The organism is Bacillota bacterium, assembly GCA_013178305.1.
Taxonomy (GTDB): Bacteria; Bacillota; Sulfobacillia; order JABLXB01; family JABLXB01; genus JABLXB01.
The window spans coordinates 173,015-230,685 of the sequence record JABLXB010000003.1; the positions used below are offsets into that span (position 1 = coordinate 173,015).

Annotated in this window: 49 protein-coding genes and 1 pseudogene (2 of these 50 running past the window's edge); 42 read left to right on the top strand and 8 right to left on the bottom strand. The window is 61.1% G+C overall.

Going from position 1 to position 57,671, the window contains the following annotated elements; genetic code table 11:
- The 26 genes from HPY55_08535 to HPY55_08660 all read left to right on the top strand — a co-directional run.
- Positions 1–322 carry the end of an S-layer homology domain-containing protein gene (locus HPY55_08535; protein ID NPV70674.1) on the top strand. The gene continues 1,400 nt to the left of window position 1, outside the view, so the window shows 322 of its 1,722 coding nt (coding positions 1,401–1,722); its start codon lies beyond the left edge, outside the window; it ends in the stop codon at positions 320–322.
- Positions 323–621: 299 nt separating this feature from the next.
- Complete coding sequence (locus HPY55_08540; protein NPV70675.1) at positions 622–3,213, top strand: hypothetical protein; 2,592 nt, start codon at positions 622–624, stop codon at positions 3,211–3,213.
- A gap of 111 nt (positions 3,214–3,324) precedes the next feature.
- The gene (locus tag HPY55_08545; protein NPV70676.1) at positions 3,325–4,602 is read left to right on the top strand and encodes a hypothetical protein; all 1,278 of its coding nucleotides are present in this window, start codon (positions 3,325–3,327) and stop codon (positions 4,600–4,602) included.
- 12 nt (positions 4,603–4,614) lie between these two features.
- On the top strand, positions 4,615–5,334 hold the full coding sequence (locus HPY55_08550) for a CpsD/CapB family tyrosine-protein kinase (GenBank protein NPV70677.1): 720 nt from the start codon (positions 4,615–4,617) through the stop codon (positions 5,332–5,334).
- A 104-nt stretch (positions 5,335–5,438) separates the two neighbouring features.
- Positions 5,439–6,119, top strand: coding sequence for a hypothetical protein (locus tag HPY55_08555; GenBank protein NPV70678.1), 681 nt, complete (start codon positions 5,439–5,441; stop codon positions 6,117–6,119).
- A 126-nt stretch (positions 6,120–6,245) separates the two neighbouring features.
- Positions 6,246–8,276 carry a polysaccharide biosynthesis protein gene (locus tag HPY55_08560; protein NPV70679.1) on the top strand — a complete coding sequence of 677 codons (2,031 nt, stop codon included), beginning with the start codon at positions 6,246–6,248 and terminating at the stop codon, positions 8,274–8,276.
- Between the two features lie 14 nt (positions 8,277–8,290).
- Positions 8,291–9,043, top strand: a complete 753-nt coding sequence (locus HPY55_08565) for an N-acetyltransferase (GenBank protein ID NPV70680.1) — start codon at positions 8,291–8,293, stop codon at positions 9,041–9,043.
- Between the two features lie 4 nt (positions 9,044–9,047).
- Positions 9,048–10,049, top strand: coding sequence for a Gfo/Idh/MocA family oxidoreductase (locus tag HPY55_08570; protein NPV70681.1), 1,002 nt, complete (start codon positions 9,048–9,050; stop codon positions 10,047–10,049).
- Between the two features lie 68 nt (positions 10,050–10,117).
- Complete coding sequence (locus tag HPY55_08575) at positions 10,118–11,296, top strand: DegT/DnrJ/EryC1/StrS family aminotransferase (protein ID NPV70682.1); 1,179 nt, start codon at positions 10,118–10,120, stop codon at positions 11,294–11,296.
- Between the two features lie 11 nt (positions 11,297–11,307).
- Positions 11,308–12,729, top strand: a complete 1,422-nt coding sequence (locus HPY55_08580; GenBank protein ID NPV70683.1) for a nucleotide sugar dehydrogenase — start codon at positions 11,308–11,310, stop codon at positions 12,727–12,729.
- Positions 12,730–12,910: 181 nt separating this feature from the next.
- Positions 12,911–13,939, top strand: coding sequence for a glycosyltransferase (locus tag HPY55_08585; GenBank protein ID NPV70684.1), 1,029 nt, complete (start codon positions 12,911–12,913; stop codon positions 13,937–13,939).
- Complete coding sequence (locus HPY55_08590; GenBank protein ID NPV70685.1) at positions 13,932–14,786, top strand: ChbG/HpnK family deacetylase; 855 nt, start codon at positions 13,932–13,934, stop codon at positions 14,784–14,786. Before HPY55_08585 ends, HPY55_08590 begins: the two co-directional genes overlap by 8 nt.
- A gap of 15 nt (positions 14,787–14,801) precedes the next feature.
- A complete protein-coding gene (locus HPY55_08595) occupies positions 14,802–15,824 on the top strand; it encodes a CapA family protein (protein ID NPV70686.1) in 1,023 nt (340 codons plus the stop codon).
- 445 nt (positions 15,825–16,269) lie between these two features.
- Positions 16,270–16,929 (top strand): hypothetical protein, encoded by a 660-nt coding sequence (locus HPY55_08600; GenBank protein ID NPV70687.1) that lies wholly within the window; start codon positions 16,270–16,272, stop codon positions 16,927–16,929.
- A 15-nt stretch (positions 16,930–16,944) separates the two neighbouring features.
- Complete coding sequence (locus tag HPY55_08605) at positions 16,945–18,390, top strand: O-antigen ligase family protein (protein ID NPV70688.1); 1,446 nt, start codon at positions 16,945–16,947, stop codon at positions 18,388–18,390.
- 54 nt (positions 18,391–18,444) lie between these two features.
- The gene (locus HPY55_08610) at positions 18,445–19,824 is read left to right on the top strand and encodes a phenylacetate--CoA ligase family protein (GenBank protein NPV70689.1); all 1,380 of its coding nucleotides are present in this window, start codon (positions 18,445–18,447) and stop codon (positions 19,822–19,824) included.
- 707 nt (positions 19,825–20,531) lie between these two features.
- A complete protein-coding gene (locus tag HPY55_08615; protein NPV70690.1) occupies positions 20,532–21,761 on the top strand; it encodes a glycosyltransferase family 4 protein in 1,230 nt (409 codons plus the stop codon).
- A 62-nt stretch (positions 21,762–21,823) separates the two neighbouring features.
- Positions 21,824–22,510, top strand: coding sequence for a sugar transferase (locus HPY55_08620; GenBank protein NPV70691.1), 687 nt, complete (start codon positions 21,824–21,826; stop codon positions 22,508–22,510).
- A 1,551-nt stretch (positions 22,511–24,061) separates the two neighbouring features.
- On the top strand, positions 24,062–24,724 hold the full coding sequence (locus tag HPY55_08625) for an acetyltransferase (GenBank protein NPV70692.1): 663 nt from the start codon (positions 24,062–24,064) through the stop codon (positions 24,722–24,724).
- A gap of 43 nt (positions 24,725–24,767) precedes the next feature.
- Positions 24,768–25,931 (top strand): DegT/DnrJ/EryC1/StrS family aminotransferase, encoded by a 1,164-nt coding sequence (locus HPY55_08630; protein ID NPV70693.1) that lies wholly within the window; start codon positions 24,768–24,770, stop codon positions 25,929–25,931.
- The gene (gene wecB, locus HPY55_08635; GenBank protein ID NPV70694.1) at positions 25,928–27,211 is read left to right on the top strand and encodes a UDP-N-acetylglucosamine 2-epimerase (non-hydrolyzing); all 1,284 of its coding nucleotides are present in this window, start codon (positions 25,928–25,930) and stop codon (positions 27,209–27,211) included. Before HPY55_08630 ends, wecB begins: the two co-directional genes overlap by 4 nt.
- An 81-nt stretch (positions 27,212–27,292) precedes the next feature.
- Positions 27,293–27,790: a VanZ family protein gene (gene vanZ, locus HPY55_08640; GenBank protein NPV70695.1), complete on the top strand. Its 498-nt coding sequence runs from the start codon at positions 27,293–27,295 to the stop codon at positions 27,788–27,790.
- Between the two features lie 291 nt (positions 27,791–28,081).
- Positions 28,082–29,002, top strand: coding sequence for a nucleoside hydrolase (locus tag HPY55_08645; GenBank protein NPV70696.1), 921 nt, complete (start codon positions 28,082–28,084; stop codon positions 29,000–29,002).
- Positions 29,003–29,614: 612 nt separating this feature from the next.
- A complete protein-coding gene (locus HPY55_08650) occupies positions 29,615–30,283 on the top strand; it encodes a helix-turn-helix domain-containing protein (protein NPV70697.1) in 669 nt (222 codons plus the stop codon).
- A 356-nt stretch (positions 30,284–30,639) separates the two neighbouring features.
- Positions 30,640–31,545 carry a hypothetical protein gene (locus HPY55_08655; protein ID NPV70698.1) on the top strand — a complete coding sequence of 302 codons (906 nt, stop codon included), beginning with the start codon at positions 30,640–30,642 and terminating at the stop codon, positions 31,543–31,545.
- Between the two features lie 172 nt (positions 31,546–31,717).
- Positions 31,718–32,671, top strand: coding sequence for a threo-3-hydroxy-L-aspartate ammonia-lyase (locus HPY55_08660; protein ID NPV70699.1), 954 nt, complete (start codon positions 31,718–31,720; stop codon positions 32,669–32,671).
- Here the strand turns inward: HPY55_08660 and HPY55_08665 are convergent.
- Both HPY55_08665 and HPY55_08670 read right to left on the bottom strand, forming a co-directional pair.
- Positions 32,668–32,910: a hypothetical protein gene (locus HPY55_08665; GenBank protein ID NPV70700.1), complete on the bottom strand. Its 243-nt coding sequence runs from the start codon at positions 32,908–32,910 to the stop codon at positions 32,668–32,670. The genes HPY55_08660 and HPY55_08665 overlap by 4 nt on opposite strands.
- A gap of 88 nt (positions 32,911–32,998) precedes the next feature.
- On the bottom strand, positions 32,999–33,400 hold the full coding sequence (locus HPY55_08670) for a PIN domain-containing protein (protein NPV70701.1): 402 nt from the start codon (positions 33,398–33,400) through the stop codon (positions 32,999–33,001).
- A gap of 142 nt (positions 33,401–33,542) precedes the next feature.
- Between HPY55_08670 and HPY55_08675 the strand changes: the two are divergent.
- Positions 33,543–33,659, top strand: a pseudogene (locus tag HPY55_08675) (hypothetical protein).
- Positions 33,660–33,888: 229 nt separating this feature from the next.
- Here the strand turns inward: HPY55_08675 and HPY55_08680 are convergent.
- From HPY55_08680 to HPY55_08690, 3 genes are all read right to left on the bottom strand, one after another.
- Complete coding sequence (locus HPY55_08680) at positions 33,889–34,293, bottom strand: type II toxin-antitoxin system VapC family toxin (protein NPV70702.1); 405 nt, start codon at positions 34,291–34,293, stop codon at positions 33,889–33,891.
- Entirely contained in the window at positions 34,286–34,570 is a 285-nt protein-coding gene (locus HPY55_08685) for an AbrB/MazE/SpoVT family DNA-binding domain-containing protein (protein ID NPV70703.1), read from the bottom strand. Before HPY55_08685 ends, HPY55_08680 begins: the two co-directional genes overlap by 8 nt.
- A 79-nt stretch (positions 34,571–34,649) precedes the next feature.
- Positions 34,650–36,170, bottom strand: coding sequence for a sigma 54-interacting transcriptional regulator (locus HPY55_08690; protein ID NPV70704.1), 1,521 nt, complete (start codon positions 36,168–36,170; stop codon positions 34,650–34,652).
- A 195-nt stretch (positions 36,171–36,365) separates the two neighbouring features.
- Between HPY55_08690 and HPY55_08695 the strand changes: the two genes are divergently transcribed.
- Genes HPY55_08695 through HPY55_08730 form a run of 8 tightly spaced genes read left to right on the top strand, consistent with a single transcriptional unit; the run spans position 36,366 to position 44,861 of the window.
- Positions 36,366–37,661, top strand: a complete 1,296-nt coding sequence (locus HPY55_08695; protein NPV70705.1) for an ArgE/DapE family deacylase — start codon at positions 36,366–36,368, stop codon at positions 37,659–37,661.
- A gap of 24 nt (positions 37,662–37,685) precedes the next feature.
- Positions 37,686–37,955 (top strand): YhdT family protein, encoded by a 270-nt coding sequence (locus HPY55_08700; protein NPV70706.1) that lies wholly within the window; start codon positions 37,686–37,688, stop codon positions 37,953–37,955.
- Positions 37,956–37,974: 19 nt separating this feature from the next.
- Positions 37,975–39,444, top strand: coding sequence for a sodium/panthothenate symporter (gene panF, locus HPY55_08705; GenBank protein ID NPV70707.1), 1,470 nt, complete (start codon positions 37,975–37,977; stop codon positions 39,442–39,444).
- Positions 39,445–39,481: 37 nt separating this feature from the next.
- Positions 39,482–40,771 (top strand): aspartate aminotransferase family protein, encoded by a 1,290-nt coding sequence (locus HPY55_08710; GenBank protein ID NPV70708.1) that lies wholly within the window; start codon positions 39,482–39,484, stop codon positions 40,769–40,771.
- Between the two features lie 55 nt (positions 40,772–40,826).
- A complete protein-coding gene (panB, locus tag HPY55_08715; protein NPV70709.1) occupies positions 40,827–41,663 on the top strand; it encodes a 3-methyl-2-oxobutanoate hydroxymethyltransferase in 837 nt (278 codons plus the stop codon).
- A gap of 2 nt (positions 41,664–41,665) precedes the next feature.
- Positions 41,666–42,613: a 2-dehydropantoate 2-reductase gene (locus tag HPY55_08720; protein NPV70710.1), complete on the top strand. Its 948-nt coding sequence runs from the start codon at positions 41,666–41,668 to the stop codon at positions 42,611–42,613.
- Positions 42,610–44,541, top strand: coding sequence for an aldehyde ferredoxin oxidoreductase family protein (locus HPY55_08725; protein NPV70711.1), 1,932 nt, complete (start codon positions 42,610–42,612; stop codon positions 44,539–44,541). Before HPY55_08720 ends, HPY55_08725 begins: the two co-directional genes overlap by 4 nt.
- A 53-nt stretch (positions 44,542–44,594) precedes the next feature.
- Positions 44,595–44,861, top strand: coding sequence for a nucleotidyltransferase domain-containing protein (locus tag HPY55_08730; GenBank protein ID NPV70712.1), 267 nt, complete (start codon positions 44,595–44,597; stop codon positions 44,859–44,861).
- A gap of 3 nt (positions 44,862–44,864) precedes the next feature.
- Here HPY55_08730 and HPY55_08735 read toward each other — a convergent pair whose 3' ends face one another.
- Positions 44,865–46,280 (bottom strand): hypothetical protein, encoded by a 1,416-nt coding sequence (locus HPY55_08735; protein NPV70713.1) that lies wholly within the window; start codon positions 46,278–46,280, stop codon positions 44,865–44,867.
- A gap of 313 nt (positions 46,281–46,593) precedes the next feature.
- On the opposite strand from HPY55_08735, the gene HPY55_08740 reads away from it, so the two are divergent.
- From HPY55_08740 to HPY55_08755, 4 genes are all read left to right on the top strand, one after another.
- Entirely contained in the window at positions 46,594–49,803 is a 3,210-nt protein-coding gene (locus HPY55_08740) for a hypothetical protein (GenBank protein ID NPV70714.1), read from the top strand.
- A 793-nt stretch (positions 49,804–50,596) separates the two neighbouring features.
- A complete protein-coding gene (gene alaS, locus HPY55_08745) occupies positions 50,597–53,254 on the top strand; it encodes an alanine--tRNA ligase (protein NPV70715.1) in 2,658 nt (885 codons plus the stop codon).
- A gap of 128 nt (positions 53,255–53,382) precedes the next feature.
- Entirely contained in the window at positions 53,383–53,610 is a 228-nt protein-coding gene (locus HPY55_08750) for an IreB family regulatory phosphoprotein (protein ID NPV70716.1), read from the top strand.
- A 6-nt stretch (positions 53,611–53,616) separates the two neighbouring features.
- Positions 53,617–54,315: a rhomboid family intramembrane serine protease gene (locus HPY55_08755; protein ID NPV70717.1), complete on the top strand. Its 699-nt coding sequence runs from the start codon at positions 53,617–53,619 to the stop codon at positions 54,313–54,315.
- On the opposite strand, the gene HPY55_08760 is transcribed toward HPY55_08755, so the two are convergent.
- Both HPY55_08760 and HPY55_08765 read right to left on the bottom strand, forming a co-directional pair.
- Positions 54,312–54,779, bottom strand: coding sequence for a PIN domain-containing protein (locus HPY55_08760; protein ID NPV70718.1), 468 nt, complete (start codon positions 54,777–54,779; stop codon positions 54,312–54,314). The two genes, HPY55_08755 and HPY55_08760, sit on opposite strands and share 4 nt — an antisense overlap.
- Positions 54,769–55,011: a CopG family transcriptional regulator gene (locus HPY55_08765; GenBank protein NPV70719.1), complete on the bottom strand. Its 243-nt coding sequence runs from the start codon at positions 55,009–55,011 to the stop codon at positions 54,769–54,771. The genes HPY55_08760 and HPY55_08765 overlap by 11 nt, the downstream gene beginning before the upstream one ends.
- A 178-nt stretch (positions 55,012–55,189) precedes the next feature.
- Between HPY55_08765 and HPY55_08770 the strand changes: the two genes are divergently transcribed.
- The 3 genes in view from HPY55_08770 to ruvX are tightly spaced (at most 39 nt apart) and all read left to right on the top strand, a layout consistent with a single transcriptional unit that may run on beyond the window.
- A complete protein-coding gene (locus HPY55_08770) occupies positions 55,190–56,290 on the top strand; it encodes a fructose 1,6-bisphosphatase (GenBank protein ID NPV70720.1) in 1,101 nt (366 codons plus the stop codon).
- A 39-nt stretch (positions 56,291–56,329) separates the two neighbouring features.
- Positions 56,330–57,277 (top strand): aldo/keto reductase, encoded by a 948-nt coding sequence (locus HPY55_08775; protein ID NPV70721.1) that lies wholly within the window; start codon positions 56,330–56,332, stop codon positions 57,275–57,277.
- A gap of 19 nt (positions 57,278–57,296) precedes the next feature.
- Positions 57,297–57,671: the 5' portion of a Holliday junction resolvase RuvX gene (ruvX, locus tag HPY55_08780; protein ID NPV70722.1), read on the top strand. It continues 75 nt past the right edge of the window; the window shows 375 of its 450 coding nt (coding positions 1–375); the start codon lies at positions 57,297–57,299; its stop codon lies beyond the right edge, outside the window.

A 57,671-nucleotide genomic window follows, 5' to 3' on the forward strand; every position in this document is an offset into this window, starting at 1 on the left:
GGGTATCATCAAGGGATACAGCGACGGTACCTTCAAGCCTGACGCCAGGGTGACGCGCGAAGAGATGGCGACTATGCTGGTAAGGGCGCTCGGCAAGGCCGGCGTGAACACGGCGGTGAACGCGGCAGACATTGAGGCGCTCTCGAAGTTCGCCGACAGGAACAAGATATCCGGATGGGCGGCCGAAGCTGCGGCGTACACCGCAAAGACAGGTATCCTGAACGGCAGGACCGCGACCACGTTCGTGCCGCAGGGCACCGGCACGAGGGCCGAAGCCGCGGTCATGATGAAGCGGTTCATGGCCAATACCGGCCAGATCTAACCCAAGAACCCGACTGATAGGCAACTGATAAGTCTCGAACGAGACACCGGGGGTCCCGCGGCAGAGGCGGGGCCCCCGAGTCTTCATCCAGCGGGATTGCTGGTGGCAGGCAATTCCACTGGAGATCCGCCCAGTACCAGCCTGGGAAGGGAAATTGTGGCCGGGATAGGAGGAATTGCCGCTTCCAACGGTGAATTCGCAGCATGTTTCCCCACTTCGCCGGACCAGGACGAACCCGGGTAGTTGAGGCTAACGAACTTCCTGGTAGGGCGCGATCTTGAAAGGATGGCGATAGGCGATTGGTTTCCGAAGGGACGGGGCGGAGGCTCAATCTGAGCCTCGAACCCGTCACTGGACCATTCATATTCCTCCTGCTGATATTGGGCTCGCTGGCCAGAGGGCTGTTTTTCCAGACAGACCTACTGCAGTTCCAGATAGCCGTTGTAGTGATATTCGCCCTCGAATGGCTCGACCGGATGGCCCGGGGCGATGGGACGATCCTGGCGGGCTGGGAGGATGCGCTTCCACTCCTTCTCGGGCTGGCGTACTGTGCAAGTCTTGCCGTCGCGGTGGACAAGCGAGCGGGGGCGAGCGAAGCCCTGAAGTACCTGACGCTTTTCATGGTCTACTGGGTCGTGTCGCGATTGGCGTACACCAGGGCGTGGGCCGTGCGGTTCGCGAACCTGGTCGTTTTCATCGGTGTGCTGCTTTCGGTTATCGGCCTTGGGGCAGCGGTCGGGCTGATAGACTTCCCCGGTGCCTTCGTCCGGGGTGAAATCCTGTCCACGTTCCAGTACTCCAATGCCCTTGCGGGTTTCCTCGCGGCCGCGTGTGTCATAATTCTTGCGTTGTGGGGCCCCAGGCCCAGGCCCAGCCCCAGGCCCAGGGCGGCCGGTCAGGGGCAGCGCGGAGGCGAGCAGCCCCAGCAGCTCGATTATGAGGTGTCGTGGCTCGCCGAGGCCTGGTACGCCTTCGCGTTTGTGCTGTGCGCGGTTGTCCTGCTGTCGACCAGGTCCAGGGGTTCGTGGGTGCTCCTGCCCGTCGCTGGGGCAATAGCCCTGTGGGGGCTCCCAACGGGACAGCGGTTTCAGGCAAGCCTCAGGGCCTCCGCGGGGGTTGTAGCCACGCTCGTAATCCTGCGGCGGATCGACGGGATCATTGCAGCCGCCAATAAGGCGGCTTCCGGTGCGGCGCCGGCGACTCCCGGCGTCGTAGACAAACCGGTTGCGCAGGTTGCGGCGTTCAGAATCGCAGCATACGTCGGCATCGCGACCCTGGCGGTCCTCGCCGGGGTCGTGGCCCTTCGCATGCTCGCAGCGGCGCTGAGGAGGGCCAACACGGCGCCCGAAACGCAGCGTGTGGCCAGGGTAGTGCTCACGACCTGGGCCATCGGAGTGACGGTATGGTACGCGGTCTATGCCGGCTCTGCATATCCGAGTGCAGCGCGGGGGTTCTTCACTCCGCACACCGCGGCGGAGTTAGAAAGTATTGACGTAGGCGCACAAGGCCTCGTGGCCCGGGAGTTGTTCTGGTCAGATGCCATCCGGATCGTGCGGGACCGCCCGCTGCTCGGTGCGGGCGGCGGCGGATGGAACGCGCTCTACCATATCTACCAGAGAAAGCTCTATTCATCGGCCCTCGTCCACAGCCACCCACTCGAGGTGGCGGTGGAGACCGGCGTTCCCGGCTTCCTGATATACACAGCGATGTGGGTCGTCATGGTACGAAACGCGTGGGCACTGTGGCGCAGGAGGTCGGTCGCGGAGGCGTATGGGGAACTAGACTCCGATACTGAAGCCGCGTGGGCGGCGTGCCTGCCCGCGTTTTCTGGAGCCGTCGCGATGGGACTTCACTCTGCCATGGACTTCGACTTCTCACTCGCGGCCATCGCCGCAGTGGCGTGGGGGCTGATGGCGTGCGTCAACGGCGTGGCGCGAACGGCGCAGCCACGCGGGGCGAACGGCGCGAACAACGCCACCGGGGCGAACGGCGCGAACAGCGCGCACGGCCCTGACGCGGCGGGTCCCGTCGTCAGGACGCGCTCGCTGCTCGTGCAGGGGATTGTCGGGCTCGCCGTGTGTGCCGTGGTGTTCACTCCTACTCTGAGGTTAACCGAGGCTAGCGCGAAGGGCACGTCAGCGGCCAGGGCGATGATATCGGGTGACTACGCCGCGGCCGACAAGCTTTACCGCGAAGCCATCCGGCTTGACCCGTTTACCGCTTCATACTGGATCGATCTCGCGCAGCTCTCGCTCGCGAGCTATACCGTTGACGCACAGCCGTGGCGCCTGGAGCAGGTGAGGGATTACTGCGACAGGGCCGTCAAAGTCCAGCCGTCGAACCTCGCGGCGAGGATCCGCGCGACGGAGATCCTGTCGTCGATGGGGGACCTCGACAGGGCCCTGCGTCTTGCCGTGGATACGACGAAGTGGATTCCGCGTGATGTCCGCGTGTACGAAGGCCTGGCGAGGGTCTACGTGACCATGGCGGTGCGGGCACTGGGCGCCGGAGACAGGGCGGCAGGACGGGAGTACGCGGGAAAGGCGCGCGAAATCGTTCCCGCGGCAGCTCAATCCATCAACCCTAACCCCGGCCCGAAAATCCCGGAAGCACTGGTACAACTTGCCGAGACTCCACCAATGGGTTATGCTGTTGGACAGGCATCCCTCTTTCTGGGTGATTATGCAGAGGCTGCTAGAATGTTCGAGAAAGCGGCGCGGCTGAAAAGCATTCAGGCGGACGCCCAGGTCTGGCTGGGTGTGTCGTACGAGATGGCGGGCGACACCGCCCGCGCGAAGAGGGTCCTGAACTCGGCAAGGACGGCGCTGGGTGCTAACCTCTTTGACTTGCGTTACAGAGAGATCAGGAGCCTTGCCGGCGCCCTACGGTAACAGGACGGCGGCCCCGCCGGCCCCTCCGGCGGCCGAACCAGTAAGGGGCGCGTGTGGAGACCGGTAACCGGCTTTCATGGATGCGCGGGTGCGTCGAAGGGGGTACAGCAGTTGCAGGAAGTCCCTGAGATGATGGATACGATAGACCTCAGACAATACGTCGCCATACTCCGGAAGTGGCGCTGGGTCGTGGTTTTGATTACGATCATGAGCATGGCGACTGCGGGTGTAGTGTCGTTCTTCGTCCTTCCGCCCGTTTACGAGACCAAGGTGACCATGCTGGTGAGCCAGCCCGCCGCCCAGCGGCCCGTGCGGCAGGAGACCGGCGTCGAGGAAGTCGCCAGCGCAATCTCGAGACTCCCCGAAATGACGCTGAACACGTACGTCGGCCAGGTACTGAGCCCGTACTTCCTCGACCAGGTAGCCACCTCCATGAAGTTCGACAAAACGATCGTGGGCGCCAAGGAGCTCGCCACCATGATGGACGCCCGCGTGATCAAGGATACGAATCTCATCGAAGTCAGGGTCAGGAACACCGATCGCGTTCTCGCGGCCGACATTGCGAACACCATGGCGCGTGAATTCCTCGAGTTCATATCCAAGAACGTCCAGGACCAGATGGGCAAATCGGTCAGGTTCCTCCAGGACCAGATCGCTCTGGTCAAGAAAGACCTCGACGCTGCCAATAACAAGATGAAGAACCTCAAGACCGAGTCGTCGTCGATCGAGATTCTGCAGAACGAGGTCAACGCGAGGTTCGATATGCTGGCGAAGGCGAGGGAACAGCTCGCCAACGCAAAGGCGGAGCAGGCGCTGACCGCCGCCGGCTATGAGAAAGCGAAGCAGATCCTCGACGACTTCAAGAAGGATAAGGAACTCATGGGGATCCCCATGACTGACGACAAGGAGACCAGGGCCAGGGTTGCGGGACTCGAGCAAATCGTCAACACCAAAGACGTCGAACTCGCGCAGAAGAACGCGCAGGTGGCCGCGATCGAGGAGCGGGTCGCCCAGGTGAGCCTTGAGGTCGAGCAAATCCAGCGGCAGCTCGTTTACAAGAAAACGGAATACGAGCAGCTTGACAAGCAGATCCAGCAGCTCGAGGAGACATACAAGGTCCTGTCGGAACGCATACTTCAGGCGCAGATGGCGCGGTCGCTGAACATGGGCGAGGCGAACATCTCGGTGGTGTCGCCCGCGCTGATACCGACGACCCCGGTCCGGCCGAACAAGAAGCTGAACGTGGCAGTGGCAGGGGTGTTGGGCATCTTCCTTTCGCTGGGCCTCGTATTCGTTCTCGAGTACCTGGATAACACGATGAAGAACCCCGACGACGTGAGAAAGCACCTGGGATTGCCCACTCTCGGCAACATCCCGGTTATCGAATAGGAGCGACTGCCCATGGTGAAGCCAGGCTTCCTCAATGGAAAAAGGGAACCGAAGGACAGGCTGATCACGAAAACACACCCGCGCTCGCCGATATCCGAGGCGTTCAGGGCGCTCAGGACGTCTTTGCGGTTCGCGGACATCAGTCAGAGTATGAAGATGATCCTCGTCACGAGTCCCGGACCGTTCGAGGGGAAGTCGACCATCATGTCCAACCTCGCGGTCGCGATGGCCCAGGCTGAAAAGCGCGTGCTGGCCATCGACGCAGACCTCCGGAAGCCGATACTCCACAGGATATTCGAGACAGAGCAGCAACCCGGTCTCACCAACATCCTGGTTGGGGACTGTCCAGTTGAATCCGGGATACAGTCCAGCGGCATGGACCACCTCGACATCATCGCGTCGGGTCCCATACCCCCGAACCCGTCGGAGATCCTCGGCACGGAAGCCACCCGGGACATCTTCGCCAGGCTCAAATCAATGTACGACTACGTGATCGTGGACTCGCCGCCGGTGATGGCAGTGACCGACGCAGTCGTGATGTCTTCCATGGTGGACGCGGTAATCCTCGTGATGCGCGCCGGCGTCACCCGTATTGAATCTGCCGTAACCGCGAGGAACGTGATAGAGAACGCCAAGGGCAAGATCCTGGGCGCCGTCCTGAACGAAGTCCGGCACTCGGCTGACGGCTACCATTATTACTACTATTACGGCCGGTCGAAAGGCGAGAAATGAACCGCGACCCCGCTCACACCTGCGGTATCCCCTTAGTGGACGTTCACTGCCACATCCTGCCAGGGCTCGACGACGGACCCCGCAACGCAACGGAGGCGCTCGAAATGGCCAGGGCTGCGGCCATCGCCGGGTTCAAGGCGATAGTCGCAACGCCGCACGTGATGGCCGGGGTGTTCGACGGGACGCCCACCAGTATCACTGAGGCCGTATCGACCCTGCAGGCGAGGTGCGATGAATCCGGCGCAGAGATCGTGCTCCTCCCGGGATCCGAGGTCTACCTGGATGAGAGGACACCATCGCTGCTTAAGGGTGGCGACCTGGTTCCGGTGGGTCGCAGCGGGAAGTACCTGCTGATTGAATTGCCACAGCACGACATGCCGCACTATACACGCGAACTTCTCTTCAGGATCTCTCTCGCAGGTTACACTCCAATTCTCGCGCATCCGGAGCGCAACGCGGCCCTGAGAGACAACCAGGCTATCGCCAACGAACTTGCTGATGCCGGCGCACTGCTCCAGCTCAACGCAGGCAGCCTGTTGGGCGTGTATGGCCGGCGGGTGAAGCAGGCTGCCGAACGATGGTTGGCCGGGGGCCTCTACTCAGCAATCGGTTCAGACTGGCACAGCCCCAGCGAACCGAACAGCCTGGTCGAGGTGCTCAGATCCAGGTTCGCGGGCATCGAGCGACTTCTGGCAGGTAACGTTCGAATAGCAGGCGATATCACCCCTCAGGGGCGATGTCGAGACCGGGGGTCAGGTGGTAAGATCCGGGGGCGAACGCTGTAGGGTAATTCACAATTAGCACAGTCTTAATGGCAATTGTGTTGAATTTTCCGGCGTTTTGGTATATCTTGGAGTGTACCGGACAGGTTTCCAGTCCCTGACGCCGCTATCGTATGGGGGTCGGGTCAAATGGCAATTGAAGTCAACGGCAAGCTGAATACGTTGAGGCGCAGGTCCGCGTTGGCGCTGGCGGACCTGGTGTTTTTCAATATGGGAGTCCTCCTTGGACTCGCTGCTCGCTTTGAAGGTAGCGTACCGCTCCAGTACATACGCCAGTACGTTGGACCACTCGGGCTGGTCCAGTCCGCTCTCGTAGCTGTGTCGTACGCAGCAAGTCGCCTGTACAGCAGCATCATCCGGTATTCCAGCATAGACGAGGCGCTGAGCCTGGCCAAGGGTGTCACGGTTTCGGTCGTCACCTTCATCGGGTTAATCACCTTCTTCCCTCCGGCGCGGGGGTTCCCGCGTAGCGTCCCGTTCGTCGCCGCAAGCGCAAGCTTCCTTCTGTCGGGCGGTATTAGAATCCTCGCGAGGATGTATCTCAGCGACACCTGGCCCTGGGTCAGGGCGAACCGTTCGTGCGCTGTCAGGAGGGTAATCCTGGTCGGCGCCGGCGACGCGGGCGCGATGGTGGTGCGCGAGCTCAAGGGACGCCTGAAGAATGAATACGACCTCGTGGGCCTGGTGGACGATGACGGACGGAAACAGGGGATGCGCCTGAACGGAGTACCTGTACTCGGTGAGATTTCGCAAATCCCCGACCTGCTCAGGCGTTACGCCGTGGAGGAAGTGATCGTGGCGATCCCGTCGGCCAGCGGTTCGGTCATCCGCCGGGTGTTCGCACTGTGCGAGGGTGCCGGCGTCAAGATGAAGACGGTCCCCGGGCTCTACGAGATTATCAACGGGAATGTCAAGGTGGGCGAGATACGCGACGTCGACGTCGAGGACCTGCTTGGCAGGGAACCAGTGAACCTGAACATGCAGCAGATCTCGGGGTACATACAGGGGAAGTGCGTACTGGTGACCGGGGCTGGCGGCTCGATCGGCTCCGAGATTTGTCGCCAGATTGCCAAATTCCGGCCGGCCAAGATCGTACTGTTCGACCACGACGAGAACTCGATTTTCGAGCTCTCGCACGAGGTCGGATTCAGGTTCCCGGCGGTGAACCTCGCGATTGTGGTAGGCGACGTGAGGGATATCCACAAGGTCCACGCGACCTTTGAGGAGTACAAACCCGGTGTCGTCTTTCATGCCGCGGCGCACAAGCATGTGCCGCTGATGGAGGAACACCCGGAGCAGGCAGTCAAGACCAATGTATTCGGCACGCTCAACGTGGCGCTCGCCGCCTGGCGCGGCAGGACCGACCGGTTTGTGCTGATATCCACCGACAAGGCCGTAAACCCCACCAGCGTGATGGGGGCCACCAAGGCCGTCGCCGAGCATATCGTCGTGACGCTGGACAAAGGCTGGCATCCTGTTGAGGGTCTCGGCAACGGAGAGCGGCGAACGAAGTTCATGGCTGTCCGCTTCGGGAACGTCCTCGGCAGCCGCGGCAGCGTCATACCCTTGTTCAAGGAGCAGATCGCCCGCGGCGGGCCGGTGACGGTCACGCACCCCGAGATGAAGAGGTACTTCATGACCATACCCGAGGCTGTACAGCTTGTCATCCAGTCGGGCGCCCTGGGGGATGGGCGGGAGGTCTTCGTGCTGGATATGGGCGACCCCGTACGGATAGTGGACCTGGCTGAGACGCTGATCCGGCTATCCGGATTGGAGCCGGGCAAAGACATCACGGTGGAGTTCAGCGGGATGCGGAACGGCGAGAAACTCTTTGAGGAGATCTTTTCTGATGAGGAGAAATTCGAGCGTACGGCTCACCCGAAGATATTCGTGGCCAAGGACTGTGTAGTCGATGCGGACAAGCTTCGCGATAGCCTGTCACGGCTGGAGAAGTTCTCGTTTGACGGTGGAAGGGGACCGAAGGACACGATCAAGTGGATCCTCAAGGAACTCATCCCTACGTATAACCCGTGGTCGGTTGACAGCTCCCGTGCCTCTCGCCCCGGTGAACCACGGGGGCCCCAGGCTGAAACCCCTCAGAGTGAACCGGGCAAGGCCAGGCGCCAGCGCCTGGCTCGAGACCCGGGGATGACCGCATAAGCCACCAGTGGAGGTTGCGGCAGGTGGACAAGCATTTGGACACACGTGCTATACATAGCCGGGCCTATGTCGAAGAAGGCGTGAGCCTGGGCGGGGACGTCGAAATCGGGCCTAATGCCGTGGTCTATTCAGGAACCGTCCTGGGTGACGGCGTCAAGGTTGGCCCCAATGCAGTCCTTGGACAGAGGCCGACGAAGGCTAAGTCCAGCACCCTGAAGGTTTCAGGAGACCTTGGCGGGCTCAGAGTCGGTTCAGGAACGGTCATTGGGGCCGGGGCGATAGTCTATGCGGGCACTACCATAGGAAACGACTGTTTCATAGCCGATTCAGCGCAGGTGCGTGAGCGCTGCACGATAGGAAGCCGTGTCATCGTCGGTCACGCCGGTACTGTGGAGAACGACTGCCGGGTTGGCGACCGGACCCGCATTCAGACCGGGGCCTATATTACGGCCCATTCGGTCCTTGAAGAGGACGTGTTCGTGGCCCCCATGGTGACCACCACCAACGACAACTACATGGGACGCACCGAGGTGAGGTTCTCCAGGACCAAAGGGGTCGCTGCGAAGAGGGGCTCGAGGATAGGCGGCAACGCGGTGATATTGCCGGGCGTGACCGTGGGCGAGGAGGCCATGGTGGCGGCGGGCAGCGTCGTCACCAGGGACGTGCCGCCTTATACCAGGGTGATGGGGGTTCCCGCCAGGCCTGCGGGGGATGTCCCGGAGGAGCAGATCCTCTATCCCAGGGGCGGCGCAGGGACGCGCGGGTGAACTGATGGAATCCGTACGGTTTGGGGTCATAGGGTGTGGCGCCATAGCGAAAAGGCACGCGGAGGCCATCTCCGGGATACCGGAGGCGAGGCTCGTGGCGTGCTTCGACGTGGTTGAGGATAACGCGAGGGTGTTCGCCTCGAGGTACGGGGGTAGGGTGTGTGGCGACTACCGCGGCCTCCTGGATGACCCGGAGGTAGACGCTGTGATAGTGGCGACGCCCAGCGGCCTTCACGCGTGCCTGGGGATGGAGGCGCTCGATTCGGGAAAGCACGTGCTCGTCGAAAAGCCCCTTGCGCTGAGCCCGGTCGAGGTGCGGCGACTCATCGAAAAGGCGAACGAGGCTGGCAGGTGTCTCGGCACTGTGCACCCCAACAGGTACTACCCGGCGAGCCGGATGGTCCACTCTGCAGTCCAGGAGGGCCGGCTGGGGAGGCTGAGTCACGGGGTGGCGACGGTGCGGCTGAACAGGACCCAGGCCTACTACGACGAAGCGCCGTGGCGCAAGTCGCGGGATTTAGACGGCGGGGTGCTGTTCAACCAGGCGTGGCATGCGATGGACATGCTCGTCTGGCTGATGGGACCCGTGAGCGACGCACACAAAGTGGCTGCATGCAGGGCGCACGAGATGGAGGCTGAGGACGTCGCCATCCTGACGATGAGGTTCGAGAGCGGCGCGCTGGGGCTTGTCGAGGCCACAACCAACATCTACCCGAAGAACCTGGAGCAGAGCATCGCGGTGTTTGGAGAGACGGGCGCAATAATCCTCGGCGGCTCGAGAGTGGACGCGATTAGGCTGTGGAGACTGCCCGATGACGACGAAAAGGCAGTGCTCGATCGATTCGGGGAGTCCGCCCCGCCAGGTCTCGGCCCGGGGTGGGCCCACGCCCAGGCGGTGCTGGAGTTCGTGCGGCAGGTTCGCTCGGGCGAGACGGGGGCCTCGGATGAGGCCAGGACGGCGGTTGAACTTGCGCGCCTGGCGAGCGGGTGGGGTATGGCTCCCTGAGGCATCGCTCGCTGAGGGTTACCTCTTCAAAGTGGACAGACCGGGGCGGACAGAAAGGGGAACTTGAATTGAAGGTACCGGCGTTCGACCTGACGGAACAGAACAGGTGCCTGCGGGCGAAGCTCATGGAGGCGATCGGCGAGGCCGTGGACAGCGGCCACTTCATCCTCGGCGAGCCGGTGGCGGAGTTCGAGGCGGGGCTCGCGAGGCTGTGCGGCGTCCGGCACGCGGTCGGCGTCGCCAACGGGAGCGACGCGCTGTATCTCGCGCTGGCCGCGTGCCGCATCGGCCCGGGGGACGAGGTAATAACCACCCCGTTCACGTTCTTCGCCACGGCGGGTGCTGTTGCCCGCGCTGGGGCGACGCCGGTCTTTGCAGACATAGATCCCGTGACGTACAACATCGACCCCGCGGAAATCGAGAAGAGGGTCGGACCGCGGACGAAGGCCATCATCCCCGTGCACCTGTACGGGCACCCCGCGGACATGGACCCGATCTGCGAGGTGGCCAGGCGGAACGGGCTGAAGGTCATCGAGGATGCGGCCCAGGCCATCGGGGCGGAGTACCACGAGCGGAAGGTGGGGAGCCTCGGGGACCTGGCGTGCATCAGCTTCTTCCCCACGAAGAACCTGGGGGCGTTCGGCGACGCCGGCGCGGTGGTCACGGACGACGACGAGCTTGCGGAGAGGCTCCGGATGCTCCGCGTCCACGGGAGCCGGCAGAGATACTACCACGAGATGCTGGGGATAAACAGCAGGCTGGATACGCTGCAGGCGAGGATCCTGAGTCTGAAGATGAAGCACCTCGGCGAGTGGACGGAGAAAAGGCGCGCCATCGCGACGGCGTATGCGGAGAGGCTTGCGCCGCTCCTGGAGCCGGGGTTGCAGTCCTCGGACGCGGGGGCCTCGGGCGCCTCGGGTGCTGCTCACCCGGGCGCGGCGGCGGGCTGGCTCTTGCGCCTGCCGTCGGAGACGGAAGGATGCAAGCACGTGTACCACCAGTACACGATAGCGGCGAGAGACCGCGACAAGCTGAAGGCTTACCTCGCGGAAAAGGGGATAGGCAGCACCGTGTACTACCCGCTGCCGCTACACCTGCAGAAGGCCTTCGCGGGCCTGGGGTACCGGAATGGGGATTTCCCCGTGGCGGAGCGGGCGGCGGAGGGCGTGCTGTCCTTGCCGGTGTACCCGGAGATGACTGCGGAGCAGGTCGAATACGTGGCGGATGCGCTGGCGCAGTTCAAATGAGGGGATTCAATATGGAGAGTACAGTGGTTGAGGCGGGTGCCGTTGCGGCGGGTGCAGCTGCAGCGAATGCGGTTGAGGCGAGGGGCGCCACCGCCGAGATGCTGAAAGAGAAGATACGCGCGAAGGCCGCGGTCGTGGCCGTGGTGGGGGCCGGGTACGTGGGGCTGCCGCTTGCCGTGGAGAAGGCGAAGGTGGGCTTCCGCGTGTGGTGCATCGACCGCAACCCCCGTAGAGTGGAGATGCTGAACCGCGGCGAGAACTACATCCTCGACGTGAAGCCGGACGAGCTCGCGAGCCTGGTCGGCCAGGGGAGAATTAGGGCAACGACGGAGTTCGACGCGCTGGACGAGTGCGACGTGGTGATAATCTGCGTGCCGACGCCGCTCACGGTGAACAGGGAGCCGGACCTCCAGTACGTGGTGCACGTGGCGGACAAGATTGGTGAGCGATTGCGGCGGGGTCAGCTCGTATCGCTGGAGAGCACGACGTACCCCGGGACGACGCAGGAGGTAGTGCTGCCGAGGCTCGAGAGAAGCGGCCTCAAGGTGGGGGAGGATTTCTTCCTGGCGTTTTCGCCGGAGAGGGTGGACCCCGGGAACGCGAGGTACACGACGCAGAACACGAACAAGCTGGTGGGCGGGGTGACGCCGGCGTGCCTGGACGTGGCCTCCACGTTCTACTCCCAGACGATATTGAAGGTCATACCGGTATCATCGCCCGCGGTGGCCGAGATGGCGAAGGTGTTCGAGAACACGTACCGCGCGGTGAACATAGCCCTCGTGAACGAGATGGCCCTGTTGTGCGACCGTATGGGCCTGAGCGTGTGGGAAGTGCTGGACGCCGCGTTCACGAAGCCGTTCGGGATCCAGCCGTTCTACCCGGGCCCGGGGGTGGGCGGGCACTGCATCCCGATAGACCCGTTCTACCTGACGTGGAAGGCAAGGGAGTACGACTTCTCGACCAGGTTCATTGAACTGGCGGGCGAGATAAACCTGAGGATGCCGTATTTCGTGGTGGAGAAGGCGGCGAGGATCCTCGGGACTCAGAGGAAGTCGCTTCGCGGAGCCAAGGTGCTCATTCTGGGCGTGGCATACAAGAAGGACATACCTGATGAGCGGGAGTCGCCTGCGCTGAAGGTCATCCAGATCCTCCTGAAAGAGGGGGCCGAGGTTTCGTACCACGACCCGTACATACCGCAGATAGAGGTGACGAACGGTGACTACGGCCCTGCGGCGAAGACGGTCAGGCTTTGGTCGGTGCCGCTGGAGGACGAGGTGCTGCGGGGTGCGGACATGGTGATCATCACGACGGACCACTCTTGCGTGGACTATGCGCGGGTGGTGGAGCAGGCGCAGGCGGTGCTGGATGTGAGGAATGCCACTCGTGAGGTAGAGTCGAGTTGCAGGGGGCACGGCACCCTCTGGAGATTATAGCCGAAAGTCTTTACGGATCCCCCTGGGAACCTGGATCATTTGCTGTCAAGTCGAGATCGAGGAGAAGTCCATGAATCAGATTTGTTGTAACCGTGTTGTACACGTCACGAGCACGCATGGGCCGACGGATGGGCGAATCTACTTTCGCGAATGTAGGGCTTTGCGGCGAGCAGGCATGAAAGTGTGTGTCGTTGCTCGTGTTGCACCAGTCAGCAAATTGGACGATGGGATAGACTTTGTCGAGTTCCCGCGGGACTTCACCCGAGTTGGTGTGCTGACTCGGCCAGACCGAGTTGCCCGCTTCCTCAGGGGACTGGAAGCGGACGTCTACCATTTTCATGACCCAGATCTGTTACCAGTGGCAGGGCTAATGAGTTCGCGCGATAGCATCATCATCTATGATTGCCATGAATGGTATCAACAGGTGTTCCCGCACAAAGGGTATCGCCCGTTGTTAGCCAAAGGCGCAGCAATCGGGCTCTCGCTTGTTGAGCGGATTGTGATACCCAGACTGGATGCTGTAATCGTTCCTACAGAAGAACTCGCCCGGGTTTATAAAACGCTTGCGAAAACAGTTGTCTCTATCCGCAATTTTGCCCCTGTGGATGGATGGACGACTTGCACGGAGTCTGGGGAGAAGACTTGGGATCTGATACACACAGGGACGGTGTCCCGGCCCAGACTGGAGGTCATGTTGGACATCGCTAGGTCAATCAGGGATACAGGCCGTAGCATCAAGTTCTGTCTTTTGGGAGTTTCGGATGAGGTCAGGTCCTGGGTGAACAGCGATGCAAAGGCTAGGAGCCTGGTGGACTGTGTTGGCAGGGTGAGTGAGACGGAGGTGCCGGGATTTCTTGAGCGGTCGAGGATTGGGATCAACTATCATCCGTACCAACAACGGTTCATGGTAGCCATACCGATGAAAGTATTCGAGTACATGCGCCACGGCTTGCCTTTTGTCTCCACAGCGTTGCCACCTCTGAAGAGGCTTCTTGGTGATTCAGGTACTGGCCTACTAGTAGAAGAAAACACAGTGCCGTCGTTCGTGGCTGCGATTACCAGCTTGCTGGATGATCAAGTTGGAACTGCACAGATGGGACAGAGAGGGCGGGAACTGATTACCCGCGAGTACAACTGGGAGCGGGAGTCTGTCAAGCTTGTCGGACTCTATCGGCAGCTCCTGGGCAAAAGGGGTCTTGCAGTTGCGTAGGCTTATTATCAATGCAGATGGGTTGGGCTTCAGCCCGGGCGTAAACAGAGGGATCCGTGAGACGGCCGCATTTGGGCTTGTCAAGAGCACGAGCGCGCTTGTGAATTTTGAAGCAGCCGAAGAAATTCCGCAATTTGCACGAGACTTTCCCATGGTTTCAATTGGAATCCACCTAAACCTTACTGTCGGTCGACCTGTCGCAGAGCCCAGTAGAGTCCGCTCTCTTATTGATCCGCAGAGCGGAGAGTTCTACGGAAACAGACTGCCATTCTTGCTGATGAGCGGCCGGGTCAAATGGAACGAGATTTGTCTTGAGTTGGAATCACAGGTTAAGAAGATGATTGATTTCGGGATACAGATCACCCATGTTGACGGTCACCAGAACAAACACCTTTATCCCCCGTTGTTTTTCGCTGTTCTAGAGACGGCCAAGAAGTATGGCATTAAGCGCATACGAAGCCACAGGCGGTTCTTGACCGGGAGTCCGCGACAGAAATTGAACTATTACGTTGCACATCCTCAGCGACTCGCAACGCACATGGCTGGGCGAGTGCTCACCGATTATGCTCGCGTCAAAGGCTTAAGGTGCGCTGACAGACTGATTAGTCCTGGATACGCGGACTCGTCCAGGAAGTACTTGCTCAGCTCTTGGATGGAGTTGGCCAAGATCCTTCCCAGTGGAACCAGTGAGATATACTGTCATCCGGCTTACCCTGACGACATTTTGCGGCGGTACGCTACCTATGTGGAAGAAAGACGAATCGAGGTTGAAGTATTGACCAGTGAGGAATTGCGGGCTAGTTTTGCTATGGCGAACATCGAGATTATATCTTTCTATGACCTTTGAAGGAGATCTTTAGTCATGGGTTTGCTTGTTGCGGGCGATGTGATGCTATCACGGAACGTCAGGCACCGAATAGCGGGGATCGCTGCGAGCCTTCAGGCCTTGAAGTCCAGTTTTCCAGGATGCGCTTTGGTGGCGAATCTTGAGTCTCCCGTTTGTACAGCTCCGTTACGTTATCAGAATGGCTTCCGAGCTGATCCTGGGGAGTGCAAGGAAATCCTACGAATGTTTGACGTGCTATCCGTAGCCAACAACCATGCGATGGATTGTGGTGTTGAAGGGCTTGAGGAGACGGTTGCCTTTCTCAAGGGACTTGGTATCCAGGTGGTTGGATATCGCGGGTCCGAAGGAAAGCAAAATGGCGCAGTCATCACGATTGGTGACACTAAGGTTGGAATAGTCGGTTATGTGGAGAGGGCGCTGTTGGTAGAAGAACCTCCTTCGATTCTGGCGACGTGTTCTGACCTCAGTCTAGTCCAGAAAGAAATCGGTAGTATTCGCGAACAGTCAGATATCACGGTGTGTATATTGCATGCAGGCAGCGAGATGACGAGATTCCCCAGCAAGGCTGAGAGGGCGTTGCCCCGGAGGTTGGTCGAGATGGGGGTGACAGTGGTTATCCGTTCCCATGCTCATGTCATCCAAGGATGTGAAAGGCTCGAGTCGTCGCTGGTGTTGTATGGATTGGGGGATTTCATCTTTGATAGCAGTGTGCGAAGAAGGCGCACGGGGGCTCTTGCACACATTACGGTGGAGGACTCTCGTATCAGCGTAAGACATGTTCTCGTCCGAAGGGACACGGATCATAATCCCCTAATAAGTGGAAGCTATGGTGACCTTCCGTCTGTGCCAGACTCGTGGCAGAAGCCGAGACAGATTATAGATAGGCTCACGTATTACTGTGAACGTACAGCCGACCTGATATCGACATATGGAATGCGAGGAGTGGCCTACGTAATACGCCGAATAGCGCGCGCAATGATGAGTGGTTTCCGGCTAAGATCAAGCGGCAGGGAGGGCCTGACACGGTTTCGGATATAGCAGTTGTTGTTTCAAGACCTGTAGCGTACGGGAGAGAGTTCGGGACTTGGTCGGTGCCACCATTCCGTCTGTTGCCAGGTCAAAAGCCCTCAGCTTGGTTGCGGGTTGGGGCCATATGTGGTGGCATATGCCCCTGCGTCCGCGATTCTGCTAGCAGGCAAACGCCTGACTCGAACGAATCTTCGATAATTGGTGTTGGGCCCGGGAAGGTGATGGATTGGTCATGTATACTCTGGTTCTGTCGCACGATCTGGATTTCTGGTCAGTGTGGGAAACGGGATTTCTTGGGCGGCGTCACTTGTCATTCATGAAGCGATGTGTGATAGATAACTTCCCGAGAATTGGCAGGGATTTGAACCCCATGCAATATGGTCATGGTGTTCTTTCTGCAGTTAGAACGCTCTTGAGAATCGCCCCAGACCCGTGGATAAGGAGCTTCCACCGCATGATCGAAATCGAGCAACAACGTGGACTGAGATCCACAGTATTCGTTATTCCCTTTAGGGAAGATCCTGGTCTAGATCCAAATGGCACCCCATCGCCGCGCGCAAGGGCAGCGTTATATGATGCTTCATGCCTTGCGCCTCTTCTGCGCGCAATCGAGAAACAAGGCTGGGAAATTGGAGTTCATGGGCTGAAAGGGCATTTGTCCAGTCAAAGTGCGCGCTCGGAACGGGAGGCGATCGAGTCGTTGGGTGTCAAAGTGTGGGGTCATCGCAGTCACTGGCTGATTACCTCGCCGCTTCTTTACTGGAACTTGATTGAGGCCGGATATGCGTATGATTCCTCAACCCGGGTTTCGGACGGCTGCAAAGGTCGGGATGTAGTTCATGTGGCTGATCGGTGCCTGGTAGTTCTTCCGATAGCCGTTCAGGACAAAGATGTCTTAGCGAACCAAAACATGGAGATTGCGTGGTCTGAGATCAAGAAGCGGCTTGACAAAGCACGCGCAGAAGAGGACACCGTGACCGTCTTAGTCCATACGAATCATTTTGGCCCACCAAGGTTCTGGGGTGACTTGTATGAGCGAATGCTCGACTACGCCTTGGGGCAGGGTGCGGCCATTTGCCGGGCCATCGACGCAGTCCAAGACGCGAATACCTAGACTGGAGGTGTTTGCTTGTTTACAGGTGCTGTGGACGGTCTATCTACTGTCCTGCGGGTGTTGGTTGCGACTGCCGTGGGGTGTGTTGCTGGAGTGGCGGCGACTGGGACGACAGGCGCTTTCCTGTTGGTGCTGCCAGCTATTGCCGTTCCGCTAGTGTGGCCATGTGTGTCTCTCGCGGGAATGCTAACGGCTGGATTGTACAAGGCCGACCCGCGCGTAACGGTTCCAGGGGGATTTGATCTCACGCTACTTTTCGCCCTATCTCTTGTATTGGTCCTGCTCGTTGAAGTCCTCAAGTCCAGGAACGTTCTTCGCAGACTATGGCAAGAACGTGTTTTTCTCGCCTCATGGGCCATATTCCTCATGATCTTGTCCTTGGGCCTTACTAGGACTCCGAGTCCGGAATACGGATATGCCAAAGCGCTGCATTTTGTCGTGATAGGTGGGCTGGCGGTACTGGTTCCACTGATCTGGGAAAACCGTCAGACGGAGCTTTTTTACAGGGTCTTGTTTGGGCTTTCACTGGCTATGGCTCTCGATGCGTTGTCACGCATGGGCGAGGGGAGATACCATCTAACGGCGTTTTCGTCGAACTATCTTGGGCTGGCCCGTCAATCCGGCTATGGATTGCTCATTGGCACACTGTACTTGCTTCCCAAGCAGCGGACGAGTATGGGAAGAGCACTGGTCATGATTCTGAATGTCCCTTTGGCCTTTGCTTTGTTGGCAGCGGGGGGGCGGGGCCCGGTTGTCTCTTGCTTGATAGCCTTGAGCTACCTGTTCCCATATGACGCTGTGCTGTCCCGCGTTGCAACGGGGCAACTGAGAATCAGACGTCTCGCGGGAGCACTGTTGGTCCTAGTTCTTATTGGTGTTCTGACGGTCCTGATTGTAGTCTCACCACGAGGATTGTTTGACGTGCTCCGATCGCGCTTCTCCTTGGCGCTCGGGCCGGACGTCGGGAGTTCCACTCTGACTCGGCTCGACTACTGGAAGTTGGCCTCCTCGTTGTTCATACAGAATCCAGTTATGGGCGTGGGAACAGGGGGCTTTTCTCGCTGGGCTGTAGGCTCGGATGCCCATGAATACCCACACAATCTGTTTCTCGAGATTGCGAGCGAGTTGGGTATTGTTGGCTTGGCATCGTTCTTGATGGTTATTGTTTCCGCGTTGTACGCCTTTCGGTATGTCGCGTCGACTGGAGACGAGCAGTCCAAGGAATCCGTGCGCCTAGTTAGTGTGCTCGCCTTGTACGCTTTGGTAAATGCATGTGTCTCTGGGGACCTGAACGATAATCGGATGCTGTTCGCTCTGCTGGCAATCTTGAAGCGCACTGGAACTGATACTCTACACGAAGCGGGTGCAAGGTCGAGAAGAGTGAATCCTATTTCGGGGCCACAGGGGGAGTCCGTTACACGCCGCGAATTCCAGGCGAAACGAGGACCGCGTGCATCGTAATGCTGTGCCTGAACGAGTATTTACAAGCGGCGAGATGGGAAGGGATTAGCGTTCATGGATTTGACCACAATGTACTTTAGGTTGCCCCCCTTTGTAAGAAACGCTGCCCTCAGCGGATATGGGTTCTGGCAAGCCAGGAAGCGCTTTGACCGGGGGTTCATGTACCGGTATGGTAGGCTGATGCAATCACAGTGGCGCGATGTAGGTGAGACGCAGCAATGGCAGATGGAGCAGCTTGCAAGACTGTTAGAACATGCATGCAATCACGTGCCATACTATCAGCGGGTTTTCGCTGAAGCAGGAATCAGCCCATCTGATATTACCAGCGTGGAAGATCTAACGAAGATACCATTACTCACCAGGGAATCCGTGGCGTCGCGATTCGAGGACTTGTGTAGTGATGAAATGAGGGCTTATAGGCCAGTCTTCTGCAAGACAAGTGGGAGTACTGGACAGAAACTCCGGTTCTATCTTCCGTCTGAGCTGAAATGGGGATTGGGCAGTGCTGTGCTGTGGCGCTTCTATAGTTGGGGAGGCGTGAAGCCAGGTGACCGTCGCGCCACACTGGGGGCTCGCGTGTTTACCGTTAGGCCACCCTATTGGGCGTGGAACAAATGGGAAAACCAGCTTCTTCTCTCGTCACACCATCTATACCCGGAAAACCTCAGGGAGTATTGTGCCCTGCTCAGAAGGTTTCGAGTGGTTTTCATCCAAGGTCACCCCTCTGCCATCAGGGTCCTGGCTGAGCACGTCCTGCAAGAGGGTCGTCCAATTCCAATGAAGGCAGTATTCACTACGGGCGAGACGATTTACGACGATGACAGAGTGTTAATAGAAAAGGCGTTTGAGTGTGATGTTCTTGATTCATATGGAATGGGTGAGCGTGCAGCTGAGGCACAGGAGTGTGCAGAACATGCGGGCTACCACGAGGTATCTGAAGACTGCGTTATTGAGATGCAGCCAGCTGGCAACGGCTTGTACGAGATAGTGGGGACGTCATTACTGAACTTTGCGATGCCGTTCATAAGATACCGGACTGGTGACCTGGTTCAACCGACTACGAGTGCTCAGTGCAAGTGTAGGCGCGGACTCCCAATAAGATTTACGCGGGTAATCGGGCGTGTGGACGACAGCCTCATCTTTGCGGGCAGGACTGTACTTCCAGTGACTGTACGCATGTTCATGAAACCCCTCCTGGTGCCAGGCGAGAACTACCGAGTCATTCAGGAGGACGAAACAGTAGTGAAGGTGGAATTGACGGGCTCTGTATCCGCTCTACGCGCGGCTCGAATAAGGGAGGAGTTCCGCGCTTTTGTTCCCGAGCAAGTTGTGATTGAGGTGGAGCACGTTGATGACCTAATTGGCAGCAACAATAAGGTGCGTAACGTTGTCAACCGGTTACGACTGCAAGAAAGGGTGACGAATCTCCACTAACTTGATTCATGGTTCGGGATACTCATCCAGGGCTGTTTTTGTTGTTCGGCGTAAACATCAAGAGTATTGGGTCGTCGTAGAAGATCAAGCGGGCGCTGCACGAAGACGTGGGATTCAGGGTCATGTCGGCGAACCAGCATCCGGACTTTTGGCGATAGCTGGATTTCGACTGAGGTACCACAAAGCGCTGGGGGATCTTTTCTTGCAGACGGCAAGGATTACGGACAGGGCGAGATCGATCAGGTTGGCCCACGTTGTTACGGACAGGACGAAGCCGAAGGCGAACGCGCGCAAGCACTCAGCCATGAGTCGCGGCCGGACGAAGACGTAAATGGAGCGGTTGAGAAAGGAAATCCAGGAATATCTACGCCAGTGGGATGAGGTGGAGGGGGCCAAGATAGGAAGTACGGGAAATTGAGCGGTTGGAGACTACCTGCCATAGAAGCTGGTGAAGAACCCTGAAGTGACTGAGCCGAAACAGTTGTGGGCGGTAGAGATGAAAGAATCCTGATCTGCTGCACATGACGCTATAGCAGCACTCAACCGTGCATCATGAAACGTGAATTGGTAAGCGGCGGCTGAAGATTGTGTGACGAGTCCCACGAAGCATTGTAGAGAAAAAGCAAAACTGCCACAAATCAGAAGAGGAATCGAAAATCAGTGAGTCGATCAGATTTTCCAAATAACGCACCTGGCGGGGCGAACCAATGCGAGTATTGATCATCAATCATTATGCAATTCCCCCAACAGAACCTGGCGGAACGAGACACCACAGCTTAGCCAAGGAACTCGTTAGTAGGGGACACGAAGTTGCAATAGTAGCTGCCAGTTTTCATCACATGACTCGTCGTCGGAGACCCGAGGCAGATAATAGTTGTTGGTTCTTCGAGTCAATTGATGGAGCTCGGTTTGTTTGGCTCAGGGTGCCCGCATACCAAGGCAACAGTGTGGCCCGGGTCTGGAACATGATTGTATTTGCGCTTAGGACTCTTGGTCTATTAAGATCACACGACATGGAGTGTCCGGACGTGGTAATTGGCTCGTCGCCCCATCTGTTCGCAGCGTGGGCAGGTGAACGGTTGGCACAATGCTACGGAGTGCCATTTGTTTTGGAGGTTCGTGATCTGTGGCCGGAGACGCTTGTCAGGATAGGGAAGATGCCCAGATGGCACCCCCTTGTTTTGCTCATGTCAATGCTCGAGAGATGGCTCTACCGGCGTGCGAGTAGGATTATTACATTGCTTCCGGGAGCATCCAAATACATTGCCTCGAAAGGGGTACCCTCAGAGCACATAGTGCACATTCCCAACGGAACTGATTTCAGTCTGGCTGCAAAGCCGGCGATGCCACCAGCTGAATCGAGAGCGACCTTCATTTATGTGGGGGCCCACGGCGTAGCAAACGCACTTGACACTGTGCTGGAGGCGGCGTGTATTCTGCGCGACAAAGGATATGACTCCTTGAGGTTCAGATTCGTCGGCGATGGCCCGGAGAAATCACGGTTGCGGGATAAAGCGTCTCGGATTGGTTTTCAGAATGTGGTTTTTGATGATCCGGTACCGAAGGGCCAGGTCTATTCGGAAATCGCTAAGGCCGATGCGGGCCTATTAGTCATGCGCGATTCTCCGCTCTATGATTGGGGAATGAGTACAAACAAGATTTTTGACTACATGGCTTCTGCGCGTCCGGTTATCTTTTCTGGCAACACACCTTACGACATTGTAAGGAGCGCAGGGTGTGGTTTTTCCGTGCCTGCAGAGGATGCTGCAGGACTTGCCGAAGCAATCGAGGCGTTCTTGCAGTTGCCCAAGGCAGAGCGGATTGAGATGGGGTTACGTGGGAGGAGGTATGTTGAGGAGAATCACAATTTCTCCATACTGGCCAGCAAATTGGAGCAACTGCTTCGCGAGGTTTTGGAGGCCCAGCCGAAAGATTGAGATAAGACTCCATGCACTGAACATGTAGTTCCGGGCTATCAAGTTGATAGGAGCCAAGAATTATGATCTTGTCGTTTTCTCGAGAGGGCAGGTCAAGGCGCGCAGCAAGAAAGGACTCTCGAGGGAGTCTACCATCCCTGACGCTGAAACGCCTTTTCGATGTAGTGTCGGCCATGGCAGGTGTTCTTCTGCTAAGTCCGTTGGTTCTGCTGATAGCCGTACCCATTGCACTGAGCATTGGCCGTCCAATCCTTTACTGTCAGACTAGAGCGGGGCTCCACGGGCGACCTTTTAGACTACTAAAGTTTCGTACCATGACAGATGCGCGAGACGAGCAAGGGCGGCTTCTACCAGATGAACAGCGCCTGACTTCATTGGGCCGTTTCTTGCGGAACACCAGTATGGACGAGCTTCCTGAACTCTGGAACGTGCTCAAGGGCGACATGAGTCTTGTCGGTCCGAGACCGCTTCTGATGCAGTACCTCGAGAGGTATACCCCCGAGCAGGCGCGTCGTCACGAAATGAAACCGGGCATCACAGGTTGGGCCCAGGTTAACGGTCGCAATGCGATTTCGTGGGAGAAGAAATTTGAGTTTGATGTTTGGTACGTGGACAACTGGAGCCTGTGGCTCGACTTCAAGATCTTGGGGATGACACTAGTTTCCGTCCTTAAACGTGAGGGGATAAGCGCGGAAGGGCATGCAACCATGCCCGAGTTCATGGGCACCGGGCGCAGCCTGAAGGGTTGAGGAAGAGCAGAACCGGAGCCAAAAGTGGTTTGAAGAGCCAAGATGTCGAACAGGCTAGCTGTAAGAGAGGCCGACTGTTTGTCCGGAGGAGACGCGATAGCATATGGGACTAGCGACAAATAAAGGTGTGCGTTGTTACGAAGTCTCTGCAGTAGATAAGGCTTCGGGCAGGTTTTCGACCGGGGGTCTGAGTACTGTGTCACACTTGCTTCAATTTGACTTTCCGTCACTTGTCGGAGCGTCAGCAAGGATGGCGTCTGTCAGGATGATCCGGGGGCAATGTGCCCGGTTCGACCGGTTGGCTCGGCATTTTCGGTTTAGGTCAGCGCTGGATTCGGTAATTGATCTGAAAGTTCGGATGGGATACGCTGGTTGGACCGTTGAACGAGAGCGTTCGGCACTTGTCGGTGATCTGGGCGAAGCATTAGGCTATCTTGCTATGACTGGGTTATATGACTGCACCGAGGTTGCTCATTTCTCAACATGGCTTCAAATCGTTGAGAACCGCATTCTACAGCGAATGCCCTTGCCAGCGCCGCTAGTTGCGGCGGCCAGAACATTCACCAAGAAAAGATCGCCCAGGCCCGACTTTGTGTTTAGTCGAGGGGGTTCTCTGGTCGTAGCCGAATTCAAAGGCTCTCTAAGGAGCTACGCTACGCGCGTACGCTGGCAGGACTACATGAAAAGTGCTCTTAAGCAGGTTGAAGCCGGGAAAGACATAATCCGAGCAGTTCAAGGTCCTCATGTCAGTAATGCGTACGTAATAGTCTCGGTGCTCTGTGAACGTGGGATTCGCGGCGAAGAATCACGGATTTTCGTGTGTGATCCTGAGGAGCAAGACGGTGCGGCAGGTGACCTTGCTGAGGTTCTCTTCGACATGTTTCGGAGAGTAAGCTACGGGAATTGGCTCGAATTCATCGGTTTCGAGGGATTAGCTGATGCTCTGACTTTTCAGTCATTGCAAACGGATAAGTTGTTTCCCGTCCTTACAGTAAGAATGCAAGAACAAGATTTCAGCTTTCTTGATACATCAGAACACTCCTCCGACAGTGAGTGCGTCACGCCTGCGCCCGAATGTTGCTTACACGGTAGGAAGCCCACAGCACAGTGCCCACCTTGTTGCTTGCGTTTTGGGATAGAGAGGCATAGACTGGTCAAGTTGCTTGAATTCGCTCGCAACCCAGCTAGCCAACGGGAATGGGCTAGTATTCCTGCTTTTGAGCGCGTGCGAACCGTGAGACTTTCCAACAAGGTAGGACCGGAGATGGAAATCCGGGCGCTGCAAAAGGATCAAGGGAAGGAGGAAAGCACTCTAGCTGTTTTCCCGGATGGTTCAGTATGTGTCTACGCATGCATGCTGGAGCACGGAACCAGAGAAGAGTTGTAGTTGGCCGCGGGTACGGTGCTACAGCGGGTCAGCTGTACGGTTGGAGACTCTTGAGCGAGGCCCTGATTCGGTATGGGTTTTCAGGGGCCAGGCCAGGAATTAGTTGAGCCTACTTTAGTGTAGCTTTGTCGTACAAGAATCACAGTTGCCCAGAGGGGTTCCTGATGGCTAAAGTTAATGCTGGCAAGCCACTGGTTATAGTCGGGGCAGGTGGACACGGCCGCGAGGTTGCTCGCATGGTCGAAGATATCAACCGATGCTCGGGAGAGCAGTGGGAATTGCTGGGGTTTGTAGATGATAGTGTTCAGGGAGAGACCGTCGAGGGCGACCGAATACTGGGTGACGTCGGGAGCCTCGTGCCGATGGACACGAAGCCTTGGGTAGTCTGCGCAATAGGCAATCCCCGAACTCGTAAAAGAATTGCGACGATGCTGGAACAAGCTGGCCTGAGGTTCGCTACGCTCGTCCACCCGAGCGTGGTGACCTCAAGGTTTGTCACAATTGGAGAGGGTTCAATGGTGTCGGCAGGGACCATTCTCACTACGAACATTGCCATCGGCCGACATTGTTTGATAAATACCGGCTGCAGAATCGGCCATGACACTCGGCTGGGGGACTACGCGAGCTTGATGATCGGTGTCAGCATAGCCGGTGAAGTGACTGTCGGAAGTGGATGTTTTTTGGGCCTCAATGCCTGCGTCATAAACCGGGTGTCTGTGGGTGAGTGGAGCATCATCGGCGCAGGCGCCGCAGTAGTGAAGGACATCCCTCCGAGGGTGGTTGCCGTGGGGGTGCCGGCAACCCCCATCAAGACCCTGGACCAGTAAGTGATACATCCGTTGTAGCCCCAGCCAAAGGAGGGCTTCCCAGTTGCAGGTCCATCTCTCCCGGCCAGACGTAACTGAGCAGGAAATCGCGGTCCTTGAGGCGGTCATCCGTTCCCCCGTCCTCGCCCTCGGCCCCAACATCACCGAGTTCGAGCGGGCCGTCGCCGGCTACGTCGGCCGCAGGCACGGCATCGCCTGCAACAGCGGCACGAGCGGCCTCCACCTCCTCGTGCGGGCGCTGGGCATCGGCGATGGCGACGAGGTCATCACGACCCCGTTCAGCTTTATCGCCTCGAGCAACTGTATCCTGTACGAGCGCGCAAGGCCCGTGTTCGTGGACATCGAGCCCGACACCGGCAACATCGACCCCGATCTCATCGAGGCCACCATCACCCCGCGCACGAAGGCCATCCTCCCGGTGGACGCCTTCGGTCAGCCCGCGCGGCTCGACGCCATCCGCGAAATCGCGGACCGCCGCGGGCTGTTCGTCATCGAGGACTCCTGCGAATCCCTGGGTTCGGAGTATAAGGGCGTCAGGGCCGGCAACGGGGCTTTCGCCCACGGGGCGGTGTTCGCGTTCTACCCGAATAAGCAGATAACCACCGGCGAGGGCGGCATGGTCGTCACCGACGACGACCGCCTTATGCGGCTCTGCCGCAGCATGTGCAACCAGGGCCGCGGCGAGGAGGGGGTCTGGCTGTCGCACGAACGCCTGGGCTTCAACTACCGGATGGACGAGATGTCCGCCGCGCTGGGTGTCGCCCAGATGAGAAGGATAGAGGAGATCATTGAGAAGCGCGCCCGTGTGGCCGAGATATACCGCGAGCGCCTGTCGAGGATCGATGGCGTGCGCCTGCCGTACATCGCCTCCGAGGTCACGCGGATGAGCTGGTTCGTATACGTCATCCGCGTCGGGCTGGAGGAGAAGGAGCCCGCGCGCCAGGAGGCGGTCAGGGACCACGTGATGAAGGTGCTCATCGACAACGAGATCGGCTGCCGGCCGTACTTCACGCCGATCCACCTCCAGCCGTTCTACCGCGAGATGTTCGGCTTCAAGGAAGGGGATTTCCCCATTACCGAGCTCGCTGGCAGGACGAGCATCGCGATTCCGTTCCACAATAACCTGACAGAGGCCGAGATCGAGTACGTGGCTGGCGCGCTCGAGGAGGGCCTGCGCACTGCGCCGGGAAGGACCCGCTGGATATGAGCGCGCCGTGTGTCCGGGGGGCAGCGGCCACGCCGTCTCGGGAGGCCGCGGTGTCGCAGAAGGCAGGGTCGCGGCGGGCTGTTAGTATTGCTTCCATCGTCGGCGCGCGGCCGCAGTTCGTGAAGGCGGCGATGGTCTCGCGTGCGCTGCGGGCGCTGCGGGACGCCGGCGTCCAGGAGACGCTCATCCACACCGGCCAGCACTACGATGACAACATGTCGAAGGTCTTCTTCGACGACCTCGAAATGCCCGAGCCGGCCGTCAGCCTGGATATAGGCTCGGGCGGGCACGGCGCGCAAACCGGCCGGATGCTCGAGGCGCTGGAGAGATACCTCATCGACATAAAGCCGGACTGGGTGGTCGTATACGGTGACACGAACTCCACCCTCGCGGGCGCTCTCGCGGCCGCCAAGATCCACCTCCCGGTGGCCCACGTCGAGGCGGGGCTTCGCTCGTTCAACCGCGGGATGCCCGAGGAAATCAACAGGGTCGTCGCCGACCACCTGTCCGACCTTCTGTTCGTCCCGACGGATGCCGGCGTGGCAAACCTCCAGCGCGAGGGCATCCCCGCGGACCGTGTTCACCTCGTTGGGGACGTTATGTACGACGCGGCGCTCTACTACGGCGACAGGGCCGAACGCCGGAGCGACGTTTTGCGGCGGCTGGACCTTTCGTCGCGCGGGTACGTGCTGGCCACAGTGCACAGGGCCGAGAATACCGACGACCCTGTCGCCCTGCGCAGCATCTTCGAGGGGCTCGCGCTTGCCGGTCGGGAGATCCCTGTCGTCATGCCGCTTCACCCTCGCACGAGGACCCGCCTCGCGGAGCACGGGCTGCTCGACCGGTATGCGGGGGCCGTACGTCTGGCCGAGCCGTGCGCGGGGGCCGTCCGCCTGACCGAGCCACATGCGGGGGCCGCCCCTCTGCCCAGGCCGCACGCCGGGGCTGTGCACCTCACCGACCCCGTCGGCTACCTCGATATGCTGATGCTCGAGAAGCATGCGCGTCTCATCGCCACAGACTCAGGCGGGGTGCAGAAGGAGGCCTTCTTCTATTCAGTCCCCTGTGTGACGCTGCGCGGCGAGACGGAGTGGACGGAGCTCGTGGAATCGGAGTGGAACCGGCTGGTGCCGCCCCGCTCAGCGAGCGAGGTGTCCCAGGGCATCATCGAGTCCCTCGACCGGCGCGGCACGCCAGTGAAACCCTACGGCTTGGGCGATGCCTCGGAGAGGATCGCCAGGGTCCTTGTATCGAATCGAGAACCACAAGACGGCAATTGACTGGCGCACGGAGATTTGACGGGCCGCTCGACATGGAATAGGATAGGCGCATATAGACTTACGGAGGAACATGGCCGGAATTTGAAGGAGACTTCTGCAGCCCGGAAAGTAGTCCGGTGGCTTCCCGTCGTCGTGTGCCTGGCCCTGATCGCGTTCTTCTCTTCACAGGATGCCTTCAGACAGGACCTGCGCGGGCCGATTGGGAAGTGCCGGGTGCTGGTGAAGGGCGCGCAGGCGCTTCCCCGCGTGAGTTTCCGCTACTCGAAGAAGGTAATCGACAACAAGAAGGACCCCGTCCAGTTCATCCATTTCTTTCTGAGGAAGGGCGCTCACGCTGGAGTGTACGCTGCGCTCGGCCTGTCGTTCAGCTATGCTGTTGAACCATCGATACCCGCCGCGCGCCGCCGCTGGCTTGCCTCGGCGGCCTTCGTCACACTCGTCGGCGGCCTGGATGAATGGCATCAGACCCTGGTCCCCGGCAGGTCGGGACTTGCTGTCGACGTGTGCATCGATCTGGCTGGCTTCGCGGCGGCTTCCATGCTTCTTGCGGTGCTCCGCGCAGTGCGCGGTTCATGGTGAGGCAGCAGGTGCTTGGTGCGGCGAAATCCGACGGACTACTCGCGCAAGCGTGGGCGCTGCCGACAGACCTGCGCCGGAAGCGTTCCCTGCGCCGTCAGGTCGACCCCGACCGTAGTCATTGCCTACAAACGGACGCCGCAGGTGTGGCTTCTGCCCACGGACAGACGCCAGCAGTGCGGCTTCTGCCGACAGACCAGACGCCGGCAGTGCGGCTTCTGCCGACAGACCAGACGCGATGGTGTTGTTTTCACCCGCAGGTTGCTCACGGTCAATCCACAGGGGGGCGAGGCTGTGAAGTGGATCATCGATACGGACCCCGGAATTGATGATGCGGCGGCGATAATCGCGTCGGTCCGGTCGGGGCTGGATGTCACCGGCATCTCAGTGGTGTACGGGAATGCTTCGCTGGAGCACACGCTGAAGAATGCCTTGCGACTTATAGAATTGCTGGATGTCCGAATTCCGGTTTACCCCGGTGTTGACCGCCCGCTGCTCGGGCAACTGCATCGTGCGGCTGTCGCACACGGGGAAGACGGTTTCGGCGACAACTTCTTGCCTGCCCCAAATCGTCGCGAGGAGGGAGGTCACGCGATCGATTTCTTGCTGGAGAGCGCCCGGCGTTTTGCGGGGAACCTGAGCCTGTTGGTCATAGGTCCTTTGACGAATGTGGCCCTGGCCATAGCCCGGGATCGCTGCTTCTGTGATTCCGTCAGCCAAATCGTAATCATGGGTGGGACATCTGGTGCTCGGGGCAATGCCACAATGGTCTCGGAATTCAATATCTACGCAGACCCGGAAGCTGCGGCGATCGTTTTGGGTTCGGGGATCCCCATAACCATGGTCCCCCTCGAGACTGCGCGTAAGGTGCTATTGGGTGTTGAGTTCCTCGAAATGCTCGAGCGGTCGAAGGCCCCGCTGGCTCAATTCTTCTCGAGCATTTGTGGGCCTGTGGTCAGGCGGGTGGAGCGACAACGGGGCGCTCGCGGCCTGGTATTGTGCGACCTGGTTGCCGCAGCCCTGGCCATCGAGCCTGGACTCGCGAGGTCCGCAGTTCAATCCTATGTGGCTGTGGAAACAGGTGGTTCGGTATCGAGGGGACTGACGGCTGTCGATTACTCGGGAATATCGGGCTGTAAACCTAACGCCACTGTATGCCTTGACGTTGACGCTGCTCGGGTAGGCGACATCTTCGCCCAAGCCCTGACTACCTGACTCCTGGCTCCTGGCTCCTGATTCCTGATTCCGAAGGACCTCACGAGCCTGTCCGCAGCCTCCGTCAGCGATACTCCGGTGCCGCCAGCCGCAGTTGTGTGGTCTACGCCGACGGATCAACCCCAAGTTCGTGGCCACTGCCGGCAGGCAAATCGCAAGCGTGCTGTCCGCCGACGGGTGAATTCCGACATTGCGGTTTCCGCCGGCAGATCCGCTGCGATAGTGTTGCCTTCCCCCGCAGGTTGCCACCGAACACGTGGCACGTGACCACGTGTCGCCGGAGTCGGATCCCGGCCCCCCGCGCGGTCGCGCCCTTCGACCAATGGTTCATCAGGCCGACAGGCCACGCGCCGCCATGGAAATACATGGCAATATATGGTAGACTATGGTTAGGGCGTCAGCCGGAGCGTGTCCAAACGCCGACGTCGCAGGTACAGCACAGTCGCACGGCCCTGCTCGAAAGCCAGACCACGTGTGACAGCAGCAAGCAGCCACGCGGTTGCTTGGCGCGCCTTCAACACAATTAGTCCTGGAAAGCTGTGATGAGGAGGTTTTGTCAGCCGGTTGAGGTATCGAGCGTTCTTGCCTCCAGATATGCTGAATTCGAGAAAGTTGCGGCCTGTAGCGAAGACCCTGTATTTCGTCGCGCAGGCCCTGCAGCCGAGGTCGATCAGTGAGCTCGCAAGACACGCCGGGGTCGACCGAAGCACAGCATCCGAAGCCTGCGCCGAGCTCGCCCGGGCCGGTTGGATGAAAATCGTGAAATCGAGGAGGGAACACGCCCCCGTCGCGGTCATTCCCGGGGCATTGCAGGCTGAGCGCGCGGAGAGTCTCCGCAAAATCCTCGCGATGGTGCGTCACAAGGGCGAGTTCCTCATGAAGTGCTGGCTTGACCTCATGGTTCCCAGTGACGACTATCTCGACAACGCAAGGCCGGAATTCCTGTTGAACCCCGTCTCGGGTGAACCCCTCGAATTCGACCGCTATTACCTCCTCGGAGTGGCCTTCGAATTCAACGGCCCCCAACACTACGGCCCCACAGTCGTGTATCCCGATGAACGCGCGTTCAGGGAGGTGCGGACGAGAGACCTGTTGAAACGGGGGTTAAGCCAGGAGAAGGGCATAGTGCTGGTCACCATCACTGCGCAAGACCTTTCGTTGGAGGAAATGCGCAGGAAAATCCCCGACCGGCTGCCCCGTGGCTTCGTTGACACGGGTTCGCCGTACGTGAGGACCCTGGAGCGCGCGTCGGCCGAATACAGGGAAAAAGCGAGCGGCTAGAACCCATTACAGTTCGTCCCTGCAGGTGTGTGGCCCAGGCCGACGGATCAACCCCAAATCCGTGGCCAATGCCAGCAGGTGAATCGCAAGCGTGGCGGCCGCCGACGGATATACATCGAGAATGCGGCTTCTACCCACAAATCGGCCGTGATTGTGTTGCCATCGTCTGCAAGTTGCCTCCGAATACGTCGCATTTGACCACGCGTCCCCGGCTTCTTCTCATCATAAACTCCCCGTCGATTCCCCCCGATATTTGCTGTAGAGGCTTCACGCCTGCCCTGCGCCGGCGATAGCTGCGGCAATGAAGCGACAGCCGGGCTGCCCGGCGCGCGCGGCTCATGATGGGGGGAACCAGTATGAGAAGGCTATGTGCTACCCTGCTCGCGTTGATGGTAATGCTGGGCACTCAGGTGGCGCACGCGTCGGCCGAGATAGTCCCTGCAGTTCCCCCGCGTGAGATCACGGTCCAGGAGTACGTCATCTGGCACCAGGCCCTCGCCGCCAAGCTCGAGGCGCTGCTGACCGCGTACGAAGGCTCACTGAAGGCGTTCACCGGGAAGAATCTCACCCAGGACCAGTTCCGCCAGCGGCTCATGGAGTTGTCGATCGCGGCGGCGGAGGTATTGAGGGACAGCACCTCGGTGACCAATACGAAAAACCCAGAACTCTGGGGGCGGATCACGGGTGATGCGGCTCTGGTCGCGATGGTGTATTCCGACATAGTGCTGACTTTTGGCAAGTACGCGGGCGGTGACGCCACCGGCGGCGACGACAGGCTGAACACCACGTGCGACCTGCTGCGGCAGGCCGTTGCGACCATCACAGGCCGGAACTTGGTGACCAGCGTTCAGCCGGCCGCCGCGGCTCCTGGAGATCAATTGACCCCGGACACCGCGCTGTTCTCCCAGTACTTCAAGAACCTCTCGGTCGGACGACTTCCGGCCGAAGTCACGAAGCAGGATAAGGCCAACTGGCGTAATCACCTTATCCAGACGGACATGTTCTCGTACGGCGATATCTTCGCCATGACCGGTGAGGTCCTGAAAGAGGTCCGCCTGACTATCGCTTACGTCGATGTGAACTCCGGGAGGTTGGTTGGCTCGGCTGGCGAGACGCCACCCCTAAAGCCCGGACCGTTCACAGGCTACAACCTTATGGCCCTTCCGCCGGGGAGCTACGAGGTGAGGTGCTTCATCAATGGGACGCTTGTCAGGGTACTGCCGTTCTCGGCACTGAGTCCCGGCTCGAGGGTATCGATGTAGGGGCGCTCGGGGCCATGCGCGGGGCTCGGCCCACCTCGGCCCACGACGGCCTACCACGAGGATAGGCGTACTGCAAGAAGGGGGAAACCCCCCTCGTCCATAATCAACAGGCGATGAGGGGGGCTTTGCATTGTCTGAGAGACTGTCCCGAGAAGAATCATCCAAGCGTGACATTTTCGCGGGGGTCCTGGCCGCAGCGAAGCGCCTGGATGGAGTGGCCCACAGGACCCCGGTTATCACGTCAAGGTTTCTGAATGAGCGCACCGGCAACACCATCTACCTCAAGTGCGAGAACTTCCAGCGTGCGGGGGCGTTCAAGTTCCGCGGGGCGTACAACGCGATCAGTTCTCTGACAGCCGAAGCGCGGGAGCGAGGGGTCATCACCCATTCCTCCGGAAATCATGCGCAGGCGCTCGCGCTGGCCGGGAGGCTCCTCGGCGTGGCTGTGACTGTCGTGATGCCGAAGGACGCCCCTGCGGTTAAGCGGGCCGCCACAGAGGGCTACGGCGCCACCGTGGTGCCGGTGGACCAGGCGGCTAACAGTCGTGAACAGGTGTGTGATGAGCTGATTGCGGCGCACGGCTACACGCTGATCCACCCGAGCGATCAGGTCGAAATCGTAGCCGGGCAGGGCACCGCCGCAAAGGAACTCATTGAGGATGTCGGCGACCTGGACTACGTGTTCGCGCCGTGCGGCGGTGGCGGGCTGCTTAGCGGTACCGCCGTCGCTGCGAAACACCTGCGACCCGGCTGCAAAGTGATCGGGTCTGAGCCGGCGAACGCCGACGACGCGACCCGCTCGTTCAAGACCGGCATCCTGCAGACGATTCACAACCCGCAGACGGTGGCCGACGGCCTGAAAACGTCGCTCGGCAAGGTCACTTTCCCCCTGGTCAGGCAGTACGTCGACGACATGCTCACCGTGACTGAGGAAGAAATCATCAGCACGATGTACTACCTCTGGACCAGGCTGAAGATCGTGGTTGAGCCGTCGGGGGCGGTTGCGCTGGCACCGCTGTTCCACCGGAATCTCCCAATCGAGGGAGAGAGGGTGGGCGTTATCCTGAGCGGCGGCAACGTGGACGTCCGCCGGGCGGGCGAGCTCTTCGAGGGTCTCGACGACTAGCCTCGACGGAGCCGTTCCTCGGCGGCCTTCTGAAGCGCATCGAGGAAGCGTGTGAGGTCGTCGCGCAACGCTCCATGGGCGTCTTGCAGATCGTAGGCAAATCTCAACACGCGCTGGGGGATCAGGTTGTAGTCGTATATGTTGGCTACGAGCTGGCGGAACGTCCGTAGCTCATCAAGGCGAGCGAACGTCTCATGGGCAATTACCGGCGGGCGTATCCCCGGTAGATCCCGCTTCATTTTCGCCGGATAGGTTTTGAGATGTTGCCCAGCTAAGTCGGCTGAGCCTGATGAGCCCGGCTGCGTTTGTCAATCACGAGCGTGTGCTTCAACCGAAATGGGCAGGGGGTTCGTCCCAGGCCACGCTCATCCTCGAGAACTGTCTCTTGTTGAACGTCCAGACTCGCTGCTGTTTGCCCCTTGCGATGGCAGCCAGCAGAGCGTCTGAGAAGTCTACACCCTTGTCTCTGAATTCCAGCAGCGCCTCGTGGACAGCGCGCTTGTCTTCTACCAGGACACCCCTGAGCGCGAAGAATTGCCTGAGCGCGTTACATATGTCGGGGCGTGAGTAGCCCTCGCCTTCGAGAACGTACACTATCTCGCGCAGGATGTGTGCGGCAACCTTGAGCCTGTGCGAACCGCGTTCGGCTTCTTCGAAAAGGTACTTGGCGCGGGGGCTGTGGTCTGGATGGTCGTTCAGCAAGTACCGCAACACAACGTTGGAATCCAACCATGATTCTGCGAGCTCGGCCATTTTAGGGCGCCTCGCGTTCCCGGCGGTAGCGCGAGGCCCGCTCAGCTCGGATGTTGGCCCGGTTCTCGTAGATGACGTAACCGATGGTGGTGAAGTGCGGCTCAACATGCTTGGTTCTACGATTCCCAGAAAGCTGGGGAGAAATGACCCTTGCCCGTGTGGCAGCGGCAAGAAATTCAAGAAATGCTGCGAACCCATGATTATTCTGCATGCAGGCATCAGGGTTCTGGGCTAGGGCGCCGTCTACCGGGCATGCTGGGATCCGGTTGACCGGCGCGGACGGCGACCACCTGATTCGCCTGGCCAGGACTATGCCGCCGGTGGCACGCGTCCTGTCGGGGCCCGATTCGAGTTCTGGAGGAGGTCAAAGGGAGCCTCGAAGAGCATCTCGAACGATGAAGGCTCCTGCTTCGGGCGGATAAAAGGTCGGCGCTGGCGGATGCATGCTCAACTGCCGTAAGTTCTCATGGTTGCGTCTTGGTATACGGCTGCAACGTCAGCAAGCCCTCGATGATGTTGAAGTGCCTTGCGTTTCTGGTGACGAGGACCGCTTTCAATTCCAGGCAGGTACTGGCGATGATTGCATCCACCGGGGTCAAGCCCTTGGCCCTGTAGTTCCTCAATAGTTGTCCGGCTCGCCGGGAGATGGACGATGAAACAGGGATGGAGGAGAAACGGCTCAGCAGGCTTTCCAGCAGTTCCTTTTCGCCTTTTGCGGGCAGAGCGCCGGCCATGAGTTCCATTTCCGTTAGCACGGATATCTGACCCGAGTATTCACCCGTAAAAACCCTGCGCAGGAAATCGCCGGCGGGTTGGTAGCCGCGCAGGTGATCGACGAGAATATCGGTATCGATGAGGATGCTAGTCATCCAGGATTCTCTCCAGGCGCCCGGAATCTGACTGGCGCAACTCCGCAGTGAACTGGGCGCTAATGTCATCCCGGTTTTTCCACAAACCAGCTGTTGCGGTGATTATGTCTTCATCTGTCATCCGGTCCCTGACTGCAGGTTTTCTCCCAACCTCGAGTACGATGCTGTTTTCCCCCACTGCTTTCACCTGCAGCACATCCCCTGCCCCAATTCTCAGTTGGCGCCGGACGTCTGATGGCAAGGTAATCTGTCCTTTAGAGGATATACGCGTTTGCACGAGGCCCCCTCCTTTACTTAGTAAAGCATAGCATGGGCAGTAAAGGACCGTCAAGAACTGGCCGCAAGGGCGTCCTTGCCTACGGACGCCCGTCCCCCCGTCTCCGGTGCCCCGAGATCCGCCTGTACACGGTGCTCTGGCTGAGCCCGGTCGCCCGCGCCACCTTGTAGGTGCTGCCGAGGGTTTCGTACAGGCGCAGGAGCTCCGCTGCGTCCGGCGCGGGACGGGGCGGGGCCACGGCCGCGGCTGGCCCCACGCCGGCAACTGTGGCGTCGGAAGGCAACTGGGGCTGCATCGCCGTGCCGGGCGCCTCCGCCGGTGAGGCTTGCGGGTAACCGCGCGTAACGGAGCACCTGACGCGTTCTGGAAGATCACCCCAGTCTATTTGCCTCGATTCGCAGGTCACGAACAGGTATTCCAGGAGATGCTGCAACTCGCGTATGTTGCCTGGCCAGTCGTACTGCTTGAGCGCCTCCATCGCCGCCGGAGCGATCTCCTTCGTCCCCCTGTATTTCCGGCTGAACGCCCTGGTGAAGTGCGAGACGAGCCCGGGGATCTCTTCCTTCCGGCTCCTGAGCGGTGGCATGCTCAGCGCGATCACGTTGAGGCGGTAGTTCAGGTCCGCGCGGAATCGCCCCGCCTTCACCAGCGCGTCGAGGTCCTGGTTGGTGGCGGCGATGATCCGGAAGTCGGCGTGGCTCGACTTGGTCCCGCCCACCGGTATGAACGTCCTGTCCTCGATTACCTGCAGTAGCTTGGCCTGGATCGAGAGCGGGAGATCCCCGACCTCGTCGAGGAAGACGGTGCCGCCATTAGCGAGCTCCAGCAGCCCTGGCTTGCCCTGCCTGTTGGCGCCCGTGAAGGCGCCCGGCTTGTAGCCGAACAGCTCCGATTCGAGGATCTCCTCGGGTAGAGCCGGGCAGCTCAGCTTCAGGAATGGGCCGCCTCGCCTCGGGCTCTTGCGGTGAACGAAATGGGCCAGGACGTCCTTGCCCGTCCCCGATTCGCCGGTGATGAGTATGTTCGCGTCGAAAGCCGCGGCGCGGGTGGCCAGCCTGAGCACGTCCCGCATGACCTTCCCGGTACACACGGGTTCGATGTGGCCTTCCTTGCGGTCGTCGCTGGGGCGCCCGGTGGTGCCGCGCGGGTCCGCCGCCCCGCCGGCGGCCTGCGCCGCTCCGCCGGCCGCCTGCGCCGCCCCGCCGGCGGCCTGCGCCGCCTGAACGCTCTCGTAGGTCTCCCTCATGTACTCCAGCGAGGTGACATCCCTCGAGTTCTCGACGACGTACTGGAGGTTCCCGTGCGCATCGAACACGGGGGTCCCCGTGATGAGCATCACCCTGCCGGTTCTAATCCGCTGCGTCAGGGTGATGCTCTTCTTTTCGGCGATGACCAGCGGGGCAACGGCGGGGTGGAAGTATCCCTCGAGCTCCAGGTCGCGCACGTTCCGGCCGATCAGGTTCTCGAGCTTTTCCCCGTACAGCTCCTCGCACGCCGGGTTAACATAGAGGGTGTTGCCCTCGGCGTCCGTCACCCAGATTTCGTCGCACGAATGATCGCAAACCACCTTGTAGAACTGATCGGGCAGGCCTACGGCCACGATGAACGCCTCCATCCGGGTTAGACGTCCGGTTCGAAACGTGACTTATCCAACCTCGATGACTGACTTAAATCGACTCAAGTCCTAGCCGCAGTCTTGGCCGCCGGTGGAGGGAATTCCTCCTGCTTGACCGAAGCGTCCAACAGGTGGCCGGTGGCATGTCTCTTGCGTGTGATCCGGGTGGAGGTGTTGTCGTTGTTCGATGTTGAACCAGGGGTCGTGGAGATGGTTAGCGCAACTGTTGACAGCATGAGGGACGAGATCGCGGGCTTCCTCAGCGACATCGTCCGGATCGACACCGAGAACCCGCCGGGCAGGAACTACCGGCGCTGTGCGGAGGCAATCGGCGACAAGCTCAAGGAATTCGGCTACGAGGTCGAGTACTTATCCGTACCCGCCGAACTCCTCGGCCGGCTCGCCCCTCTCGGGGAAGGTCTGGAGAGGGTAAGCGTGGTAGGCCGCCTCGAGGGTCAGACCAGGAGGCCGGTGCTACATTTTACGGGCCATTTTGACGTTGTCCCCGCGGGGGATGGATGGTCGGTCGACCCGTATGGGGGGCTCGTCAAGGACGGCCGCGTATACGGGCGCGGCGCCTCGGACCAGAAGTCCGGGATAGCGGCCCAGGTCTTCGCCATCGAGGCTGTCCGCCGGGCTGGACTGAAGCCACTTGGCACCGTCGTGTCCAGCGCCACACCCGACGAGGAGACCGGGGGGTTCGCAGGCATCGGCTATCTCGTCGACCGCGACATCATCTCTACGTCCAACACGGACTACTGCGTCATCACTGAATGCCTCGACTACGACAAGGTATGCATCGGCCATCGCGGGACCGTGTGGTTCGAGATCAAGACCTTCGGCAGGAAGGCTCACGGCAGCATGCCGGGTCTCGGCGTCAACGCGATTGACAAGATGGTCAAGGCGATCAACGTCCTGAACTCGGGTGTCCGCGCGAAAGCGGAGTCGCTGGTTTCATCGTACCCCGTCGTGCCCGACAGCGCCAGGCGCAGCACAATGGCCGTAACCGTTGTTCAGGCCGGCGTGAAGACAAACGTCATCCCCGACGAGTGCCGCGCCGAGTTCGACTGGAGGCTTGTGCCGGAGCAGGATGTGGACGCCTGCTGGGACGAGCTCGTCTCGGCGCTCGAAGGGATCAGGCGGTCAGATCCGGAGTTTGCGTACAGTGCCAGAAAGCTGCTGGAGACACCGCCCACGATCGTGCCTACGGATACGGAGGTGGTCAGCGCGTTCCTCGAAGCGGGCGAGAGGGTCATAGGGAGGAGGATGGGGTTCTCGGTGAGCCCCGGCAGCGACGATCAGAAGTTCGTCGTGCAGAAAGCCGGACTGAAACAGTGCATCGTCTACGGTCCGGGCCCGCTGAACCTGGCTCACCAGAACGACGAGTACCAGCCCGTAGACGACCTTATCGCCTCGACGAAGGTGATGGCGGTCGCGGCGCTCAGATTGCTGGGTTACAGGCGGGAGAAGCGATAATCTGTCGAGGAGGTGCTCAGGGAAGTGGAAGACGACCGGAAAGGGCTTCGCGTCGACCCCAGGTACGTCCAGGCGACGAAGGAGGCGGTCATCGGCCTGATCCTGTTCGTGCTGAATTTCCTGTGGTGGTATGGTTTCGCGTACACGCTCGGCTCCGGATCGCCCGACAAGTACACCTATGTCCTCGGTTTTCCGGCGTGGTTCTTCTGGAGTTGCATCGTGGGATTCGTCGTGTTCTCGATAGCGGCAACCTGGGTGGTGGCCAGGTTCTTCAAGGACATTCCACTGGACTGAGGGGGTGGGCTGAATGACCATTAACTGGACAATGATGTCCGCGCTGGTAGTGTACCTGGTTGGCGTCTACCTCCTTGGCTACTACAGCTGGGCGTTCGTCGCCAGGGCCAGGGCCGGCACGGGCGCTGGTTTCATGAGAGAGTACTTCATCAGCGGCAGGGACCTCGGAGGGTTCGTCCTGGCCATGACGCTCGTCGCCACGTACGTCAGCGCCGGCAGCTTCATCGGCGGCCCCGGTACCGCGTACACGCAGGGTCTCGGCTGGGTGTTCCTCGCCATGGCGCAGATGCCGACAGGCTACCTCACGCTTGCCCTGCTCGGCAAGAGGTTCGCCATCCTGGCGCGGAAGATCAACGCCGTGACCATTGTCGATTATCTCAAGGCCCGGTACGAAAGCGATCTCGTAGTCATACTGGCTTCCATCTCTATAGTAGCGTTCCTCATGGCTTCAATGACCGCGCAGTGGGTCGGTGCCGCGCGCGTCCTGCAGGCGGTCGGCATGAGTTACGAACTGGGCCTCGCGATATTCGCCATCACGCTGCTCATCTACGTGACAGTCGGCGGGTTCAGGGCGGTGGCGCTCACCGACGCCCTCCAGGGCATGGTGATGTTAGTCGGTACCATCGCCATAATCATAGGGGCGGTCTCGGCCGGCGGCGGCGTCGAGAACATCGTCCGCACGATGTACAAGACCAACCCCGACCTCATCACACCTTTCGGCGTGAAGAACTTCATCTCCGTACCGTGGGTGTCGTCGTTCTGGGTGCTCGTGGGCATCGGACTCGTCGGCCTTCCACAGATAGCGGTGCGTGCGATGGCGTACCGGGACAGCAAGGCCATGCACAGGGCGATCATTATCGGCACCCCGGTGGCCGGCTTCCTCATGCTGGGTATGCATCTCGTGGGGGCGTTCGGAGCGGCGGTTGTCCCCGGCATCAAGGCCGGCGACCTGGTGGTGCCGACCGTGACGACGAAGGTGCTGCCCGAGTGGCTGGCGGGGATGTTCCTCGCGGGCCCGCTCGCCGCCATCATGTCCACCGTCGACTCGATGCTCATACTCGTGGCGTCGTCCATAGTCAAGGACATCTGGCTCAACTACGTCAACCCGAAGATGTCCGACAGGGGCATCGCGAACATGAGCACCATCGTGACCATCATCGTGGGCGTGGTGGTGTACGTGACAGCGCTGAAGCCGCCGCCCCTCCTCGTGTGGTTGAACCTGTTCGCGATCGCCGGTCTCGAGGCCACGTTCTTCTGGCCGATCCTCCTCGGCCTCTACTGGAGGCGGGCCAACGCCCCGGGCGCGATCGCGTCCATGCTGGCCGGCGTGGGCAGCTACCTCTACTTCGACCAGGTAATCCTGTGGAAGAAACCGCTGGGCATGCACACGGTGGTTCTCCCGCTCATACTGGCGCTCGTCGCGTTTGTGGTGGTGTCTTGTGTGACCAGGAAACCGTCACGGGAGATAGAGGAGAAGTTCTGGGCATAGCGTAACGGCAGACAGCGACACGGAAGGGGTGTTGTACTTGACAGTCGACGAGGCGGTGCGTCTCAAGCAGGAGTACCTTTTCCCCGGGGTCCGCGCGTATTACTCAAAGCCGCTCGTACTGGTGGACGGCAACGGGGTGAGGGTCCACGATTCCACGGGGCGCGAGTACCTCGATCTCTACGGGGGCATCCTGACCGTCTCGGTCGGCCACGCACACCCGCACGTGGTCGAGGCCGTAAAGGAGCAGGTAGATAAGATATCTCACACCTCGACCTGCTACCTTAACGAACCCATGCTCCGCCTCGCGGAGAGGCTGGCGAAGATCACGCCGGGGAACCTGAAGAAGACGTTCTTCTCCAACAGCGGCACCGAGGCGAACGAGACCGCCGTCTTCCTGGCCAAGATCTACACGGGTAACCACGACGTCATCGCGGTCCGCCACAGCTACCACGGGCGTTCCACCCTGGCGGCGATGTTGACGGGCAACTCGGCGTGGAGACCGGTTGACACCGAGATCCCCGGCATAGTCCACGCGCACAGCCCGTACTGCTTCCGCTGCGCATTCCACCTCGAGTACCCGTCGTGCGGCCTCGCTTGCGCTTACGACATCGAGGAGCTCATCAGGACGTGCACCTGCGGCCGCATCGCGGCGTTCATCGCCGAACCCATCCAGGGCGTCGGGGGTTTCGTGACGCCGCCGCCCGAGTACTTCAAGATCGCGGTGGAGATCGTGCGCAGGTACGGCGGCGTGTTCATCTGCGACGAAGTGCAAACCGGGTGGGGCCGCACGGGCGGGAAGCTGTTCGGGATCGAGCACTGGGGCGTCGAGCCGGACATCATGACGTTCGCCAAGGGCCTGGCGAACGGCTCTCCCATTGGGGCGACCGTGGCGAGGGCCGAGATAGCCGAGGCGTTCACGGCGGCCACCATTTCCACGTTTGGCGGGAACCCCGTGACCATGGCCGCCGCGATGGCGACCATGGACGTGATCGTGGACAACAACCTGCCGGCGCACGTTGCGAAGGTGGGAGAGATGTGCTTCGGGCGCCTCAGATCGATGCAGGACAGGTTCCCGTTCGTGGGCGAGGTCCGCGGCAAGGGCCTGATGATGGGCGTCGAGATCACCGGCGAAAACAGGGCGCCGGCGCCCGACGCGACCACGGCGCTGATGGAGGCCGCCAGGGAAGAAGGAATCCTGATCGGCCGGGGCGGGCTGTATTCGAACGCCATACGTATTGCGCCGCCGATGACCATTTCCGCGGAAGACGCTGCCGACGGCATGGACAGGTTCGAGAGGGCGCTCGCAAAGGTGGCAAGCCAGTTCTGAAAGCCGGGGGTGTTGCACTGTGGCGGAGGAGAAGAAGAAGATCACCATACCGGAGATGCTCGCGGCGAAGAAGCAGGGGCGGAAGATCACCATGGTGACGTCGTACGACTACTCCACGGCCGTCCTCGTGTCGAAGTCGAACGTCGACACGATCCTGGTTGGCGACTCGGCGGCCATGGTCATGCTGGGACACCCCGGCACCGTCCCTATTACGCTGGACGCGCTGATGATCATGGCAACCGCGGTGGTCAAGGGCGCAGGGCACAACACGTTCATCGTCGGCGACATGCCGTTCCTGTCGTACGAGGTCAACAAGGACAAGGCCATCGAGAACTGCGGGAGGTACCTCAAGGAAGCCGGCTGCGACGCCGTGAAGCTCGAGGGCGGCCGCAGGGTGGCTGCGACCGTGTCGGCGATAGTCCAGGCGGGCATCCCCGTGATGGGCCACATAGGGCTTACTCCACAAACCGCGGCTCAGCTCGGGGGGTTCAAGGTGCAGGGGAAGGACCGGAGCGCAGCGCGGGCGATAGTGGACGACGCAATCGCCCTGGAGGACGCCGGCGTCTTCTCCATGGTGCTGGAAGCCGTACCCACGCCTGTCGCCAGGATCATCACCGAGAGGGTGAAGGTCCCGACCATAGGGATCGGCGCGGGCCCGCACTGCGACGGGCAGGTGCTGGTCTTCCACGACATGATGGGGTTGTTCCAGAGATTCCTCCCAAAGTTCGTCAAGCAGTACGTGAACCTCGCGCCGCAGATCGTCGAGGGACTCAACCAGTACTCGACCGAAGTTGCGGGCGGGGCGTTCCCGGCGAAGGAGCACACGTTCTCGATGAAGGATGAGGAGGTCAACGCCCTCATCGAAGAGCTCAAGAAGGAGGGGGTCATCTAGCAGTGAAGATAGCCATCCTCGGGGCGGGCGCCATGGGTTCGCTCTTCGGGGGGTATCTGACCGCGGGCGGGCACGATGTGTGGCTCATCGATACGTGGGCCGGCCACGTGAACGCGATGAACTCCGGCGGCCTCGTGATCGAGGAGGCCGGCGGTCCACGCTCTTACGCGGTCAGGGCGGTCTCCGACCCGTCGGCGGCGGGGCCGAGCGATCTCGTCATCGTGTTCGTGAAGTCCTACCACACCGGGGCGGCGCTGGGGGGCGCCTCCGCCCTGTTCGGCGAGGGCACCGTGGCCCTGTCGCTCCAGAACGGCGTCGGCCAGCTGGAGGCGATGTCCGCGGTAATCGGGCGTGAAAGGGTACTGCTCGGGACCACCGCCCAGGGCGCAACCATGCTCGGCCCCGGGAGGGTGAGGCACGGCGGGTCCGGCGAGACGATCGTGGGCGAGCCGGACGGGGGTGTCTCGCCGCGGGTCGAGCGAATCGTGGAGGCATTCAACGCATCGGGCATAGAGGCGAGGGCCGATGCCGGTATCCTGAGCCACATCTGGGGCAAGGTTATTGTCAACGTGGGGATAAACGCGCTCACCGCCCTGCTCGGCGTGAGAAACGGGGAGATCCTCGAGATCCCCGAGGCCCGGCGACTCATGCGGACGCTGGTGCTTGAGGCCCGCGACGCTTGCTCCGCCAAGGGGATCCGGCTCCCATACAGCGATGTCGCCGGCAAGGTGGAATCGGTCGCGGCCGCCACGGCGCAGAACCGGTCGTCGATGCTGCAGGATGTGTCGGCGGGCCGTCAAACTGAGATCGACTACATAAACGGCGCCATCGTCCGCGAGGCTGCCTCGCTTGGCGTGCCTGCTCCCGCGAACGAAATCATGACTCTGCTGGTCAGGGCGCTTACGACGGCCCGAACCAGCGGGAAAACGGCCTGGAGGGTGGAGGGGTGAGCGTGTACGCAGTCAACGGTCGCGTGCTTGAGGTGGATCTGGGTTCGGGCAGGCTGGGCGATAGCCCCGTGCCCGAAGGTCTCTGGCGCGATTATCTCGGGGGCAGCGGGCTCGGGTCATACCTGCTGTATGGCGCTGCAGATCCTGCCCTACCGCCGCTTGCTGCGGAAAGCCCGATCTTCGTGATCGCGGGCCTTCTCACGGGGACGCCTGCCCTCACGAGCTGCAAGGTGTCGCTGTGCTTCAGGTCGCCGCTCACGGGGATCTGGGGCGAATCGACCGTGGGCGGGTTCTGGGGTGCGCAGCTCAAGGCCGCCGGGTATGACGGGATAGTGCTGCGCGGCCGCGCGGCCGAGCCCGTCTACCTCTGGATCAGGGATGGAGCCGCGGAGATCCGGCCCGCGAAGGACCTGTGGGGGAAGCAGACGTACGAGACCTCGGACGCCGTGCGCGAGCGGACGGACCCCAAAGCGCAGGTGGCGTGTATCGGCCCCGCCGGCGAGAACCTCGTCGAGATCGCGAGCGTAATGTTCGGCGGCCACGACTGTCGCGCCGCCGGCAGGTGCGGGGTTGGCGCGGTGTGGGGTTCGAAGAACCTCAAGGCCATCGCGGTCAGGGGGACCGGCCGCCCGGCCGTCGCCCGGCCCGGCGCTCTGGCCGAGTCACAGAAAGGCGTTCTGGGCTCCATCCGCGAGTTCGCCAGGGCCCTGGGTGAATTCGGCACCGCGGGCGGGATCCCCGGCGTCGAGGTGTCGGGGGACCTCCCGATAAAGAACTGGACGATGGGTTCCTGGACCGAAGGCGCCGCGAAGATAAGCGGCCAGGCGCAAGCCAAGACGATCCTCCTCGATCATTACGCCTGCTGGGCGTGCCCGATCCACTGCGGCAAGATCGTCAGGCTGGACGCGGGGCCGTACGCCGGCGCGACCGCGCACGGGCCGGAGTACGAGACGTGCGCCGGGTTCGGCTCGATGCTTCTCGTAGACGACGTCAACTACGTGGCTGCGGCCAATGACCTGTGCAACAGGCTCGGGCTCGACACGATCTCGACCAGCTCCGTCATCGCCATGGCGATGGAGGTCCGCGAGCGAGGGATTTGCATCCCGTCTGACGGTGGGTCGGGTGGCGGGTCGGGTGGTGGTTTGGCAGGCGGCCCGGCAGGCGAGGGTCGCGAGCCGGACCTCAGGTGGGGGAACGGCGAGGCCATGCTAGAGGCGATATATCTGATCGCTTCGCGGCAGGGCATCGGCGAGGCCCTCTGCCACGGGTCCAGGGCGCTCGCGCGAAGGCTTGGCGGGCTGGCTGCGGAGTATGCGGTCGAGTGCAAGGGGCTGGAGGTCGCCTACCATGACCCGCGCGCCTTCACGGGCATGGCGGGGAACTACGCCACGGCGAACCGCGGGGGGTGTCACCTCGAGGCCCTGAGCTACTTCGTGGAGAGCGGCGGCGTGCCCGGGTCGGTGGTCGGCTTCACCGGCCAGGTTGAGCCGCACTCGGCTGAGAACAAGGGATGGCTTGCCGCCCACATGCAGGACCTGATGGAGGTTTTCAACGGTCTCGGCCTGTGCAAGTTCCTGCTCAGGGGCAGGGTGTCGGTCGAGAACATCACGGACTGGTGCAACGCCGTTACGGGCTGGGACCTTAGCGTCGACGACCTCCTGAGACTGGGAGAGAAGATCCACAACCTGAAGCGGATGTACAACGTCCGCCTCGGGATAAGCAGGAAAGATGACACGCTGCCCCCCAGGCTCCTCGTGCACGATCGCAAGACGGGGCGGGCGGCCGGGAGCCTGCCCCACCTCGGCAGGATACTTAGCGATTACTACCGGCACAGGGGCTGGAATGAAGAGGGCATCCCCACGAAGGAGACCCTCGATCGGCTGGGGCTCGGGTGGTTGCAGGAGAGCGACGTGGTATGGAGAGAATAGGTTGGGACAGGTGAGTTGGCTCTCCAAGACGAGTCTCCGGGTGGTAGACAGAGATGACATCCGCCGAGCACAAGAGAACCAGTGAACGCCGAGTTACGCCTGTCAGGCTGCATGATCTATTTGAGGGGACCCTGGCTGCTCATGTCAACGCGTGGCGGGAGGTGCTCGGGTCGGACCTCGTGTCTCTGGTGTTGTACGGGTCGTGGGCCAGGGGCACGGCGACGGTTGATTCCGACATCAATATCCTTGTCGTGGCCGAGCGCCTCCCCCGAGGCCGGTGGGCTGAGGCCGTCTTTTCACGCTGTCGCCAAATCGTGTGAAATCTACGCCCTGCACGCGGGGTCTCGGCCTGCCTCACCGTTCAGGGCGAGCAGCGTGAGTCTTTGCCTGCTGTTAACCCCGAGTTTCTGGTATATGTGGGCGATGTGCGTCTTCAGTGTGCCTGGCGCCAGGTTCAGGCGCACTTCGATTGCGGAATTAGGCACCGCATGGAGCATCAACTGAGCGATCTCCCTCTCGCGTGGCGTCAGCCTGGCCGCTACGTCCGGAGGAAGCGACACCCCTGGAGTTGAGAGCCGGGGTTGGTGCAACGGGTAGCTCGCGCGAAGGGACTCGGCGCCCAGCACCCGTATCAACCCGTACGTGGCAAGAAACAGGGCCGTCACCGCCGTCAGGGCGCATGCCACGATGATGTCGGTCCCCGTGTGCGGAAGGAGCCATGCGGACAGCAGGCTTCCGAGGAGGATCCCCGTCACGTTGAGACCGAGCCCCCATCCGTACATCCAGTAGGGGTCGCGAGAATCGGAGAGGTCCGCAAGGCTTACCCATAGGAACAGGTCGAATGCGGCAAACGCGACGTTGATCAGAAACAGGCTGCCGAAGTACCTCGCCAGCGGCGGGACCATCGGTGCAAGCGCGTAGCTCACACCCATCGCCAGAACAGCAACCACTGCGAGGGGCTTGCGACCGCGAGAGTCAGCATACCGTCCCGCGAGCCCCAGCGCCGCTATGTACGGCAGCGCCTGCAGGGACTTGTCAAAGGGGACCTGATTGAAGTATGGGAGTGCAACCTCGTAGTACAGCCCTCCTACCACGCAGAAGGCCAGGACCATCACGCCAAACCAGGGGATGACGCCGTCTCTGGCTCCGATCCCCTTGTCCGCAGCAGTGGACCGGCCCGTCACCCCGGCCGGCTGTTGCGTGAGACCCTCGCTGGCCCAGAGGGCCAGGGCGAGCAACGCCAGGTTCGCCAGCGCGATGCCATGCACTCCCGCGATGGGTAGGGCTAGGACTGCAAGCGCGTAGAAGACGTTGGCCACGATCATCCCTATCGCCATCATCCTTCCGCGATGGCTGACCGGGATGGTGGAACGAAAACGCGGTCCCCACCACAGCACGTACGCGGCTGCCGACACTCCGGCTACGACCTGCGGATACATCCATAAACGCGGAGGCCCGTAACACAGGGCAAGCGTAGCAGCCACCGAACCCGCCAGGCCAGCTCTTGAGAGAACGTGGATAGCTCGAGAAGAGATGCCACCACGCGAAAACCAGAGGCCGAGGGTGAAGAGAGCACCGGCATGCGAGACCGTGAAGGCCTTCCCTGCTGAAGCTGCCACTCCCCCTCGCAGGGCCTCAAGACCTGCCAGAAACGGGCCGTACAGCGGGAACGACAACAGCCATCCGAAGAAGAAGCCAATCCCGAGCACTACCCGGGCTGATTCGGCGCGTCTCGACACCGGGCGACCCCCTCGTCGAACAGTATATCATCCGTCGGGATGATCTGCACATGCGAGGTGCGCATTTCATAATCATCCGCGCGGATGATTGTAAACATCATCGCCCTGCTTTTACATTACTGGTAGGTTGCGGTAAAGTCAGTCCGGCCTGCTGGTGTGCCAGGGGTCGTCTAGAAGTCTGGAAGGGGGAGGGAACGACTCGTCAGGATTCGTCAATCGCGATCCCGCCGTAGGCTCGAGGCCGCGGGATTTGGAAGTCGTCCTTGCTCGAAGTCATACAGTATGCTCAGTGAAAAAGGGGGAATAAGCCTCAATGCTCCGTAGATCGCTCGTCCTGCTCCTTACGATGGCCCTGCTCATCTCATTCTCCGCCGTCGCGTCGGCGGATGATTCGCCGTTCACTCTCCAGATCCTGACCCCTTCAGGCGATCCAACTGCGGGGCAGGCCACGAAGGACATCGGCGTTCCCGGCGTCGGCCTGGTGCCCTTCGGGCTGTACTACTATTTTCCCGGGCAGACGATAAGGCTGCGTGTTGCACCCAGGCCAGGGGTTTCGCTGCCGGAACCACAGACCCAGTACCGCGTCTATGCGAGTTTTGCGTCGGTTGACGGTACCAGCAACCGCGTGAACGGAGTTTGGAATAGCGGGAGTTACTGGGATATCCAGTACGCGATAAACTCCAGCTGGGAGGTGGGCGAAAGCCCCGTCTGCCAGATCCCCATCTACTGCGAATTCGATTTTCCACAGTCTCAAACGGTTCAGGTGGGGACGATGATCGCAGTGATAGACCTGAACCCGAGGGACATACCCGACTCCGGCCTTGGGGGAGAAACCACCGACTGGGAGACCATCGAGGACTTCACCGCGATACCGAGCCTGACGTTCGAGCGGTTCGAAGGAGGCACCGCCGTCGGCAAGCTCGTCATACAGGGGCCGATCAACCTCTGCGAGGTGGACGATGGAGGGCAGCCGACGACTGCGCGGGCTCTCCTGGAGCTGGACAACAACCTCGAGATCGAATCAGGCGAGATGAACATCAATACCGCCGCCGACGCTCTGGCGGCCCTGAATCAGCCAGCGTCACTCACCATGTATAACCTGCCATACATTAGCTCGCCCGGGATCGTATATGAGGATAACTACGGCACCCGCACCGTCGCGCTAGACCCTGGTGAGGATGCGAGCCAAGACACGACCGGGAAAATCAGCGGACTCTCATGGAATTCGGACCAGAGATCCCTAACGCTCACTGTCGGTGGATGGAGCGGTTACTCCACGTTCCCGAAAGTGGCCGCTGTCGCCTCGGACGTTTATGTCACGATGGCCTCGGGAAACACGACCCTTTCGTCCGACAACAAGTGGGTGCTCCAGGTGACGGACGGTACGGTGAAGACCGGCGTATCCGCGGCCGACCTTTCCGTGAGCAATCTTCCCTCGGGCCTCAGCATTGCGGCTGCGAAGGGGTCGGATAATTCGATTCAGATTACGGTGTCCGGTACGGCGAGCGCGGCGGTCACGACGCCAGTGGCTGTCGACGTTGTCGTGAAGGGCAGTGCGGTGACCCAGGCCAATGCCATCGATTCGGAACCCGTTACCGCTTATGTTCAGCCCCACCAACCTTCCAGTAACAATAACCTCGCGTCTCTGACGCTGACCAGGGGTTCGCTCACCCCGTCGTTCTCTTCGGGCATCCAGGACTACACTGTCAGCGTTGCGCACAGTGTATACAGTATCGACCTGACTCCCACGGTGGCGGACCCGGGAGCGACGCTCAAGATCGACGGCGAGGACCACTCCAGTGGAACGCCCGCTACAATAGACCTGTCGGGGGGGACGACGACGGTCACCATCACCGTAATCGCCGAAACCGGCGCAGAGAAGGAATATGTCGTGTCCATCCAGAGGGCGGATGTGTCCAGCGACGCCACCCTCGGCAACCTCACGGTCTCGAGCGGCTCTTTGTCGCCGGCCTTCTCGGCTGGGGAGACGAGCTACACAGTCAGCGTGGGCAATTCTGTGTCGAGCATTCAGATTACGCCCACGGCCGGCCACGAGTTCGCGGCGATCAAGGTCAACGACAGTGCGTGCGACAGCGGTTCCGCGAAGACGGTGAACCTGAGCGTCGGGGCCAACACGGTGACGGTTGTAGTCACAGCGGAGGACGGCTCGACCACGGAGACCTACACCATCACCGTGACGCGGGCTGCTTCCAGCGGCGGCAATGGGTCGAGCTCCTCGTCGACGCCTGCCTACCGGCCGACGATAAGTGGCGACAGGGCTGACGTGAACGCGGGAGCCCAGGTAAGCACCTCGACCAACGCCGATGGCAGCACGACCGCCGGGGTTACCGTCAGGGCTGACGTCATCCAGAGTGCGCTGGCCTCCGGCAGCGGGGTGCGCGACATCGTCGTGCAGGTCACCCAGGCCGCGACCGAACAGGCTGCCATAGTCCCGGCCAATGCGTTCGCGGCCATGGCCGGCAGCCAGGCCAATCTGGTGGTGGAGACGGCCCGCGGCACGCTGCACGTTCCCGCGGAGGCGATCGATGTCGCCGGCCTCGCGCGACAGCTCGGCGTGAGCGCCTCCGACATGCAGGTCAGGGTGTCGGTTCGCGAGGTGTCCGGGGACGATGACCAGTATCTCCGCCGGCGCGCCACAAGCGCCGACCCCGCTTTGAAACCGGTGACGCGCGCCCTGGAGTTCACCATCGAGGCGGTTGCCGGCGACAGGCGGGTGACGGTGGAGTCGTTCGGCGGCAAGCTGGTGCGAGGTGAGTTCCCGCTCGGGTCGGGCGACGCAGGCCAGGTGAGCGACCCGCGGAAACTCTGTGTCTACAGGTACGACGAGCAGACCAGGCAGTGGGCTCCGGTGCAGAGCCGCGTCGACCTTGAGAACATGAAGGTCATATTCTTCACGCCCAGCTTCAGCAAGTACACTGTGATGGCATACGAGAAGTCGTTCGCGGACCTCGCTGGCCACTGGGCGAAGGCTGATGTCGAACTCGTCGCCTCCAGGCACGTCGTCAAGGGGATGACTGCCGACCAGTTCGTTCCGGAGAACAAGGTGACGAGAGCCGAATTTGCCACCATGCTCGTCCGGGCGCTCGGCCTGAGCGTTCCGGCGAGGCCGCAGCCCGGCTTCATCGACATCTCGGCGACCGACTGGTGCGCGGGATTCGTCGAGGCGGCTGTCAAGGCACGGCTGGTGAACGGGTATGACGATGGGACGTTCCGCGCCAACCGGACGATCACCAGGCAGGAGATGGCCGCGATGATAGTCCGCGCGCTGAAAGTAGTCGGCAAGGACGCGTCGGTCTCGGCCGCTGAAGAGACGAGCCTGCTGCAGGGTTTCGGCGACGCGGGACTCGTTCAATCGTGGGCGAAGTCTGACGTGGCGAAGGCCTTGAAATCGGGCCTCATCAAGGGGATGACGCCGGCGTCGTTCGCCCCGGCCGATAACGCGACCCGGGCGCAGTCGGCGACGGTGATCAAGAGGCTGATGGAGCAGGCGGGGCTGTTCTGAGGGAATACCGGAGGCCGGGCGACGCGCACGGGGTGCATGCCCACCATGTGCGTGCGCGGCAGCAAGGCGGCGGGAGAGCCTGCGGGGCTTTTCCGCCGCCCGGTCTGTCGGTGGGAAACTGCTGCCGTAGGGCACGGATGAACGGTAAACTGCTGCAATAGGGCAGCGAAAGCCGGGGAATTGCTGCTGCAGTGCAGCAAAGTCGAGTAAGTTGCTGCCGTGGCGCAATCGACGGCCGGATCGTTGCGCCTGCGCAGCAAAGCGGGGAGGATTGCTGCCCTGGTGCAGCCATGGCGGATCGACTGCTGCTGTGGCGCACAGGACGTTCTCCCGATGTGTGGTGCGCCAGCAGAATTGACAACGCAGGCGACGGCGGGGATAATATGAGCCAGACGCATCGAAAGGCGCGGGCGCCCGGGAGTCCAGCGCCGAGCGATTGGCCGTTTGAAAATGCTAGGGCAATGACGGGGTCAACCGGTTCAGGCCGATTCCAGAGAGGGGACGGATGGTGCGAGTCCCTGCGCCGCGACCGGGAGGCCACCCCGGAGCTGCGGCCGTGAAGGCCGGGGGGAGCGCCCCATAGAGCGCCTGGAGATGCGCCGGCGGAGCCGTCCACACAGTGGCTGGGCCGGCGAATCAGGGTGGTACCGCGAGAGAAGCCTCTCGTCCCTGAGCGGGGCGAGGGGTTTATCATTTGTCGCGAGCCGCCGGTGTCCGGCCGGTCCGAGCCGCCGGCGCCGGCCCGGCTGGGGCCGAGAAACGGCCGACAGGGGGTATGACCGTGATCCGCTACATGACTGGTGACCAGATTCGCAGCGAGTTCCTGCACTACTTCGAGCGAAACGGGCACACGATAGTCCGGAGCTCGTCACTCGTCCCGCACAACGATCCCACGCTCCTGTTCACGAACGCCGGCATGGTGCAGTTCAAGGACGTATTCCTGGGCACCGACAAGCGGCCGTACACACGCGCGACCACTTCGCAGAAATGCGTTCGCGCCGGCGGCAAGCACAACGACCTCGAGAACGTGGGCTACACGGCGAGGCACCACACGTTCTTCGAGATGCTCGGGAACTTCTCGTTCGGCGACTACTTCAAAAAGGACGCGATCCGCTTCAGCTGGGAGTTCCTCACCGGGGTGCTGGGGCTGCCGGAGGACAGGCTGTGGTTCACCATATTCAGGGACGACGACGAGGCGGGCGGGCTCTGGCAGGAGACTGCGGGAGTCGGGCCGGACCGGATCATCCGCATGGGGGAGAAGGACAACTTCTGGGCGATGGGCGACACGGGACCGTGCGGGCCGTGCAGCGAGATCATATTCGACCGCGGTGAGCAGTACGGCTGTGACGCCCCCGAGTGCTTCATCGGGAAATGCGACTGCGACCGGTGGCTCGAGATATGGAACCTCGTGTTCATGCAGTTCAACCGGAGCCAGGACGGCACGCTGGCGCCGCTGCCCAAACCGAGCGTGGACACGGGCATGGGACTCGAGCGCATTACATCAATTATGCAGGATGTTGAGACCAACTTCGATACGGACCTGTTCACCCCCATCATAGGAGCGATCGAGGAACTTGCTGGAAGGCCCGCGGGCAAAGGTGCCGAGGTGTTCCCGTACAGGGTGATCGCGGACCACGCCAGGGCGTGCACATTCCTCGTCTCCGACGGCGTCATCCCGAGCAACGAGGGGCGTGGATACGTCCTGCGCAGGATCTTGCGGCGCGCCGTGAGGTACGGCAGGGTGCTCGGCATCGAAGGCGCGTTCATGCACCGGCTGGTCCCGGTCGTCGGTAAGGCCATGGGCGACGCATACCCCGGGGTCGTCGAGAAGTCGGACCTTGCGTCGAGGGTCATCCGCGTCGAGGAGGAGAGGTTCCTCCAGACGCTCGAGCAGGGTATCAGGATGGTGAACGGACTGGTGGAAGCGGCAAAAGCCGCGGGGAGGACCCGGATCGACGGCCAGGACGCGTTCACCCTGTACGACACCTACGGTTTCCCGTTCGACCTGACGAGGGACATCGCCAGAGAGAACAACCTGACGGTCGACCGCGAGGGATTCGATCACGCCATGGAGGAACAACGGGAACGCGCCCGCGCCGCGAGGAAAGCGGAGGGCCTGGAGTACACCGCGGGCGTCTCCGCCGTGCTCGCGGACGTTCCCCCGACAGTGTTCGTGGGCTACTCAGCGCTGCGTTCGGAGTCGAGGGTTCTCGCCGTGGTGAAAGGCGACGACAGGGTGCCGGCTCTCGGCACGGGCGATACGGGGGAGTGCGTGCTGGACACGACCCCGTTCTACGCCGAGTCCGGCGGGCAGGCGGCCGACTCGGGGACGATCTCGTGGGCCGGCGGTTGCGCCTCCGTGGAGGGGGTCCGCAGGCTCCCCGGCGGCAAGGTCGTTCACACCCTCACCGTACGGGAGGGCCAGCTTACGCAGGGCGACGCCGTCTCGGCCGTCGTCGACAGGGAGCGCAGGGCGTCGACGGCGCGCAATCACACCGCCACGCACCTGATCCACAAGGCGCTCAAGACCGTAGTGGGGGAGCACGTTAACCAGGCGGGCTCGCTCGTGACCCACGATAGGCTCAGGTTCGACTTCACGCATTTCACCCCGCTCACGGAGGAAGAAACCGCCCGTGTCGAGCGGCTGGTCAATTCCAGGGTGATGGAGGACCTGCGCGTCGACGCGAGCGAGATGGGCCTCGACGAAGCGAAGGCAGCGGGGGCGATCGCCCTGTTCGGCGAGAAGTATGGCGAGCGGGTACGCGCCGTCAGGGCCGGCGATTTCAGCATGGAGCTGTGCGGCGGGACCCACGTCGGCCGCACCGGGGAGATCGGCCTCGTGAAGATAATTTCGGAGTCGGGGATCGGGTCGGGGCTGCGGCGTCTCGAGGCCGTCACCGGCTTCGGAGTGCTCGAATACCTGGGCGCTGTCGAGAAGACGCTCAACGAGGCGGCTTCTGTGCTCAGGGTATCGCCACAGGACGTGCCCGCGAGGGTTTCCGAGGTCGTTTCCCGGGTCAAGTCCCTCGAGCGCGAGCTCGAGCGCGCGCAATCCCGCGCCGCCCAGTCGGGCGTCGACGAGATCATCGCGGCGGCTGCCGGCGTCGGCGGATCGCGCATAGCCTCCGGCCGGGTGGCCGCGCAGAGCGTCGACTCGCTGAGGGCGGCCGGTGACGCCGTCAGGGACCGGATCGGTTCGGGCGTCGTCATTCTCGCGGCGGACCTGGACGGCAAGGTGAACCTCGTTGTCATGGTGACCAGGGATCTGGTTGGAAAAGGGGTTCATGCGGGTAAGATAGTACATGAGGCGGCCCAGGTGGCCGGAGGAGGCGGTGGTGGCCGTCCGGACATGGCCCAGGCGGGCGCCAGGGACGTCGACAAGATGGAGGAAGCCCTCAGGAAGGGTGTGGAGGTGGCGCGTGGGCAGGTCGTGGCCGCGCTCGGGTCTTGAAGAACCACCGCGCCGCGCCGGTGAAGGATAAACGACGTGGGACGCAGAACAAAATGTCACCTGAGTTCGTTTACTCGAATATTCCTGTGGGGGGGCTGACCGTGGTCGAACCGGGCGAAAGCACCAGAATGTTCAAGGTAAAACCGGACGAGGCATGCGACGCCAGGGAAGTCCTGACCCGGGTTCATCAAGCGTTGAAGGAAAAAGGGTACAACCCGATCAACCAGATCGTCGGTTACCTGTTGTCCGGAGACCCTGCGTACATCACCAGCCACAAGAACGCCAGGAGCCTGGTGCGGCGCCTCGAAAGAGATGAACTGCTGGAAGAGCTCGTGAAGAGCTACCTGGAGGGCTAGCCTAGGGTGATTCCCCTTAGAGACAGCATCCGCTCACGCCGTTTCCCTGTCGTGAATGTGTTGCTGATCGCCGTAAACATCCTGGTCTTCCTTTTTGAGTGGACCCTGTCCGACAGGCAACTCGCGCTGTTGTTTCGCTATTACGGCGTGGTGCCGCTCAGGTTCGCTTCGATGCTGGGCGGTCCCGCTTCTTCCGGGCCCGGCCTCACGCCCGTGCTGACCCTCATTACCTCCCAGTTCATGCACGGCGGGCCTGTACACGTCGCCGGCAACATGCTCTACCTCTGGGTTTTCGGCGACAACGTCGAGGACAGGATGGGGCGCCTGCGCTACCTCGTGTTCTACCTGCTGCTGGGTAGTCTCAGCGGCCTCGCCCACGTGCTGTTCAATGTTGGGTCGCCGATCCCCACCATAGGGGCTTCAGGGGCGGTTGCGGGAATCCTCGGCGCTTATTTCATATCGTACCCGCGGTCGCGTGTGGTGGCCCTGATCCCGCTGATCGTGTTCTGGACGGTTACGGAAGTCCCGGCCGTGATATTCCTCTTCCTGTGGTTCCTCCTGCAGCTGGGGAGCGGCGTGGCGAGCCTCAGGGCGGCGGTACAGGTTGGCGCGGGGGTGGCCTGGTGGGCGCACATAGGGGGGTTCATCGCGGGCGCCGCCCTGGTGAACGTGTTCAAGGGCAGGCGCAGGTGGCCGTATTACTAGCGGGAGTAGCCGGCTGGTTTCTCGGCGACGAACCCTGTAGTGAACGGGTTTATCACCGTGATTCCATCGTACACACCGCCTGAGGATAGGTCCTCCGACAGGATAACCTCACACTGGAGCCTCAGCGCACTGCGGATTATCATGGCGTCCCAGAACGAAATCTTATAGCGACACTCGATGTCGATGGCTCTGAGCACATCCTGGGCGTCCGGAGAGTGAACGTGCCACGTCGAAAGGTCGTCCACGATTTGCGCCGCTGTCTCCTGCGGGAGACCGATTGAGAGTTTGCGGGTTACGGTGACGTAGAATTCCTGCAGTACCTGAATGCTGATACAGCCCGCCCCTGAATCCCAGAAACCCCCTACTAGGGCCATGGCTCGCTCGTGCTTCCATCTTACCGAAGGGTCGTACGCATACACAAGCACGTTGGTGTCGATGAACCGGCGTTGCGGGTCAGCGCTCATGTAGGTCATCACGCGTCCACGTAATCTTGCCGTTCATGCCCATGTTGAAGCCCGTCTGCATCATCTTAATCTGACGCTCGCGTGCTTGCTCGTAACGTTCGTCGCTGCTGACGAGTTCCTCCACCATGTCCGTTAGCAGCCGCGACAGTGATGTCTGGCGCTTGACAGCGATAATTTTGGCCTTACGCAGGACGTCTTTAGGTATTGAAAGCGTTATGTTCTGGTTGTCCATCTCCAATGCACCTTCCACGTAAACGAGTGTATCACGTATTTGCGTGGATGGCAACGCTGATAATTGTTTCCGCCGGCAGGAGGACTAGACGGCTCCACAAAGAAAATGTACCTGTCTCTATCAGGGTTTGCCAGGAGCCTATCCTGCGCCCATCAGAACATGGTTGGGAGGCGGTCCTGTGCCGGACAAGATAACGGTTAGCGTAATCAAGGCCGATGTGGGGGGGTTCGTCGGGCATTCGTGCGTGCACCCGGACCTTCTGGAGAAGGCAAGAGAGACCTTGCACCAAAGGGCCGCCGGTTTGCTGGTGGATTTCTTTGTGGCTAACGTGGGCGACGACATAAACCTCATAATGACTCACCGCAACGGCGTTGACTGCCCCGCGATTCACGAGCTCGCGTGGGAGACATTCGTCGCCTGCACGGCGGTCGCCAAGGGGCTCAAACTCTACGGCGCGGGGCAAGACCTGCTGTCCGACTCGTTCTCCGGCAACGTCAAGGGCATGGGGCCCGGCGTCGCCGAAATGGAGTTCGTGGAGAGGGCCGCCGAACCCATCATCGTGTTCATGGCAGACAAGACGGAGCCCGGCGCGTGGAACTTTCCGCTCTACAAGATGTTCGCCGACCCGTTCAACACGATCGGGCTCATCATAGACCCCAAGATGCACGATGGATTCCGGTTCGAGGTGCACGACCTTATAGGGCACAAGAAAGTGATGTTCGACTGCCCCGATGAACTGTACGACATGCTCGTGTTCATCGGCGCACCGGGCAGGTACTGCGTAAAGTCGGTCTATTCCAGGGCTATGAACGAGATAGTGGCGACGTCGACGACGCAGAGACTGAACATGATGGCCGGCAGGTACATAGGCAAGGATGACCCCGCGATGGTAGTGCGCTGCCAGAACGGCATGCCTGCGGTGGGCGAGGCGCTCGAGGCGTTCGCGAACCCTCACCTCGTGGCGGGCTGGATGCGCGGGTCGAGCCACGGGCCGCTCATGCCGGTCTCGATGCAGGACGCGGTTTGCGTCAGGTTCGACGGGCCGCCCAGGGCTGTGGCGCTCGGGTTCCAGCTTTGCCACGGGAGACTGGTCGGGCCGAGGGACTTCCTCGGTGACAAGAGCTTCGACAAGGCCAGGCAGACCGCCAACGAAATAGCCAACTACATGCGCAGCCTCGGGCCGTTCGAGCCCGCGAGACTGCCGCTGGACGAGATGGAGTATACTACGCTACCGGACGTGATGAAGAAGCTGGCCGGGAGATTCGAGGACATCGACTGAAGCCGGCGGGCTGCGTCCGTGGGCTCTGTTGGAGCGCCTATGACATACCGCGAGCTCGGTAAGACGGGACTCAACGTCTCACGCCTAATCCTGGGGACCCTGACGATGGGTCCCTTTCAGGCGAATCTGGACCTGGAACAGGGTGCGGACCTGATCCGCCGCGCTGTGGAACTGGGTGTCAACATGCTGGACACCGCCGAGGTCTACCGCACGTACCCGTACATCAAGCGGGCGCTCCGCGGGACCGGCGACGAGGTGATGGTCGCCACGAAGTCGTTCGCGTACACCTGGGAGGACATGAAGCGCAGCCTGGACAGGGCGCGAATCGGCGTCGACCGCGACGTGATAGACGTGTTCCTCCTGCACGAGCAGGAGTCCGCCAGGACGCTGGAGGGCCACCGGCGGGCATTCGACTACCTCCTGGACGCAAAGGTCAGGGGGATCGTGCGCGCCGCCGGGGTCTCGACCCACTTCGTGGAGGTGGCGGCGGTCGTGGCGGAGATGCCTGAGGTGGACGTGTTGCACCCCATCATCAACCGCGAGGGGCTCGGCGTCCAGGGCGGAACGCTCGACGAGATGATGGCTGCGGTCGGGAAAGCGCACGACGCGGGCAAGGGTGTCTACGCCATGAAGGCTCTGGGAGGCGGCAACCTCCTCAAGGACGTCGAGAAGAACCTCGGCTGGGTGAGAGACCTAGAATTCGTGGACGCGATCGCGGTCGGGGCAGTGACCGCCGCCGAAATCGAGATGGACGCGTTCATCATCGAGGGGAGGGATGTCCCGGAGAGCGTCAGGAGGGCCGTGGCGAAGCGCGCGAAGCGCCTGTTCATAGAGGAATGGTGCAAGGGTTGCGGCGCCTGCGTGAAAGCCTGCCAGTTCGGCGCGCTGAGCGTTGTCGGCGGTGCGGCGCGCGTGGATCCCTCGCGTTGCGTGCTGTGCGGTTACTGCGCTGCGACGTGCCCGGGGTTCCACATCAAGGTGGTGTAGGTTGAGTCCGGTGACCGCTATGCGTATCCTCGCGCTTGACGTGGGGGACAGGAGAACGGGGGTTGCGCTCAGCGACCCTCTGGGCCTGACGGCACAGGGGTTGTGCGTCATCGAGGCCTCGGGCGTGAGGTCGCTCGTTGAACAGGCTGCCGCCCTCATCCGGGAGCACGAGGTATCACGCGTCGTGGTCGGGGTGCCGCTCAACATGGACGGTAGCGCGGGTGAACGGGCGCTGAAATCGCGGAAGGTAATCGAGATGCTCCGCTCGCGGGCGGGTGTGGAGGTCGACCCGTGGGATGAGCGTCTCACGACATTACAGGCGGAGCGCACGCTGATCGAGGCCGACGTCTCGCGCAGGCGGAGGAAAGAGGTCATCGACAAGATGTCCGCCGTG

What these genes read in the sequence shown, in the direction of transcription:
- panB (NPV70709.1), top strand. Translation starts at nt 40,827, where the DNA reads ATGCTCGCGGCGAAGAAGCAGGGGCGGAAGATCACCATGGTGACGTCG.
- HPY55_08680 (NPV70702.1), bottom strand. Translation starts at nt 34,293, where the DNA reads ATGACTAGCATCCTCATCGATACCGATATTCTCGTCGATCACCTGCGC.
- HPY55_08555 (NPV70678.1), top strand. Translation starts at nt 5,439, where the DNA reads ATGGCCAGGGCTGCGGCCATCGCCGGGTTCAAGGCGATAGTCGCAACG.
- HPY55_08750 (NPV70716.1), top strand. Translation starts at nt 53,383, where the DNA reads ATGTTCAAGGTAAAACCGGACGAGGCATGCGACGCCAGGGAAGTCCTG.
- HPY55_08665 (NPV70700.1), bottom strand. Translation starts at nt 32,910, where the DNA reads ATGAAGCGGGATCTACCGGGGATACGCCCGCCGGTAATTGCCCATGAG.
- wecB (NPV70694.1), top strand. Translation starts at nt 25,928, where the DNA reads ATGAGCGCGCCGTGTGTCCGGGGGGCAGCGGCCACGCCGTCTCGGGAG.
- HPY55_08730 (NPV70712.1), top strand. Translation starts at nt 44,595, where the DNA reads ATGACATCCGCCGAGCACAAGAGAACCAGTGAACGCCGAGTTACGCCT.
- HPY55_08570 (NPV70681.1), top strand. Translation starts at nt 9,048, where the DNA reads ATGGAATCCGTACGGTTTGGGGTCATAGGGTGTGGCGCCATAGCGAAA.
- HPY55_08620 (NPV70691.1), top strand. Translation starts at nt 21,824, where the DNA reads ATGATCTTGTCGTTTTCTCGAGAGGGCAGGTCAAGGCGCGCAGCAAGA.
- HPY55_08775 (NPV70721.1), top strand. Translation starts at nt 56,330, where the DNA reads ATGACATACCGCGAGCTCGGTAAGACGGGACTCAACGTCTCACGCCTA.
- HPY55_08740 (NPV70714.1), top strand. Translation starts at nt 46,594, where the DNA reads ATGCTCCGTAGATCGCTCGTCCTGCTCCTTACGATGGCCCTGCTCATC.
- HPY55_08560 (NPV70679.1), top strand. Translation starts at nt 6,246, where the DNA reads ATGGCAATTGAAGTCAACGGCAAGCTGAATACGTTGAGGCGCAGGTCC.
- HPY55_08760 (NPV70718.1), bottom strand. Translation starts at nt 54,779, where the DNA reads ATGAGCGCTGACCCGCAACGCCGGTTCATCGACACCAACGTGCTTGTG.
- HPY55_08550 (NPV70677.1), top strand. Translation starts at nt 4,615, where the DNA reads ATGGTGAAGCCAGGCTTCCTCAATGGAAAAAGGGAACCGAAGGACAGG.
- HPY55_08625 (NPV70692.1), top strand. Translation starts at nt 24,062, where the DNA reads ATGGCTAAAGTTAATGCTGGCAAGCCACTGGTTATAGTCGGGGCAGGT.
- HPY55_08765 (NPV70719.1), bottom strand. Translation starts at nt 55,011, where the DNA reads ATGGACAACCAGAACATAACGCTTTCAATACCTAAAGACGTCCTGCGT.
- HPY55_08580 (NPV70683.1), top strand. Translation starts at nt 11,308, where the DNA reads ATGGAGAGTACAGTGGTTGAGGCGGGTGCCGTTGCGGCGGGTGCAGCT.
- HPY55_08600 (NPV70687.1), top strand. Translation starts at nt 16,270, where the DNA reads ATGATCGAAATCGAGCAACAACGTGGACTGAGATCCACAGTATTCGTT.
- HPY55_08610 (NPV70689.1), top strand. Translation starts at nt 18,445, where the DNA reads ATGGATTTGACCACAATGTACTTTAGGTTGCCCCCCTTTGTAAGAAAC.
- HPY55_08595 (NPV70686.1), top strand. Translation starts at nt 14,802, where the DNA reads ATGGGTTTGCTTGTTGCGGGCGATGTGATGCTATCACGGAACGTCAGG.
- alaS (NPV70715.1), top strand. Translation starts at nt 50,597, where the DNA reads ATGACTGGTGACCAGATTCGCAGCGAGTTCCTGCACTACTTCGAGCGA.
- HPY55_08655 (NPV70698.1), top strand. Translation starts at nt 30,640, where the DNA reads ATGAGAAGGCTATGTGCTACCCTGCTCGCGTTGATGGTAATGCTGGGC.
- HPY55_08615 (NPV70690.1), top strand. Translation starts at nt 20,532, where the DNA reads ATGCGAGTATTGATCATCAATCATTATGCAATTCCCCCAACAGAACCT.